General features: G+C 55.0%; 58 protein-coding genes (2 of these 58 only partly in view). 38 read left to right on the top strand and 20 right to left on the bottom strand.

Translation table 11 applies throughout. The annotated features are described in order from the left end of the window. Positions 1-818, bottom strand: partial view of a 3-demethoxyubiquinol 3-hydroxylase gene (ubiF, locus tag HV340_RS06060; protein WP_181216378.1) — the 5' portion only. Its footprint begins 358 nt before the window's first position; only the first 818 of its 1176 coding nucleotides appear in the window; its start codon is at positions 816-818; the stop codon falls past the left edge of the window. A gap of 136 nt (positions 819-954) precedes the next feature. On the opposite strand from ubiF, the gene miaB reads away from it, so the two are divergent. From miaB to rihA, 10 genes are all read left to right on the top strand, one after another. Further along, positions 955-2379: a tRNA (N6-isopentenyl adenosine(37)-C2)-methylthiotransferase MiaB gene (miaB, locus tag HV340_RS06055; protein WP_020884986.1), complete on the top strand. Its 1425-nt coding sequence runs from the start codon at positions 955-957 to the stop codon at positions 2377-2379. Positions 2380-2543: 164 nt separating this feature from the next. Further along, complete coding sequence (locus HV340_RS06050; RefSeq protein WP_020884987.1) at positions 2544-3590, top strand: PhoH family protein; 1047 nt, start codon at positions 2544-2546, stop codon at positions 3588-3590. Then, a complete protein-coding gene (ybeY, locus tag HV340_RS06045) occupies positions 3587-4054 on the top strand; it encodes an rRNA maturation RNase YbeY (RefSeq protein ID WP_040016936.1) in 468 nt (155 codons plus the stop codon). The genes HV340_RS06050 and ybeY overlap by 4 nt, the downstream gene beginning before the upstream one ends. Positions 4055-4143: 89 nt before the next feature. After that, positions 4144-5022 carry a CNNM family magnesium/cobalt transport protein CorC gene (corC, locus tag HV340_RS06040; protein ID WP_014169132.1) on the top strand — a complete coding sequence of 293 codons (879 nt, stop codon included), beginning with the start codon at positions 4144-4146 and terminating at the stop codon, positions 5020-5022. A 5-nt stretch (positions 5023-5027) separates the two neighbouring features. Further along, a complete protein-coding gene (gene lnt, locus HV340_RS06035) occupies positions 5028-6566 on the top strand; it encodes an apolipoprotein N-acyltransferase (protein ID WP_181216377.1) in 1539 nt (512 codons plus the stop codon). Positions 6567-6897: 331 nt separating this feature from the next. Continuing rightward, the gene (locus tag HV340_RS06030) at positions 6898-7803 is read left to right on the top strand and encodes an amino acid ABC transporter substrate-binding protein (protein WP_020884991.1); all 906 of its coding nucleotides are present in this window, start codon (positions 6898-6900) and stop codon (positions 7801-7803) included. Between the two features lie 155 nt (positions 7804-7958). Then, a complete protein-coding gene (locus tag HV340_RS06025) occupies positions 7959-8699 on the top strand; it encodes an amino acid ABC transporter permease (RefSeq protein ID WP_020884992.1) in 741 nt (246 codons plus the stop codon). After that, positions 8699-9373 carry a glutamate/aspartate ABC transporter permease GltK gene (gltK, locus tag HV340_RS06020; RefSeq protein WP_014169128.1) on the top strand — a complete coding sequence of 225 codons (675 nt, stop codon included), beginning with the start codon at positions 8699-8701 and terminating at the stop codon, positions 9371-9373. Before HV340_RS06025 ends, gltK begins: the two co-directional genes overlap by 1 nt. Continuing rightward, on the top strand, positions 9373-10098 hold the full coding sequence (locus HV340_RS06015; RefSeq protein ID WP_014169127.1) for an amino acid ABC transporter ATP-binding protein: 726 nt from the start codon (positions 9373-9375) through the stop codon (positions 10096-10098). The genes gltK and HV340_RS06015 overlap by 1 nt, the downstream gene beginning before the upstream one ends. A gap of 120 nt (positions 10099-10218) precedes the next feature. After that, positions 10219-11163, top strand: coding sequence for a pyrimidine-specific ribonucleoside hydrolase RihA (gene rihA, locus HV340_RS06010; protein WP_032681425.1), 945 nt, complete (start codon positions 10219-10221; stop codon positions 11161-11163). A 79-nt stretch (positions 11164-11242) separates the two neighbouring features. On the opposite strand, the gene HV340_RS06005 is transcribed toward rihA, so the two are convergent. Next, positions 11243-11725: a zinc ribbon-containing protein gene (locus tag HV340_RS06005; RefSeq protein WP_025204671.1), complete on the bottom strand. Its 483-nt coding sequence runs from the start codon at positions 11723-11725 to the stop codon at positions 11243-11245. Positions 11726-11939: 214 nt separating this feature from the next. Here HV340_RS06005 and leuS point away from each other — a divergent pair, with 214 nt between their 5' ends. The 14 genes from leuS to lipA all read left to right on the top strand — a co-directional run bounded on the left by leuS (position 11940) and on the right by lipA (position 26903). Then, complete coding sequence (gene leuS / locus HV340_RS06000) at positions 11940-14522, top strand: leucine--tRNA ligase (RefSeq protein ID WP_047743927.1); 2583 nt, start codon at positions 11940-11942, stop codon at positions 14520-14522. A 14-nt stretch (positions 14523-14536) separates the two neighbouring features. Beyond that, on the top strand, positions 14537-15106 hold the full coding sequence (gene lptE / locus HV340_RS05995; RefSeq protein WP_020884995.1) for an LPS assembly lipoprotein LptE: 570 nt from the start codon (positions 14537-14539) through the stop codon (positions 15104-15106). Beyond that, positions 15106-16137, top strand: coding sequence for a DNA polymerase III subunit delta (gene holA, locus HV340_RS05990; protein ID WP_181216376.1), 1032 nt, complete (start codon positions 15106-15108; stop codon positions 16135-16137). The genes lptE and holA overlap by 1 nt, the downstream gene beginning before the upstream one ends. Continuing rightward, positions 16130-16795, top strand: a complete 666-nt coding sequence (gene nadD / locus HV340_RS05985; protein WP_014169121.1) for a nicotinate-nucleotide adenylyltransferase — start codon at positions 16130-16132, stop codon at positions 16793-16795. The genes holA and nadD overlap by 8 nt, the downstream gene beginning before the upstream one ends. Positions 16796-17065: 270 nt before the next feature. After that, on the top strand, positions 17066-17383 hold the full coding sequence (gene rsfS / locus HV340_RS05980; protein WP_003858696.1) for a ribosome silencing factor: 318 nt from the start codon (positions 17066-17068) through the stop codon (positions 17381-17383). 3 nt (positions 17384-17386) lie between these two features. Beyond that, complete coding sequence (rlmH, locus tag HV340_RS05975; protein ID WP_003858701.1) at positions 17387-17854, top strand: 23S rRNA (pseudouridine(1915)-N(3))-methyltransferase RlmH; 468 nt, start codon at positions 17387-17389, stop codon at positions 17852-17854. Positions 17855-17882: 28 nt separating this feature from the next. Beyond that, positions 17883-19784: a peptidoglycan DD-transpeptidase MrdA gene (gene mrdA / locus HV340_RS05970; protein ID WP_014169119.1), complete on the top strand. Its 1902-nt coding sequence runs from the start codon at positions 17883-17885 to the stop codon at positions 19782-19784. 2 nt (positions 19785-19786) lie between these two features. Next, positions 19787-20899, top strand: coding sequence for a peptidoglycan glycosyltransferase MrdB (gene mrdB, locus HV340_RS05965; protein WP_014169118.1), 1113 nt, complete (start codon positions 19787-19789; stop codon positions 20897-20899). A gap of 16 nt (positions 20900-20915) precedes the next feature. Continuing rightward, entirely contained in the window at positions 20916-22028 is a 1113-nt protein-coding gene (gene rlpA / locus HV340_RS05960; RefSeq protein WP_025204674.1) for an endolytic peptidoglycan transglycosylase RlpA, read from the top strand. Between the two features lie 139 nt (positions 22029-22167). Continuing rightward, positions 22168-23379 carry a D-alanyl-D-alanine carboxypeptidase DacA gene (dacA, locus tag HV340_RS05955; protein ID WP_014169116.1) on the top strand — a complete coding sequence of 404 codons (1212 nt, stop codon included), beginning with the start codon at positions 22168-22170 and terminating at the stop codon, positions 23377-23379. 105 nt (positions 23380-23484) lie between these two features. After that, a complete protein-coding gene (gene ybeD / locus HV340_RS05950) occupies positions 23485-23748 on the top strand; it encodes a DUF493 family protein YbeD (RefSeq protein ID WP_003858718.1) in 264 nt (87 codons plus the stop codon). Positions 23749-23843: 95 nt separating this feature from the next. Then, positions 23844-24485 (top strand): lipoyl(octanoyl) transferase LipB, encoded by a 642-nt coding sequence (gene lipB / locus HV340_RS05945; RefSeq protein WP_047743938.1) that lies wholly within the window; start codon positions 23844-23846, stop codon positions 24483-24485. Between the two features lie 291 nt (positions 24486-24776). Continuing rightward, positions 24777-25730 (top strand): YbeF family transcriptional regulator, encoded by a 954-nt coding sequence (locus HV340_RS05940; RefSeq protein ID WP_020885001.1) that lies wholly within the window; start codon positions 24777-24779, stop codon positions 25728-25730. A 207-nt stretch (positions 25731-25937) separates the two neighbouring features. Beyond that, positions 25938-26903 (top strand): lipoyl synthase, encoded by a 966-nt coding sequence (gene lipA / locus HV340_RS05935; protein WP_014169113.1) that lies wholly within the window; start codon positions 25938-25940, stop codon positions 26901-26903. An 81-nt stretch (positions 26904-26984) separates the two neighbouring features. On the opposite strand, the gene tatE is transcribed toward lipA, so the two are convergent. Further along, complete coding sequence (tatE, locus tag HV340_RS05930; protein WP_014169112.1) at positions 26985-27188, bottom strand: twin-arginine translocase subunit TatE; 204 nt, start codon at positions 27186-27188, stop codon at positions 26985-26987. Positions 27189-27314: 126 nt separating this feature from the next. Then, the gene (locus HV340_RS05925) at positions 27315-28103 is read right to left on the bottom strand and encodes a deaminated glutathione amidase (protein ID WP_059306343.1); all 789 of its coding nucleotides are present in this window, start codon (positions 28101-28103) and stop codon (positions 27315-27317) included. Positions 28104-28170: 67 nt separating this feature from the next. On the opposite strand from HV340_RS05925, the gene crcB reads away from it, so the two are divergent. Continuing rightward, positions 28171-28554 carry a fluoride efflux transporter CrcB gene (gene crcB / locus HV340_RS05920; RefSeq protein ID WP_014169110.1) on the top strand — a complete coding sequence of 128 codons (384 nt, stop codon included), beginning with the start codon at positions 28171-28173 and terminating at the stop codon, positions 28552-28554. A 220-nt stretch (positions 28555-28774) separates the two neighbouring features. Here crcB and cspE read toward each other — a convergent pair whose 3' ends face one another. Together cspE and pagP are read right to left on the bottom strand one after the other, a co-directional pair. Beyond that, entirely contained in the window at positions 28775-28984 is a 210-nt protein-coding gene (cspE, locus tag HV340_RS05915) for a transcription antiterminator/RNA stability regulator CspE (protein WP_002439184.1), read from the bottom strand. A gap of 190 nt (positions 28985-29174) precedes the next feature. Further along, positions 29175-29750 carry a lipid IV(A) palmitoyltransferase PagP gene (gene pagP / locus HV340_RS05910; protein ID WP_032670625.1) on the bottom strand — a complete coding sequence of 192 codons (576 nt, stop codon included), beginning with the start codon at positions 29748-29750 and terminating at the stop codon, positions 29175-29177. 537 nt (positions 29751-30287) lie between these two features. On the opposite strand from pagP, the gene dcuC reads away from it, so the two are divergent. Together dcuC and rna are read left to right on the top strand one after the other, a co-directional pair. Beyond that, a complete protein-coding gene (dcuC, locus tag HV340_RS05905; protein WP_020885003.1) occupies positions 30288-31655 on the top strand; it encodes an anaerobic C4-dicarboxylate transporter DcuC in 1368 nt (455 codons plus the stop codon). A 94-nt stretch (positions 31656-31749) separates the two neighbouring features. Continuing rightward, positions 31750-32559, top strand: coding sequence for a ribonuclease I (gene rna / locus HV340_RS05900; RefSeq protein WP_020885004.1), 810 nt, complete (start codon positions 31750-31752; stop codon positions 32557-32559). Here rna and HV340_RS05895 read toward each other — a convergent pair. Then, positions 32553-33170, bottom strand: coding sequence for a flavin reductase family protein (locus HV340_RS05895; protein WP_138013622.1), 618 nt, complete (start codon positions 33168-33170; stop codon positions 32553-32555). The two genes, rna and HV340_RS05895, sit on opposite strands and share 7 nt — an antisense overlap. Positions 33171-33259: 89 nt before the next feature. Further along, positions 33260-34090, bottom strand: a complete 831-nt coding sequence (locus HV340_RS05890) for an alpha/beta hydrolase (RefSeq protein WP_020885006.1) — start codon at positions 34088-34090, stop codon at positions 33260-33262. A 254-nt stretch (positions 34091-34344) separates the two neighbouring features. Here HV340_RS05890 and rnk point away from each other — a divergent pair, with 254 nt between their 5' ends. Together rnk and yldA are read left to right on the top strand one after the other, a co-directional pair. Next, positions 34345-34755 carry a nucleoside diphosphate kinase regulator gene (rnk, locus tag HV340_RS05885; protein WP_014169101.1) on the top strand — a complete coding sequence of 137 codons (411 nt, stop codon included), beginning with the start codon at positions 34345-34347 and terminating at the stop codon, positions 34753-34755. A 137-nt stretch (positions 34756-34892) separates the two neighbouring features. Beyond that, on the top strand, positions 34893-34982 hold the full coding sequence (gene yldA / locus HV340_RS24590) for a small membrane protein YldA (protein ID WP_271661446.1): 90 nt from the start codon (positions 34893-34895) through the stop codon (positions 34980-34982). Between the two features lie 9 nt (positions 34983-34991). Here yldA and HV340_RS05880 read toward each other — a convergent pair whose 3' ends face one another. Then, a complete protein-coding gene (locus HV340_RS05880; protein WP_086532802.1) occupies positions 34992-36230 on the bottom strand; it encodes a zinc-dependent alcohol dehydrogenase in 1239 nt (412 codons plus the stop codon). A gap of 180 nt (positions 36231-36410) precedes the next feature. Between HV340_RS05880 and uspG the strand changes: the two genes are divergently transcribed. After that, positions 36411-36839 (top strand): universal stress protein UspG, encoded by a 429-nt coding sequence (uspG, locus tag HV340_RS05875; RefSeq protein ID WP_020885008.1) that lies wholly within the window; start codon positions 36411-36413, stop codon positions 36837-36839. A 59-nt stretch (positions 36840-36898) separates the two neighbouring features. Here the strand turns inward: uspG and ahpF are convergent, their stop codons facing one another. Both ahpF and ahpC read right to left on the bottom strand, forming a co-directional pair. Continuing rightward, positions 36899-38464 (bottom strand): alkyl hydroperoxide reductase subunit F, encoded by a 1566-nt coding sequence (gene ahpF, locus HV340_RS05870; protein ID WP_032681429.1) that lies wholly within the window; start codon positions 38462-38464, stop codon positions 36899-36901. Positions 38465-38639: 175 nt separating this feature from the next. Next, positions 38640-39203 carry an alkyl hydroperoxide reductase subunit C gene (ahpC, locus tag HV340_RS05865; RefSeq protein WP_008501015.1) on the bottom strand — a complete coding sequence of 188 codons (564 nt, stop codon included), beginning with the start codon at positions 39201-39203 and terminating at the stop codon, positions 38640-38642. A 639-nt stretch (positions 39204-39842) separates the two neighbouring features. Here ahpC and HV340_RS05860 point away from each other — a divergent pair. Then, positions 39843-40742 (top strand): LysR family transcriptional regulator, encoded by a 900-nt coding sequence (locus tag HV340_RS05860; protein WP_032677673.1) that lies wholly within the window; start codon positions 39843-39845, stop codon positions 40740-40742. Between the two features lie 154 nt (positions 40743-40896). On the opposite strand, the gene HV340_RS05855 is transcribed toward HV340_RS05860, so the two are convergent. Continuing rightward, positions 40897-42057, bottom strand: a complete 1161-nt coding sequence (locus tag HV340_RS05855; RefSeq protein WP_181216375.1) for a pyridoxal phosphate-dependent aminotransferase — start codon at positions 42055-42057, stop codon at positions 40897-40899. Positions 42058-42180: 123 nt separating this feature from the next. On the opposite strand from HV340_RS05855, the gene HV340_RS05850 reads away from it, so the two are divergent. The 3 genes from HV340_RS05850 to HV340_RS05840 are packed head-to-tail and all read left to right on the top strand — an operon-like array spanning position 42181 to position 44020. Then, complete coding sequence (locus HV340_RS05850; protein WP_181216374.1) at positions 42181-42795, top strand: methylthioribulose 1-phosphate dehydratase; 615 nt, start codon at positions 42181-42183, stop codon at positions 42793-42795. Beyond that, positions 42792-43481: an acireductone synthase gene (gene mtnC, locus HV340_RS05845; RefSeq protein ID WP_032681431.1), complete on the top strand. Its 690-nt coding sequence runs from the start codon at positions 42792-42794 to the stop codon at positions 43479-43481. Before HV340_RS05850 ends, mtnC begins: the two co-directional genes overlap by 4 nt. Then, entirely contained in the window at positions 43478-44020 is a 543-nt protein-coding gene (locus HV340_RS05840; protein WP_014169089.1) for an acireductone dioxygenase, read from the top strand. The genes mtnC and HV340_RS05840 overlap by 4 nt, the downstream gene beginning before the upstream one ends. Positions 44021-44060: 40 nt before the next feature. Here HV340_RS05840 and HV340_RS05835 read toward each other — a convergent pair whose 3' ends face one another. Next, positions 44061-44531, bottom strand: coding sequence for an SRPBCC family protein (locus HV340_RS05835; RefSeq protein WP_014169088.1), 471 nt, complete (start codon positions 44529-44531; stop codon positions 44061-44063). Between the two features lie 43 nt (positions 44532-44574). After that, positions 44575-45591: an S-methyl-5-thioribose-1-phosphate isomerase gene (gene mtnA, locus HV340_RS05830; protein ID WP_181216373.1), complete on the bottom strand. Its 1017-nt coding sequence runs from the start codon at positions 45589-45591 to the stop codon at positions 44575-44577. Positions 45592-45696: 105 nt separating this feature from the next. On the opposite strand from mtnA, the gene mtnK reads away from it, so the two are divergent. Then, positions 45697-46896, top strand: a complete 1200-nt coding sequence (gene mtnK / locus HV340_RS05825) for an S-methyl-5-thioribose kinase (protein WP_181216372.1) — start codon at positions 45697-45699, stop codon at positions 46894-46896. 54 nt (positions 46897-46950) lie between these two features. On the opposite strand, the gene HV340_RS05820 is transcribed toward mtnK, so the two are convergent. Genes HV340_RS05820 through HV340_RS05805 form a run of 4 tightly spaced genes read right to left on the bottom strand, consistent with a single transcriptional unit; the run spans position 46951 to position 51778 of the window. After that, positions 46951-48192 carry an LVIVD repeat-containing protein gene (locus HV340_RS05820; RefSeq protein ID WP_181216371.1) on the bottom strand — a complete coding sequence of 414 codons (1242 nt, stop codon included), beginning with the start codon at positions 48190-48192 and terminating at the stop codon, positions 46951-46953. Then, entirely contained in the window at positions 48189-49253 is a 1065-nt protein-coding gene (locus HV340_RS05815) for a sugar ABC transporter substrate-binding protein (RefSeq protein ID WP_181216370.1), read from the bottom strand. Before HV340_RS05815 ends, HV340_RS05820 begins: the two co-directional genes overlap by 4 nt. Before the next feature lie 30 nt (positions 49254-49283). After that, positions 49284-50279: an ABC transporter permease gene (locus HV340_RS05810; protein WP_025204689.1), complete on the bottom strand. Its 996-nt coding sequence runs from the start codon at positions 50277-50279 to the stop codon at positions 49284-49286. Then, a complete protein-coding gene (locus HV340_RS05805; RefSeq protein ID WP_181216369.1) occupies positions 50276-51778 on the bottom strand; it encodes a sugar ABC transporter ATP-binding protein in 1503 nt (500 codons plus the stop codon). Before HV340_RS05805 ends, HV340_RS05810 begins: the two co-directional genes overlap by 4 nt. A 160-nt stretch (positions 51779-51938) precedes the next feature. Here HV340_RS05805 and HV340_RS05800 point away from each other — a divergent pair, with 160 nt between their 5' ends. Then, positions 51939-53027, top strand: a complete 1089-nt coding sequence (locus HV340_RS05800; RefSeq protein ID WP_181216368.1) for an oxidoreductase — start codon at positions 51939-51941, stop codon at positions 53025-53027. 57 nt (positions 53028-53084) lie between these two features. Continuing rightward, positions 53085-53828 carry a 3-oxoacyl-ACP reductase family protein gene (locus HV340_RS05795; RefSeq protein ID WP_014169080.1) on the top strand — a complete coding sequence of 248 codons (744 nt, stop codon included), beginning with the start codon at positions 53085-53087 and terminating at the stop codon, positions 53826-53828. Between the two features lie 53 nt (positions 53829-53881). Here the strand turns inward: HV340_RS05795 and HV340_RS05790 are convergent, their stop codons facing one another. Both HV340_RS05790 and cstA read right to left on the bottom strand, forming a co-directional pair. After that, positions 53882-54079: a YbdD/YjiX family protein gene (locus HV340_RS05790; RefSeq protein ID WP_014169079.1), complete on the bottom strand. Its 198-nt coding sequence runs from the start codon at positions 54077-54079 to the stop codon at positions 53882-53884. Positions 54080-54137: 58 nt separating this feature from the next. Beyond that, the gene (gene cstA / locus HV340_RS05785) at positions 54138-56243 is read right to left on the bottom strand and encodes a pyruvate/proton symporter CstA (protein ID WP_014169078.1); all 2106 of its coding nucleotides are present in this window, start codon (positions 56241-56243) and stop codon (positions 54138-54140) included. A 281-nt stretch (positions 56244-56524) separates the two neighbouring features. Here cstA and HV340_RS05780 point away from each other — a divergent pair, with 281 nt between their 5' ends. Beyond that, a protein-coding gene (locus HV340_RS05780; RefSeq protein ID WP_020885022.1) for a nucleoside recognition domain-containing protein crosses the window boundary here: on the top strand, positions 56525-57175 show its 5' portion. 72 nt of this gene lie beyond the right edge of the window; only the first 651 of its 723 coding nucleotides appear in the window; its start codon is at positions 56525-56527; its stop codon lies off the right edge, out of view.

Raw genomic sequence — 57175 nt, 5'->3', positions numbered from 1 at the left:
CGACGGGTAAGCGGAAACCCCCCGGCGGCAACCGGCATGACGTTGCCCAGACGGCGTGGGAAGTGCTGATGGATCTCTCGCTGCAGCTGCTCCATTGAAAGCCCCTGCAACTGACGAATGCGCGCCGGTTTGTCATACCACACCAGCGACGCCCAGCGATCAAACAACGGTAAAAAGGCATGCGGGCCATTCGGGGTAAAGTGCTGCCAGGTGCTCTCACCCGGGTCATTCTCACACTGCACGGTGATCAACATGCACGCCTGCTGGTACTGCCAGGCATGAATGCCAATTCCCGCCATTTGTCTGACCTGTGAGTTGGCACCATCCGCTCCGACAACCAGCCTCGTGGCCAGCTCATCACCCTTATCCAGCTCAAGCAAATACCCGCCTTCGTGGGGATGCAGTGCGTTAAGTGACGCCGGGACGCGCAGCGCCACTTTCGGATGCGCCTCCAGGGACTGCCAGAGCGCCAACTGGAGGACCGTATTTTCCACCATATAGCCCAGACGGGGCAGCTTCAGTTCAGCGGCATCAAACGCGACATGCGCATTCTCCCACTCCCAGGTTTCGAGACGGCTGTAAGGGTGCGCGCGCATCCCGAGCACGGCATCCCAGACGCCCAGCCCGCGCAGCAGATCGACAGAGGCGGCGCTGATAGCTGAAATTCGCACATCCGGCTTTGCCGTCGGGTCAAACGCAACAGGGGCAGCCTGCTCGATAACCGTCACCTCAAATCCCTGCTGCGCCAGCCCCAGCGCGAGTGCGCCGCCGACCATACCGCCGCCGACAACGGCAATTTCGGTTTGTTGGAGAGTCATGGTCAATTATCCTTAATGGTATATACCTTAAGTTTACCGGATTTTTTCGGTCTTGAGGTTGACAACCTTCATACTGGTCACAACCGCAGCAAAGCATTACAATACGCGCCCTGCATTCCTGAGCATGAGCAAGTCGATGACAAAAAAACTCCATATAAAAACCTGGGGCTGTCAGATGAACGAATACGATTCATCCAAGATGGCCGATCTGCTGGATGCCACGCACGGGTATCAACTGACTGACAACGCGAACGAAGCGGACGTGTTGCTGCTCAATACCTGTTCGATCCGTGAGAAGGCGCAGGAGAAGGTGTTCCATCAACTGGGCCGCTGGAAGCTTATCAAACGCAAAAGACCCGATGTGATCATTGGCGTGGGTGGGTGTGTGGCCTCGCAGGAAGGCAAACTGATCCGCCAGCGTGCTCACTATGTTGATATTATTTTTGGCCCGCAGACGCTGCACCGCCTGCCGGAGATGATCAACGCCGTTCGCGAGAATCGCCGCCCGGTGGTTGACGTAAGCTTCCCGGAAATCGAAAAATTTGACCGTCTGCCAGAACCACGCGCGGATGGTCCAACAGCCTACGTCTCCATTATGGAAGGCTGTAACAAGTACTGCACCTATTGTGTCGTACCGTATACCCGCGGCGAAGAAGTGAGCCGTCCGACCGACGACATTCTGTTTGAAGTGGCGCAACTGGCGGCACAGGGTGTGCGTGAAATTCATCTGCTGGGCCAGAACGTCAACGCCTGGCGCGGCGAGAACTACGACGGTACCACCGGCAGCTTTGCAGAACTGCTGCGCCTGGTGGCCGCGATCGACGGCATCGACCGCCTTCGCTTCACCACCAGCCACCCGATGGAATTTACCGATGACATCATTGATGTGTATCGCGATACGCCAGAGCTGGTGAGCTTCCTGCATCTGCCGATTCAGTGCGGTTCCGACCGCGTGCTGAACCTGATGGGACGTCCACATACGGTACTGGAGTACAAATCCATCATCCGCAAGCTGCGTGAAGCCCGTCCTGACATCCAGATTAGCTCCGACTTTATCGTTGGCTTCCCGGGCGAAACCACGGATGACTTTGAGCGCACGATGAAGCTCATTGGCGAAGTGAATTTTGACGTCAGCTACAGCTTTATCTTCTCAGCGCGTCCAGGTACTCCTGCGGCCGATATGGTCGACGATGTGCCGGAAGAAGAGAAAAAGCAGCGTCTGTATATTCTGCAGGAGCGTATCAACCAGCAGGCCAACGCCTGGAGCCGTCGCATGGTCGGCACCGTCCAGCGTATTCTGGTGGAAGGCACTTCCCGTAAGAGCATTATGGAGCTGTCAGGACGCACCGAAAATAACCGCGTCGTGAATTTTGAAGGCACGCCAGACATGGTCGGTAAATTTGTGGACGTGGAGATTGTCGACGTACTGACCAACTCCCTGCGCGCGAAAGTGGTCCGTACCGAAGACGAAATGGGTCTGCGCATCGCACAGTCGCCGGAATCCGTCATGTCCCGCACCCGCAAAGAAAGCGACGCTGGCGTCGGTATTTACCAGCCATAACGCCATCCGGCCTGCCGGTTCGGCAGGCCTTGTATTTCCTCTCATCGCCCCCAATATCTTCCGCAACGCTTGCGCCTTTATTCTATGGCGTGAATAATTTCGGTAATGACCGTTTTATTACGCCAGGTGGCACCGGGTCAGTTAAACAATCAAAGAGGAACAGTTTGAACATAGATACGCGTGAAATTAGCCTTGAGCCAGCAGACAACGCTCGCCTGCTGAGCCTGTGCGGGCCGTTTGATGACAACATCAAACAACTGGAGCGACGTCTGGGTATCGAAATCAATCGTCGCGATAATCATTTCAAACTCACCGGACGCCCTCTCTGCGTCAACGCCGCTGCGGATATTCTGCGTAGCCTGTATGTGGATACCGCCCCAATGCGCGGTGAAATACAGGATATCGAGCCAGAACAGATCCACCTCGCGATCAAAGAGGCGCGCGTGCTTGAGCAAAGCGCAGAAAGCGTGCCGGACTATGGCAAGGCCATCAATATTAAGACCAAACGTGGCGTCATTAAGCCGCGTACGCCAAACCAGGCGCAGTACATCGCCAACATTCTCGACCATGACATCACCTTCGGTGTGGGCCCGGCGGGTACGGGTAAAACCTATCTGGCCGTTGCCGCGGCGGTTGATGCGCTCGAACGCCAGGAGATTCGTCGCATCCTGCTGACCCGTCCGGCGGTGGAAGCGGGTGAAAAACTGGGCTTCCTGCCAGGCGATCTGAGCCAGAAGGTTGACCCTTACCTTCGTCCGTTATACGACGCACTGTTCGAGATGCTCGGCTTTGAGAAAGTGGAGAAGCTGATTGAGCGTAACGTGATTGAAGTTGCCCCGCTCGCCTATATGCGCGGCCGTACGCTGAATGATGCATTCATTATTCTCGATGAAAGCCAGAACACCACCATCGAACAGATGAAAATGTTCCTGACACGTATCGGCTTTAACTCAAAAGCGGTCATTACCGGTGACGTCACGCAGATTGACCTGCCGCGCAGCACCAAATCGGGTCTGCGCCATGCCATTGAAGTGCTGGCCGACGTCGACGAAATCAGCTTTAACTTCTTCCACAGCGAAGACGTGGTCCGTCACCCGGTTGTGGCGCGCATCGTTAACGCTTATGAAGCATGGGAAGAAGCAGATCAGAAGCGTAAGGCCGAACTGGCCGCAGAACGTAAGCGCGAAGCGCAGGAGCAAGAACAAAAATGAGTCAGGTGATCCTCGATTTACAACTGGCATGTGACGATAATTCCGGCTTGCCAGAAGAGGCGCAGTTTCAGACATGGCTGGATGCGGTTATCCCCCCGTTTCAGGAAGAATCAGAAGTCACGATTCGTCTGGTGGATGAAGCCGAAAGCCATGAGCTTAACCTGACCTACCGCGGGAAAGATAAGCCGACCAACGTGCTCTCTTTCCCCTTCGAAGCCCCACCGGGAATTGAGATGCCGCTGCTGGGCGATCTGATCATCTGCCGCCAGGTCGTGGAACAGGAAGCTAAAGAGCAGCAAAAACCGCTGGAAGCCCACTGGGCGCATATGGTGGTACACGGTAGCCTGCATCTGCTCGGCTACGACCATATTGAAGATGACGAAGCGGAAGAGATGGAGTCCCTCGAGACAGAGATAATGCTTGCTCTGGGCTATGAGGATCCGTACATTGCCGAGAAAGAATAGTCAGTCGACCGACTGACTAACATGCCGCCGCGTAGGGAAATAGCGCGGCGGTAAACGTTGAACTAACAAGAGAACCCTTAACAAACGCCATGAGCGACGACAATTCACACAGTAGCGACACGACAAACACCAAAAAGGGATTTTTCTCCCTCATTCTGAACCAGCTTTTCCACGGCGAACCTAAAAACCGTGACGAACTGCTGGAGCTGATTCGTGATTCCGGGCAAAACGACCTTATCGATGAAGATACGCGCGAAATGCTCGAAGGGGTAATGGACATCGCCGACCAGCGCGTTCGCGACATCATGATCCCCCGCTCGCAGATGATCACCCTGAAACGTAACCAGACTCTGGACGAGTGCCTCGATGTGATCATCGAATCCGCACACTCGCGTTTCCCGGTCATCAGCGAAGACAAAGATCACATTGAAGGGATTTTGATGGCGAAAGATCTGCTGCCGTTTATGCGCAGCGATGCCGAAGCCTTCAGCATGGAAAAAGTGTTACGCCAGGCCGTGGTTGTGCCGGAAAGTAAACGTGTGGATCGGATGCTGAAAGAGTTTCGCTCTCAGCGCTACCACATGGCGATTGTTATTGATGAATTTGGTGGCGTTTCCGGTCTCGTCACGATCGAAGATATCCTTGAGCTGATCGTGGGCGAAATCGAAGATGAGTATGACGAAGAAGAGGATATCGACTTCCGTCAGCTTAGCCGCCACACCTGGACCGTTCGCGCGCTGGCCTCGATTGAGGACTTTAACGACGCCTTTAGTACCCATTTCAGCGATGAAGAGGTCGATACTATTGGCGGGCTGGTGATGCAGGCCTTTGGCCACCTTCCGGCACGCGGCGAGACCGTTGACATCGACGGTTACCAGTTCAAAGTGGCAATGGCCGACAGCCGACGTATTATACAGGTTCATGTCAGAACGCCGGACGACTCACCGGTGCCAAAACTGGAAGATTAATGTAAATGGCATTTGCCCCATTACTTGAACGCCAGCACGTACGTTTGCTGCTGGCGCTGTTACTCGGAGCCAGCGGAACGCTGGCTTTTTCTCCTTACGATATCTGGCCTGCAGCCATTCTCTCCCTGATGGGCCTTCAGGGTTTAACCCTGAATCGTCGTCCCGTCCAGGCGGCAGCGATTGGCTACTTCTGGGGACTGGGGCTGTTTGGCTCCGGCATCAACTGGGTCTATGTCAGCATCGCCCAGTTTGGCGGTATGCCAGGCCCCGTTAACGTCTTCCTCGTGGTGCTGCTGGCCGCTTATCTCTCGCTCTATACCGGCCTGTTCGCGGGTATCCTTTCTCGCCTGTGGCCAAAAACCACCTGGCTGCGCGTTGCCATTGCTGCGCCGGTTGTCTGGCAAATTACCGAGTTCCTTCGCGGCTGGGTACTGACTGGCTTCCCGTGGCTGCAGTTCGGTTACAGTCAGATTGATGGCCCGCTAAAGGGGCTTGCTCCGGTAATGGGCGTTGAAGCGATTAACTTCCTGTTGATGGTGGTGAGCGGACTGCTGGTCCTGGTGCTGTTCACACGTAGCTGGAAGACGCTGGTCGTGGCGCTGGTGTTGTTTGCCCTGCCTTTCCCACTGCGTTATATCCAGTGGTACAGCCTGGTGCCAGAGCGCACCACACAGGTTTCAATGGTGCAGGGGAATATCCCTCAGTCAATGAAATGGGACGAGAAAGAGCTGCTGAACACGCTGAAGATCTACGCTAACGCCACCGAGGCGGTCATGGGTAAATCGCAGCTGATCATCTGGCCAGAGTCGGCGATTCCGGATCTGGAAATTAACCAGCAGCCGTTCCTGAACATGATGAACGCTCTACTGCTGGCTCGCGGCAGTACGCTGGTTACCGGGATTGTCGATGCGCGTCTGAATCAGCAGAACCGCTATGACACCTACAACACCATCATTACGCTGGGTAAAGACAGCGAATACAGCTACAACTCCACTGACCGGTATAACAAGAATCACCTGGTACCGTTTGGCGAATTTGTACCGCTGGAGTCCATTCTGCGCCCGTTAGCACCGTTCTTTGACCTGCCGATGTCCTCATTCAGCCGTGGCCCGTACGTTCAGCCCCAGCTGCATGCGCACGGTTTTGCCCTGACGGCGGCCATCTGCTACGAAATTATCCTCGGCGAGCAGGTGCGCGATAACTTCCGTCCGGACACTGACTTCCTGCTGACTATCTCCAACGATGCCTGGTTTGGTAAGTCGATTGGCCCGTGGCAGCATTTCCAGATGGCGCGGATGCGCTCCCTGGAGCTGGCGCGCCCGCTGCTGCGTAGCACCAACAATGGCATTACCGCCGTGATTGGCCCGCAGGGCGAAATCCAGGCCATGATCCCGCAGTTCACCCGTGAAGTGCTGACGACCAACGTCACGCCTGCGACGGGCCTGACGCCTTATGCCCGCACCGGCAACTGGCCGCTGTGGATCCTGACCGCGCTGTTCGGATTTGGCGCGGTGCTGATGAGCTTGCGTCAGCGTCGTCGATAATTTCCCCTCCCTTCCCCTCTCCCGTTGGGAGAGGGCATTTCTGGCACGTCTCTTGCTTTATTTCCCCACGTAAACGCAGTTTGGCTTAACGTGCAACTTCGTCGCACCAGCGTAGATCACCGGTAGCACCGAAACGGTGCAACGAGAGATATTTGCCTCTGATTGGTGCGGCGCGCTTCGCAAAAATAAACAATAACGCAGCAAAATCTTTACATTAAGCCAGACTAAATGTTAACAAGCTTGCATAACACTGCACTCGCATAGCGCGAGATATAACAACATCACAATGGGTATCAATGCGTCACTGGCGCTGATAAGAAAGGAGTTGGGTATGCAATTACGTAAACTGGCCACAGCAATGCTGGTTATGGGGATGTCGGCAAGCGTTGTTCACGCTGAAGATGCTCCGGCTGCCGGAAGCACTCTCGACAAGATTGCCAAAAACGGCGTGATCGTGGTCGGCCACCGTGAATCTTCTGTCCCGTTCTCTTACTACGACAACACGCAAAAAGTCGTGGGCTATTCACAGGATTACTCCAACGCTATCGTTGAAGCTGTGAAGAAAAAGCTGAACAAACCTGACCTGCAGGTGAAGCTGATTCCAATCACTTCACAAAACCGTATTCCACTGCTGCAAAACGGCACGTTCGATTTTGAGTGCGGTTCCACCACCAACAACCTTGAGCGTCAGAAACAGGCTGCCTTCTCTGACACCATCTTCGTCGTGGGCACCCGCCTGCTGACCAAGAAAGGCGGCGAGATCAAAGACTTTGCGGACCTGAAAGGCAAAGCCGTTGTTGTTACCTCCGGTACCACTTCCGAAGTGCTGCTGCACAAGCTGAACGACGAGAAGAAAATGGATATGCGCATCATCAGCGCGAAAGATCATGGCGACTCTTTCCGTACCCTGGAAAGTGGCCGTGCTGTGGCGTTTATGATGGATGATGCCCTGCTGGCAGGCGAACGTGCAAAAGCGAAGAAACCAGACAACTGGGATATCGTCGGCACGGCGCAATCTAAAGAAGCGTACGGCTGTATGCTGCGTAAAGACGATCCGCAGTTCAAGAAGCTGATCGATGACACCATCGCTCAGGTTCAGACCTCCGGTGAAGCGGAAAAATGGTTCGATAAATGGTTCAAGAACCCGATTCCACCCAAAAATCTTAACATGAACTTCGAACTGTCTGACGACATGAAAGCGCTGTTCAAATCACCAAACGACAAGGCTCTTAACTAATTAGAACAACAGGGGCGGGATCTCCTGCCCTCTCGATTGTCGGGAAGCATGGACAGACTATACGTTGAGTGGTCGTTCCCCACTCAGCGCGAAAAATGAGCTTCTCACCAATCTTCGAGGGTAGCGCTGCTACCCTTTTTTTTCTGGAGTTTATTATGTCAATAGACTGGAACTGGGGCATATTCCTGCAACAAGCCCCGTTCGGCAACACCACCTATCTTGGCTGGCTGTGGAGCGGTTTTCAGGTTACCGTCGCCTTATCGATCACGGCGTGGATTATCGCGTTTCTTGTCGGTTCACTGTTCGGTATTTTGCGCACCGTGCCTAACCGTTTTCTCTCATCTCTCGGCACCCTGTATGTGGAACTGTTCCGTAACGTTCCGCTGATTGTGCAATTTTTCACCTGGTATCTGGTCGTCCCGGAACTGCTGCCGGAAAATATTGGCATGTGGTTTAAGTCGGAACTGGATCCGAACGTGCAGTTCTTTGTCTCCTCCATGCTCTGTCTGGGGCTCTTCACCGCCGCGCGCGTTTGCGAGCAGGTGCGTGCCGCCATTCAGTCACTGCCGCGCGGACAAAAAAATGCTGGCCTGGCGATGGGCCTGACGCTGCCACAAACTTACCGCTACGTACTGCTGCCTAACGCTTACCGCGTCATTGTTCCACCGATGACGTCTGAGATGATGAACCTGGTGAAAAACTCGGCCATCGCCTCGACCATCGGTCTGGTGGATATGGCCGCACAGGCGGGCAAGCTGCTGGATTATTCCGCTCACGCGTGGGAATCCTTCACGGCGATCACACTCGCCTATGTTCTGATTAACACTTTCATCATGCTGGTGATGAACCTGGTTGAACGCAAAATCCGCCTGCCGGGCAATCTGGGGGGCAAATAATGTACGAATTTGACTGGAGTTCTATCGTTCCATCCATGCCTTACCTGCTGGATGGCCTGCTGATCACCTTAAAAATCACCGTGATTGCTATTGTGGTGGGTATCGTCTGGGGCACCCTGCTGGCGGTCATGCGCCTGTCGGCCTTTAAACCGTTCGCCTGGTTTGCCACGGCCTACGTTAACGTTTTCCGCTCCATCCCCCTGGTGATGGTACTGCTGTGGTTTTACCTGATTGTTCCCGGCTTTCTGCAAAACGTGCTGGGGCTGTCGCCGAAAACCGATATCCGCCTGATCTCCGCGATGGTCGCGTTCTCAATGTTTGAGGCTGCTTACTATTCAGAGATTATCCGAGCGGGTATTCAGAGTATTTCCCGTGGGCAGTCCAGCGCCGCGCTGGCGCTGGGGATGACGCACTGGCAATCCATGCAGCTCATTATTCTGCCGCAGGCGTTTCGCGCCATGGTTCCCCTCCTGCTGACCCAGGGCATCGTACTGTTCCAGGATACCTCTCTGGTCTACGTATTGAGCCTGGCAGACTTCTTCCGTACCGCGTCTACCATCGGTGAACGTGACGGTACGCAGGTCGAAATGGTGCTCTTCGCGGGTGGCGTCTATTTTGTGATTAGTTTAAGCGCGTCGCTGTTGGTCAGCTGGCTGAAGAAAAGGACTGTATAATGATTTCCCTGAAAAATGTTTCTAAATGGTATGGGCACTTTCAGGTGCTGACCGACTGCTCAACCGAAGTGAAAAAAGGTGACGTGGTGGTGGTATGTGGGCCATCCGGCTCCGGTAAATCCACGCTGATCAAAACCGTTAACGGCCTGGAGCCGGTGCAGCAAGGTGAGATCCTCGTCAATGGCACCAAAGTCAATGACAGGAAAACCAACCTTGCTCAGCTGCGTTCCCACGTCGGCATGGTGTTCCAGCACTTTGAGCTGTTTCCGCACCTCTCCATTATCGAGAACCTGACGCTGGCGCAGGTAAAAGTGCTGAAACGCGATAAAAAGCTCGCGCGCGATAAAGGTCTGAAGCTGCTGGAACGCGTGGGGCTCTCAGCGCATGCTGATAAATTCCCGGCGCAGCTCTCTGGCGGTCAGCAGCAGCGTGTGGCTATTGCCCGGGCCCTGTGTATGGATCCGGTCGCCATGCTGTTTGATGAACCGACTTCCGCTCTCGATCCCGAGATGATCAACGAAGTGCTGGACGTAATGGTTGAGCTGGCGCACGAAGGGATGACGATGATGGTGGTGACCCACGAAATGGGCTTTGCCCGCAAAGTGGCGAACCGCGTGATCTTCATGGACGAAGGGAAGATTGTTGAAGACTCGCCGAAAGAAGAGTTCTTCGCCAATCCAAAATCCGAGCGAGCAAAAGACTTCCTCGCCAAAATCCTGCACTAATCTCCCCGGTGCGCAATCTGCGGATTGCGCACTGCTTCACGCTTTAGCTCTCTTCTTCTCGTCGGCGTCACATTGCAGCGTTAACCTTGTCACAAAATAATGCTACGTATGGAGCACGCTATGGCACAACCTATCCTTCTCGATTGCGACCCGGGTCATGATGACGCGATCGCCCTCGTCCTTGCACTTGCCTCCCCTGAACTGGACATCAAAGCCGTTACGTCCTCTGCCGGAAACCAGACCCCGGAGAAAACGCTGCGTAATGTCCTGCGTATGCTGACGTTGCTCAAACGCACCGATATACCGGTCGCCGGTGGTGCCGTCAAACCGCTCATGCGCGATCTGATCATTGCCGACAACGTGCACGGTGAAAGTGGGCTGGATGGCCCGGCACTGCCCGAACCGGGGTTTGAAGCGCAACCCTGCACCGCCGTAGAGTTGATGGCAAAAGTACTGCGTGAAAGCGCGGAACCGGTCACGCTGGTGGCCACCGGCCCGCAAACCAACGTTGCGCTGCTGCTGAACAGCCATCCGGAATTGCACAGTAAAATCGCCCGAATCGTGATCATGGGCGGCGCAATGGGACTCGGGAACTGGACGCCAGCGGCGGAGTTCAACATTTTTGTCGATCCGGAAGCCGCAGAGATTGTCTTCCAGTCTGGCCTGCCGATTGTCATGGCCGGCCTGGACGTCACCCATCGCGCACAAATAATGGCGCACGACATTGCGCGCTTTCGTGCCATTGGCAACCCGGTGGCGACAACCGTCGCAGAATTGCTGGACTTCTTTATGGCGTATCACAAAGCCGAGAAATGGGGTTTTCACGGCGCGCCGCTGCACGATCCGTGCACCATTGCCTGGCTGCTCAAACCGGAGATGTTTACCACGGTAGAACGGTGGGTGGGCGTGGAAACCCAAGGGAAATACACTCAGGGTATGACGGTGGTGGACTACTATTCACTGACGGGCAATCAACCCAACACCACGCTGATGGTGGATATCGACCGGGAAGCGTTCGTGGATTTGCTGGCGGAAAGACTCAGCTATTACAGCCAGGCCCGGTAAGCGAAGGCCACCGGGCATGGTAGACTGCTCTGCGGCCTGAAGCCCTCCCCCTGGCCTGCAGGGAGAGGGCGGCTTTTACTTAGGGCTCAAACGGCCGACGCTGGAACTGATCGTGTCCACACTTTGGACACAGCGGCAACACATCCGGCGTATAGACTGCAATGTGGTGATGGCATTTCTCGCACACCAGATTCCCCAGTCCGACCACTTCTCCGCTGTGATAGACCCCGTGGTGGTTGAGGTCCTGAAAGACTTCACGCCACTCCAGCTGCGTTTTATCGGTGATATCCGCCAGCTCCTGCCACAGGCTTTCTTTAATTACCCGCATAAAAACGCTGTCGGTAACCTCGTTCTGACTCTCTTCGTAGCTTCGCGCAAACTCTTCCAGGTCGCGGCGTACGGCGCGCGTCACCTCTTCCACTTCGGTTCGCGTTAACTCACCCGTTTGCGTCACGCGGGCCCGCGCCTGTTCCACCAGCGCATCGATATCACGCTCGCCGTTACGCAGCCGTTCCGTCAGTGTTGTCACCAGTTCTCGGTAAAATTGAGCAACCTTGTTCATCATTTTGCCTCCCGGGTAAGTAACTGACTCTAATAATAGACCTTATTTCGCCACCGCTTTGCCAGGTGAACCACAGACCCGACAAATTCCTCACGCGCGCATTTGTGCGAAAGGCTGTTTTGGCGCGGGCGTTTGGGCTATGCTATGCGGATCTGAATTACCACATCCATTGGCTACATTTGTAGCTGTATTGAAAACAGGACCACTGGCTGCCATGCAAGAGCAATACCGCCCGGAAGAGATAGAATCAAAAGTCCAGCAACACTGGGACGAGAAGCGCACCTTTGAAGTAACCGAAGACGAGAGCAAAGAGAAGTATTACTGCCTGTCGATGCTTCCCTATCCTTCTGGTCGACTACACATGGGCCACGTGCGTAACTACACCATTGGTGATGTGATTGCCCGCTACCAGCGTATGCTCGGCAAAAACGTCCTGCAGCCAATCGGCTGGGATGCGTTTGGTCTGCCTGCAGAAGGCGCGGCGGTCAAAAACAACACGGCACCTGCCCCGTGGACGTACGACAACATCGCGTACATGAAAAACCAGCTCAAAATGCTGGGCTTTGGCTATGACTGGAGCCGCGAGCTGGCGACCTGCACCCCGGAATACTACCGCTGGGAGCAGAAATTCTTCACCGAGCTGTACAAAAAAGGCCTGGTGTACAAGAAGACCTCTGCCGTTAACTGGTGCCCGAACGACCAGACCGTACTGGCGAACGAGCAGGTTATCGACGGCTGCTGCTGGCGTTGTGATACCAAAGTTGAGCGTAAAGAGATCCCGCAGTGGTTTATCAAAATCACCGCCTACGCTGACGAGCTGCTAAACGATCTGGATAATCTGGAGCACTGGCCTGATACCGTCAAGACCATGCAGCGTAACTGGATCGGCCGTTCAGAAGGCGTGGAGATCACCTTCAACGTTGAGAACGACGATCGGACCCTGACCGTCTACACTACCCGTCCGGACACCTTCATGGGTGCGACCTATCTGGCCGTGGCCGCTGGTCACCCGCTGGCGCAGAAAGCCGCGGAAAACAACCCGGAACTGGCGGCCTTCATCGACGAGTGCCGCAACACCAAAGTGGCCGAAGCCGACATGGCGACGATGGAGAAGAAAGGCGTTGATACCGGCTTTAAGGCTATCCATCCCCTGACGGGCGAAGCAATCCCTGTCTGGGCAGCCAACTTCGTGCTGATGGAGTACGGTACGGGTGCCGTCATGGCCGTTCCAGGCCACGATCAGCGTGACTACGAATTTGCCACCAAATATGGCCTGACCATCAAGCCTGTCATCCTCGCGGCTGACGGTTCTGAGCCAGACCTCTCCGCACAAGCCCTGACCGAAAAAGGCACCCTGTTCAACTCGGGTGAATTCAGCGGTCTGAGCTTTGAAGATGGCTTCAACGCGATTGCCGACAAGTTAGCGTCGCTGGGCGTCGGTGAGCGTAAAGTCAACTACCGCCTGCGCGACTGGGGTGTCTCTCGCCAGCGCTACTGGGGAGCACCTATCCCAATGGTGACGCTGGAAGATGGTACCGTGATGCCAACGCCAGAAGATCAACTCCCGGTGATCCTGCCGGAAGATGTGATCATGGACGGTATCACCAGCCCAATCAAAGCCGATCCTGAGTGGGCAAAAACGACCGTTAACGGCCAGCCAGCGCTGCGTGAAACTGACACCTTTGATACCTTTATGGAATCGTCATGGTACTACGCGCGTTACACCTGTCCGCAGTATCAGGAAGGCATGCTGGATTCCGATGCAGCAAACTACTGGCTGCCTGTGGACATCTACATCGGTGGTATTGAACACGCCATCATGCACCTGCTCTACTTCCGCTTCTTCCACAAGCTGATGCGTGACGCAGGCATGGTCAACTCTGACGAACCAGCAAAACAGCTGCTGTGTCAGGGAATGGTGCTGGCCGATGCCTTCTACTACGTCGGGGCGAACGGCGAGCGTAACTGGGTGTCTCCGGTTGACGCGATCGTTGAGCGCGACGAGAAAGGCCGTATCGTGAAGGCGAAAGACGCCGAAGGTCATGAACTGGTTTATACCGGCATGAGCAAGATGTCGAAGTCTAAAAACAACGGCATCGACCCTCAGGTGATGGTTGAGCGTTACGGCGCAGATACCGTGCGTCTGTTTATGATGTTTGCCTCTCCGGCTGACATGACCCTGGAATGGCAGGAATCGGGCGTTGAAGGGGCTAACCGCTTCCTGAAGCGTGTCTGGAAACTGGTTTACGAGCACACCTCTCAGGGTGATGCTCCGGCAGTGAACGTCGCGGCACTGACTGAAGATCAGCAGGCGCTGCGTCGTGATGTTCATAAAACGATTGCAAAAGTGACCGATGATATTGGTCGTCGTCAGACCTTCAATACCGCAATTGCGGCTATTATGGAACTGATGAACAAGCTGGCAAAAGCCCCGCAGGACGGCGAGCAGGATCGTGCCTTAATGCGTGAAGCGCTGCTGGCCGTCGTTCGCATGTTGAACCCGTTCACCCCGCACGTCAGCTTCACCCTCTGGCAGGAGCTGAAAGGCGAAGGCGATATCGACAACGCACCGTGGCCAGTGGCTGACGAATCCGCGATGGTGGAAAACACCACGCTGGTTGTGGTCCAGGTTAACGGCAAAGTTCGCGGTAAAATTACCGTGGCGGTCGATGCTACCGAAGAACAGGTTCGCGAACGCGCAGGCCAGGAACATCTGGTTGCGAAATATCTTGAGGGCGTTACCGTACGTAAAGTGATCTACGTACCGGGTAAATTGCTGAATCTGGTCGTTGGCTAAGCGCGGGAGGAAACGTGCGACAACTGGCAACAATACTCTTATCTCTGGCGGTGCTTGTCACCGCTGGTTGTGGCTGGCATCTGCGCAATACCACGGCAGTGCCTGCTGAAATGAAAACGATGATTTTCGACTCATCAGATCCGAATGGTCCACTCAGCCGGGCAATTCGAAACCAGCTGCGGCTTAACGATGTTGAGTTGATTGAGAAAGGGACGTTACGTCAGGATGTTCCATCCCTGCGCGTTCTGGGCTCAACCTTAGCCAAAGACACGGCGTCCATTTTCCAGGACGGCCGTACCGCGGAGTATCAGATGGTCCTGTCGGTTAATGCCGCCGTTCTGATCCCGGGTAAAGACATCTACCCAATCAGCACGAAAGTGTACCGTTCGTTCTTCGATAACCCGCAGACGGCTCTGGCAAAAGACGCCGAGCAGCAGATTATCATTAACGAAATGTACGATAAGGCCGCAGAGCAGCTGATCCGTAAGCTGCCGGGCGTTGCCGCGTCAACGAAACAGGGTTCTGACATCATCGAAAAACCGGATGCCACCACGCCTCCTGTTTCTGCCTCCATGGGTAACTGATGATCAGGCTGTATCCTGAACAACTCCGCGCGCAGCTCAATGAAGGGCTGCGCGCGGCGTATCTGCTTCTCGGAAACGATCCGTTATTACTTCAGGAAAGCCTGGATGCCGTCCGACAGGCGGCGGCCGCGCAGGGCTTTGATGAACACCACACCGTCCAGCTGGATAACAACACCGACTGGAATGCCCTCTTCTCGCTTTGCCAGGCGATGAGCCTCTTTGCATCGCGCCAGACCATCCAGATCCTGCTGCCGGAGAATGGCCCTAACGCGGCCATCAATAAACAGCTGGCAACGCTGGTCAGCCTGCTGCACAGCGATCTACTGTTTATTGTGCGTGGCAACAAGCTCACCAAAGCGCAGGAAAACGCGGCCTGGTTTACCCAGCTCGCGGCCAATGCGGTTATGGTGACCTGTCAGACGCCTGAGCAAGCCCATCTGCCAAAATGGGTCGCGACAAGAGCGAAGCAAAACAATCTTCAGCTGGACGACGCCGCAAACCAGCTCCTCTGTTACTGCTATGAAGGCAACCTGCTGGCACTGGCTCAGGCGCTGGACAGGCTCTCCCTGCTCTGGCCAGACGGTAAGCTGACACTGCCACGCGTGGAGCAGGCCGTTAACGATGCCGCGCACTTTACGCCCTTCCACTGGGTGGATGCACTGCTGGCAGCGAAAAGCAAACGCGCCCTGCATATATTGCAACAGCTGCGTCTGGAAGGTAGCGAACCGGTTATTTTGCTGCGCACCCTTCAGCGTGAATTATTACTGCTGATTACGCTCAAGCGTCAGTCTGCACATATGCCATTACGTTCGCTGTTTGATAAACATCGGGTGTGGCAAAACCGTCGGGCGATGACCACCGAGGCCATCAACCGCCTGAGTCATGAACAGCTGCGTCAGGCCGTGCAGCTTCTGATGCGCGCTGAGCTTACGTTGAAACAAGATTATGGTCAGTCGGTCTGGGCGGAGCTGGAAAGTCTCTCTCTGCTGCTCTGCCATAAGGCGCTGGCAGACGTATTTATCGATGGATAGTATGCATTCTTTACAGGCCCTGTACGGTGGCACCTTCGACCCGGTCCATTACGGACATCTGAAGCCGGTTGAAATTCTGGCGAATCTGATCGGCCTTCAGCGCGTAATCATCATGCCCAATAATGTGCCGCCACACCGTCCGCAACCTGAGGCGAGCAGCGAGCAGAGAAAAGAGATGCTCGCTCTGGCCATCGCGGATAAACCGCTTTTTAGCCTTGATGAGCGAGAACTGCGCCGCGACACACCGTCCTGGACGTCGCAAACGCTGCAGGAGTGGCGAGCCGAGCAAGGGCCGGACACGCCGCTGGCCTTTATTATTGGTCAGGACTCCCTGCTCAATTTTCCCACCTGGCACCAGTATGAAACGATTCTGGAAAACAGCCACCTGCTTGTCTGTCGCCGTCCGGGCTATCCGCTGACCATGCGAGAAGAGCAGTACCAGCAGTGGCTTGAGGCGCATCTCACAGACAATATTGAAGACTTGCACAACCAGCCTGCCGGGAAGATTTATCTGGCAGAGACGCCGTGGTTCGATATTTCTGCGACCCTCATTCGCGAGCGTCTGCAGCAGGGATTAGCCTGTGACGATCTGCTGCCATCAGCTGTGCTGGACTACATTCACGCGCATGGGTTGTATCAGAAAAGCGCAGACGCATAGCGGGGGCGCATGAAAAAGCGGCGTAATGATTATCCTGCCTTGACAGGGTAAGCCATACTGTTATCCTCCGCTGCCAGACTTTCCCGCCGATCATTGCTTTACAGAAATTGTTTTACAAAAATGGCGATGCAATCTCAGGCGGAGGGTGGGATGATACCCGCCTTCAAAAGCCCGGCCGGAGACATTTGTCCCGACACTGGCGTCAGTTCAGGTATACTGTCTGGCCACGAATTCATAGTTATACAATCTCATTCACCCCAGGGGGAAAACTTGCAGGGTAAAGCACTCCAGGATTTTGTTATCGACAAAATTGATGACCTGAAAGGTCAGGACATCATCGCTATCGACGTTAAGGGTAAATCCAGCATCACCGACTGCATGATTATCTGCACCGGTACTTCAACGCGTCATGTTGTTTCGATTGCCGACCACGTTGTTCAGGAATCGCGTGCAGCAGGCCTGTTACCGCTTGGCGTTGAAGGTGAAGCGACCGCTGACTGGGTGGTTGTCGATCTCGGCGATGTGATTGTCCATGTCATGCAGGAAGAGAGCCGTCGCCTGTATGAGCTGGAAAAACTCTGGGGTTAATGCGTGAAGTTGCAACTGGTCGCCGTCGGCACCAAAATGCCGGACTGGGTACAAACCGGTTTTACTGAATATCTGCGTCGTTTTCCAAAAGACATGCCGTTCGAACTGGTGGAAATTCCCGCCGGGAAGCGCGGCAAGAACGCCGATATCAAACGTATTCTCGATAAAGAGGGAGAGCTGATGCTGGCTGCCGCAGGCAAAAACCGCATCGTCACCCTCGATATTCCAGGTAAACCCTGGGATACGCCGCAGCTGGCGCACGAACTGGAGCGCTGGAAGCAGGATGGTCGTGACGTCAGTCTGTTGATTGGCGGGCCTGAAGGGTTATCTCCTGCCTGCAAAGCGGCGGCAGAACAAAGTTGGTCTCTCTCCGCGCTGACGCTTCCCCACCCGCTCGTTCGGGTACTGGTGGCAGAAAGCCTGTATCGCGCGTGGAGCATTACTACCAACCACCCATATCACCGCGAGTAGTGACTGACCAGGGTAGATTAAGCAGCGGATGAAACTACAGAATTCTTTTCGCGACTATACGGCTGAGTCCGCGCTGTTTGTGCGCCGGGCGCTGGTCGCCTTTACGGGGATTTTGCTGCTTACCGGCGTGCTGATCGCCAACCTCTATAATCTGCAAATTGTCCGCTTTACCGATTATCAGACGCGTTCAAACGAAAACCGTATCAAGCTGGTGCCCATCGCGCCCAGCCGCGGCATTATCTACGACCGTAACGGCACTCCGCTGGCGTTAAACCGCACCATTTATCAAATCGAAATGATGCCGGAAAAAGTCGATAATGTGCAGGATACGCTTGAAGCGCTAAAAGGCGTTGTCGATCTGACCGACGATGATATCGCCGCGTTCAAAAAAGAGCGTGCCCGCTCCCACCGTTTCACCTCAATCCCGGTTAAAACGAACCTGACGGAAGTCCAGGTGGCCCGCTTTGCCGTGAACCAGTATCGTTTTCCCGGCGTGGAAGTGAAAGGTTACAAGCGTCGCTACTACCCTTACGGTTCCGCGCTGACGCATGTCATTGGTTACGTTTCCAAGATCAACGATAAAGACGTTGAACGCCTCGATAAAGACGGCAAACTGGCGAACTACGCGGCGACGCACGATATCGGTAAGCTGGGGATCGAACGCTACTACGAAGATGTCCTGCACGGGCAGACCGGCTATGAAGAGGTTGAAGTTAACAACCGTGGCCGCGTCATTCGCCAGCTCAAAGAAGTGCCACCGCAGGCGGGGCATGACGTCTACCTGACGCTCGACCTCAAGCTGCAGCAGTATATTGAAACCCTACTGGCGGGCAGCCGTGCTGCCGTTGTCGTCACCGATCCGCGTTCCGGCGGCATTCTGGCGATGGTGTCCATGCCAAGCTACGACCCGAACCTCTTTGTCGATGGTATCTCCAGCAAAGACTATTCCGGTCTGCTCAATGACCCGAATACGCCGCTGGTGAACCGCGCCACACAAGGGGTTTACCCGCCAGCGTCAACGGTAAAACCGTACGTGGCGGTCTCTGCGCTGAGCGCGGGCGTCATCAACCGCAATACCAGTCTGTTTGACCCGGGCTGGTGGCAATTACCAGGCTCTGAAAAACGCTACCGCGACTGGAAAAAATGGGGTCATGGTCACCTTAACGTTACCAAATCGCTGGAAGAGTCTGCGGATACCTTCTTCTACCAGGTTGCGTATGACATGGGCATTGACCGCCTGTCAGAGTGGATGAGCAAATTCGGTTACGGGCATTACACCGGCGTTGACCTTTCAGAAGAACGTTCCGGTAACATGCCAACCCGTGAGTGGAAGCTGAAGCGCTTTAAGAAGCCGTGGTATCAGGGTGATACCATTCCGGTGGGTATAGGTCAGGGCTACTGGACGGCGACCCCGATTCAGATGAACAAAGCGATGATGATCCTCATCAACGATGGCGTAGTGAAAGTTCCGCACCTGCTGCAAAGTACGGTTGAAGACGGCAAAAAAGTGCCGTGGATCCAGCCGCATGAAGCCCCGGTGGGTGACATTCATTCCGGTTACTGGGAAATTGCCAAAGACGGTATGTACGGCGTGGCGAACCGTCCGAACGGGACCGCACATAAGTATTTCGCCGGCACACCGTATAAAGTGGCCGCCAAATCCGGTACTGCGCAGGTCTTCGGTCTGAAAGCCAATGAAACCTATAACGCGCACCGTATTGCTGAACGTCTGCGTGACCATAAGCTGATGACGGCCTTTGCCCCTTATGATAACCCGCAGGTTGCGGTGGCGATGATTCTGGAAAACGGCGGCGCAGGTCCGGCCGTGGGGACCATCATGCGCCAGATCCTCGACCACATTATGCTGGGTGATAACAACACCGAACTGCCGGCTGAAAACCCGGCCGCCGCTGCGGCGGAGGACCAATAATCATGACGGATAATCCAAATAAAAAATCGCTGTGGGATAAAATCCACATCGACCCAGCCATGCTGCTGATCCTGCTGGCTCTGCTGGTTTACAGCGCCCTGGTTATCTGGAGCGCCAGCGGCCAGGACATCGGCATGATGGAGCGCAAAATCGGCCAGATCGCGATGGGTCTGGTCATTATGGTGGTCATGGCGCAGATCCCGCCGCGGGTCTACGAAGGCTGGGCACCGTATCTGTACATATTCTGTATTGTGCTGCTGGTTGCGGTAGATGCCTTTGGGGCCATCTCTAAAGGCGCACAGCGCTGGCTGGATCTGGGCGTTGTCCGCTTCCAGCCCTCTGAAATAGCCAAAATAGCGGTTCCCTTGATGGTGGCGCGTTTTATTAACCGTGACGTCTGCCCGCCTTCGCTGAAAAATACCGCCATTGCGCTGGTGCTGATTTTCCTGCCGACGCTGCTGGTTGCGGCGCAGCCTGACCTCGGCACCTCGATTCTTATCGCCCTCTCCGGCCTGTTTGTCCTGTTCCTGTCGGGTTTAAGCTGGCGTCTGATTGGCATTGCAGTCGTGCTGGTGGCAGCATTCATCCCGATTCTCTGGTTCTTCCTGATGCATGATTACCAGCGACAACGCGTCATGATGCTGCTCGATCCGGAAACCGATCCGCTGGGTGCGGGCTATCATATTATTCAGTCCAAGATTGCGATCGGTTCCGGCGGCCTGCGCGGTAAAGGCTGGCTGCACGGCACCCAGTCCCAGCTGGAGTTCTTACCGGAACGCCACACCGACTTTATCTTTGCGGTTCTGGCGGAAGAGCTGGGCCTGGTTGGCATCCTGATTCTGCTGGCGCTGTATGTGCTGTTGATCATGCGAGGGCTGTGGATCGCCGCGCGTGCGCAAACCACCTTTGGCCGCGTGATGGCAGGCGGGTTGATGCTGATTTTATTCGTTTATGTCTTCGTAAATATTGGTATGGTGAGTGGTATTCTGCCGGTTGTTGGCGTCCCGCTCCCGCTGGTGAGCTACGGAGGCTCGGCACTGATCGTGTTGATGGCCGGGTTTGGTATCGTAATGTCGATCCATACCCACAGAAAAATGTTGTCAAAAAGCGTATAAAAATAAGGGGATCGGAATGCGTAAGCAGTGGCTGGGGATCTGCATTGCGGCAAGTTTACTTGCGGCCTGCACAAGTGATGATGGTCAGCAACAGGCAACCGTCGCGCCGCCGCAGCCTGCGGTTTGTAATGGCCCGATCGTTGAAATCAGCGGTGCCGATCCCGTTTATGAACCGCTCAATGCCAGCGCGAATCAGGATTACGAGCGCGACGGCAAAAGCTACAAAATTGTTCAGGATCCCTCCCGTTTTAGCCAGGCTGGCTTTGCCGCCATTTATGATGCCGAGCCAGGCAGCAACCTGACGGCGACCGGCGAAGCGTTCGATCCGATGCAACTGACGGCGGCTCACCCGACCCTGCCTGTCCCGAGCTACGCCCGTATCACCAACCTGGCGAATGGTCGTATGATCGTGGTACGCATTAACGATCGTGGTCCCTACGGTAACGACCGGGTGATCTCCCTGTCACGCGCGGCTGCAGACCGCCTGAACACCTCGAACAATACCAAAGTCCGTATTGACCCGATTATCGTGGCGCAGGATGGCACCCTCTCCGGGCCAGGTACCGCGTGTACGACGGTGGCGAAACAGACTTACGCCCTTCCCGACCGCCCGAACCTGGACGGCGGCATGGGAAGCGTCTCTTCTCCGGCAGAGCCTTCTCAGCCAGCAGGAGAAGTGCGCCCAATCAGCAATGATACGCTGCAGAGCGAAGACACGACGGGTGCGCCGGTAAAGAGTAGCGGCTTCCTGGGCGCGCCGACAACGTTAGCCACCGGCGTGCTGGAAGGCAGCGAACCAACGCCAGCACCGGCTCCTGTTGCCGCTCCTGCCACAGAGCCTGCGCCCGTAACGGCTCCGGCGACGGCGCAAAGCACACCGGTTGCGGCTCCAGCGGCGGCCAGTGGCGGCTTTGTGGTTCAGGTTGGGGCGGTAAGCGATCAGGCCCGTGCGCAGCAGTATCAACAGCGTCTGAGCCAGCAGTTTGGTGTTCCGGGACGCGTTGCGCAAAACGGCGCAGTATGGCGTATTCAGATGGGGCCGTTTGCCAGCAAATCGCAGGCAGCGTCTCTGCAGCAGCGCCTGCAAAATGAAGCCCAACTACAATCATTTATCGCTGTTGCGAAATAATGAACTGGCGGCATCCAAAGTGTCAATTTGTGTAAAACACATTCACAAACTCATGCTTAAAGTCGGATGCCTGCCTGAATAGCATTTGCTATAGTAAGGCACTTTTTTTAATTCCATCACGGATGTCGTTGTTCTGACCATGAAGACCACTTTTTCTGCTCGTTTTGTGCAGCGCATGGCGCTGACCACGGCCCTTTGCGCAACTGCTCTCTCTGCAGCTCACGCCGATGACCTGAATATCAAGACCATGATCCCTGGCGTTCCGCAAATCGACGCGGAATCGTATATCCTGATCGACTACAACTCTGGCAAAGTGCTGGCTGAACAGAATGCCGACGCCCGCCGCGATCCGGCCAGCCTGACCAAAATGATGACCAGCTACGTTATCGGCCAGGCCATGAAAGCAGGGAAGTTCAAAGAAACGGATCTGGTCACCATCGGTAACGATGCGTGGGCAACCGGCAACCCGGTATTTAAAGGTTCATCATTGATGTTCCTGAAACCGGGCATGCAGGTTCCTGTTTCTCAGCTGATCCGTGGTATTAACCTGCAATCCGGTAACGATGCGTGCGTGGCAATGGCCGATTTCGCCGCAGGAAGCCAGGATGCCTTCGTCGGTCTGATGAACAGCTACGTCACCGCGCTGGGTCTGAAGAACAGCCATTTCCAGACCGTACATGGTCTGGACGCAGATGGTCAGTACAGCTCCGCACGTGATATGGCGTTGATTGGTCAGGCGCTGATCCGTGACGTGCCGAACGAATACTCCATCTATAAAGAGAAAGAGTTCACCTTCAACGGTATCCGTCAGACCAACCGTAACGGCCTGCTGTGGGATAACAGCCTGAACGTTGACGGCATCAAAACTGGCCATACCGATAAAGCTGGCTACAACCTGGTTGCTTCTGCCACCGAAGGCCAGATGCGTCTGATCTCTGCCGTGATGGGCGGTCGTACCTTCAAAGGTCGTGAGACAGAAAGCAAGAAACTGCTGACCTGGGGCTTCCGTTTCTTCGAAACCGTGAACCCGCTGAAAGCCGGTAAAGAGTTTGCTTCTGAGCCAGTCTGGTTCGGTGATAACGACCGTGCTTCCCTTGGCGTGGATAAAGATCTGTACCTGACCATTCCTCGTGGTCGCATGAAAGATCTGAAAGCCAGCTACGTACTGAACACCACTGAGCTGCACGCGCCACTGCAGAAAAACCAGGTGGTGGGCACCATCAACTTCCAGCTGGATGGTAAAACCATCGATCAGCGTCCGCTGGTTGTTCTGCAAGAAATCCCGGAAGGCAATTTCTTCGGCAAAATCATTGATTACATTAAATTGATGTTCCATCACTGGTTTGGCTAAAAATTGAACACTTGAAAGTGTGATTTTGATCCCCATATACTAGATATCCTGATAACTCCCACCTGTCGTGGGAGTTATTCTTTTTGACGTTACGCCGGAGCTGACATGAAAACCAAACTTAACGAACTGCTTGAATTCCCTACCCCGTTTACCTACAAAGTAATGGGTCTGGCGAAACCTGAGCTGGTTGATCAGGTGGTTGAAGTGGTACAGCGCCATGCGCCGGGTGACTACTCTCCGTCAGTAAAACCAAGCAGCAAGGGCAACTACCACTCGGTATCCATTACCATTACCGCAACCCACATTGAGCAGGTTGAGACGCTGTACGAAGAGCTCGGCAATATCGAAATTGTTCGTATGGTGCTGTAGTCCCTCTGCGGTTACCCGGTTTGCCGGGTAACCCGCCTCCCCGCTTGTGATATACTCTCCCTCACCTTTTGTCCCTCGTCTTCGGAGACGTCCTTTTGTATCAGGATAAAATTCTTGTCCGTCATCTCGGGCTGCAACCTTACGAGCCTGTCTCCCAGGCCATGCATGATTTCACCGATTCACGCGATGACACCACCCCTGATGAGATCTGGCTGGTTGAACACCTGCCGGTATTTACGCAGGGACAGGCGGGAAAAGCGGAACATTTATTGATGACGGGTGATATCCCGGTAATTCAAAGCGATCGCGGTGGGCAGGTCACGTACCACGGGCCCGGGCAGCAGGTGATGTACGTTCTGCTGAACCTGAAGCGCAGAAAGCTCGGCGTTCGCGAACTGGTTACCCTGCTGGAACAAACCGTGGTTAACACGCTGGCGGAATACGGTATTGAAGCCCATCCGCGTGCCGATGCGCCGGGCGTCTATGTGGGAGAAAGTAAGATTTGCTCACTGGGGCTGCGTATCCGCAAAGGCTGCTCCTTCCACGGGCTGGCACTGAATATTAATATGGATCTTACCCCTTTCCAGCGCATAAACCCCTGCGGCTACGCCGGAATGGAGATGACGCAAATGTGCCAGTGGGTTGAAAGCGCAACGCCCGAGAATATTCGTCCTGTGCTTTTGAAGAACGTTTTAGCCCTACTTAACAATCCATCTTACGAATATATCACTGCTTAATATATCATGCATCATGGCTCGATTATTTGACGGGCCACTGTTTATTTACCGCTTTTACGCTTTACAATAATCCGCTTATTCTATATTTTCGAAGCGCCCGAATATTACCGCTACATATTATTTAGCCTCCAGCCAGAACTGCATACAGGGCGTAAGTAACTTGCGTGATAATCACACAACTGTTTGTTTTTGATAAACAAGTGAAACAAAACCAACACTTTACGAATCTCTACAAGCATAATAAATAAATTCAACTATCATTCATAATGTGAATGTATACGGAGTGAAAGCGTGGAGTATAATAATTTACCAGCCAAACGACTGAATGACCCAGGTGGTGAGGACAAGCCACAAATTTTTCGGACTTTACGTAATATTGATCTCAATTTGTTGACTATTTTTGAGGCAGTATATGTCCATAAGGGTATCGTTAATGCTGCGAAAATTCTTAATCTCACGCCTTCAGCAATAAGCCAGTCAATTCAAAAACTGCGCGCTATATTTCCCGACCCGTTATTTATTCGTAAGGGCCAGGGGGTTACGCCGACGGCCTACGCCACCCATCTGCATGAGTACATCAGCCAGGGGCTGGAGTCGATTCTGGGTGCGCTGGATTTAACCGGCAGCTATGACAAACAGAGAACCATTACTATCGGCTGCACCCCGTCTGTCGGCGTGCTGGTGATGCCCGCTATTTTTCAGGCGATAAAAGAGCATGTTCCCCAGCTCCTGCTGCGAAATGTGCCACTCAACGAGCCTGATATTCAGCTTGCTCAGTTTCAGACCGACCTGATTATAGAAAGCGGCAGCTTTAGCGCCCGAGCGCTCGGACAACATGTCCTGTATGCGGATAACCTGGTGCTGGTATGCCGCCAGCAGCATCCCGCCCTGAGCGGGCCGTTGACCATTGAAAATCTGCGTAACTACGATCATTCGTCTTTCATGACCGAAGGACAGTCCAACCATGCGCTGCGTCAGCGAATCGATGAGATATTCCCGGAACGCCAGATCAGCTTCAGTAGTTACAATATGTTCACCACTGCCTCCCTGATTGGCAGCAGCGACATGCTCTGCATCATGCCTTCGCGTCTGTATACCTTGTTGCGTAAATGTTGGCCGCTGGAGAGCATTCCTCTCAACCAGCTCAATGCGGAATCTATCGAGATTTCACTGCATTACAACAAACTCAGCTTGCGCGATCCGGTACTGGAAAACGTTATCCGCGTCATCCGCCAGGCTTTCTGACAGGTTGATACAGCACAAGCCCCTGCCCCCTGCCGGGCAAAACGCACAAAACAACAACTATTTTACAAATTGGCGACCTGGCAGGCTGCTTTACCGACCGTTTCAATGATATACTGCCTGTCGTTCGTTCAAAAATAGTTGATAAATACAACATTCCCTTGAATAGAAACGCTTTCCTTCGATATTCGCAACTGGAACACGCACGCTATGAGTAAACCCATTGTGATGGAACGCGGTGTTAAATACCGCGATGCCGATAAAATGGCCCTTATCCCGGTTAAAAACGTGGCTACAGAGCGCGAAGCGCTGTTAAGAAAACCGGAATGGATGAAAATCAAACTTCCGGCTGACTCTTCGCGTATCCAGGGGATCAAAGCGGCGATGCGCAAGAACGGCCTTCACTCCGTCTGTGAAGAAGCCTCTTGCCCGAACCTTGCTGAATGTTTCAATCACGGTACCGCGACGTTTATGATTCTGGGTGCCATCTGTACCCGCCGCTGCCCGTTCTGCGATGTGGCTCATGGCCGCCCGGTAGCACCCGACGCCAACGAACCTCAGAAACTGGCGCAGACCATCGCCGATATGGCGCTGCGTTATGTCGTTATTACCTCCGTTGACCGTGACGATCTGCGTGATGGCGGTGCTCAGCACTTCGCTGACTGCATTACCGCTATTCGTGAGAAAAGCCCGAACATCAAAATTGAGACGCTGGTTCCAGACTTCCGCGGCCGTATGGATCGCGCGCTGGACATCCTGACCGCGACGCCACCAGACGTGTTTAACCACAACCTGGAGAACGTGCCACGTCTCTACCGTCAGGTACGTCCTGGTGCGGACTATAACTGGTCTCTGAAGCTGCTGGAGCGTTTTAAAGAAGCGCATCCCCATATTCCCACCAAGTCAGGCCTGATGGTTGGTCTCGGTGAAACGAATGCTGAGATCATCGAAGTGATGCGCGATCTGCGCCGCCACGGTGTGACCATGCTGACGCTGGGACAGTATCTGCAGCCAAGCCGCCACCACCTGCCCGTGCAGCGCTACGTGAGCCCGGATGAGTTTGATGAGATGAAAGCCGAAGCGATGGCGATGGGCTTTACCCACGCAGCCTGCGGCCCATTTGTTCGCTCCTCTTACCATGCCGATATGCAGGCAAAAGGCGAAGAAGTGAAATAAGACTGTAATATTCACTTACAGTAATACAAAAAAACCGGCCTCTTGAGCCGGTTTTTTTTCGCAAGCCCTCAGGCATTGCCGTTACTCTTTGTGAGAAAGCTTCTCTGCCGGGATGTCACCCTCGGCGCTTTTCTTCGCAGCCGCATCATCGTCGTTCATTGCTTTCTTAAAGCCTTTGATGGCGGCACCCAGGTCACCACCCAGCGTGCGTAACTTCTTGGTACCAAACAGCAGGACGACCAGTGCGGCAACCACCAGCAGTTTGGTAATACTAATCTCACCCATAGATACCTTCTTTACATAAACCAGGCTGCATTCAGCGCCAAAAACCTGATTGTATTAACGGTCATTTGACGCGTGCACACAATAGCAATCTGTAACAAGGTGAATCAAGCATTGTTGAAAAAAACATCACAATAATTGCGGTGGCGCAAACCGACGGTTGCGAAGAACCGGTAATTGCTGCCGTGCAAGCGTAATCCTCTCCCGCTGTAACTCTGTCATCAGCAAAACCGGGGCTTCCGCCGCAGCGGCTATCGTAACACCCAGCGGATCCACCACCCTGCTCTGCCCAATGTTCTTATTGCCGCACTCCCCCGAGGCCACAACATAACAGGTAGTATCCAGCGCACGCGCTGTAAGGAGCGTTGCCCAGTGCTGCTCTTTAAGCGGCCCCTTGACCCACGCGGCAGGCACTACCAGCACGTCAGCCCCCTTTAACGCGAGCGTAAGTGCCAGCTCAGGAAAACGCAGGTCGTAGCAGGTCATCAACCCAATCTTAAAGCCATCGACATCAAGCAGCGGTGGGATGCTGTCTCCCGGATCCACCCGCCGTGATTCCTGAATGCTGAAGGCATCATAAAGATGGAGTTTGGCATAGCGCGCAACGATCGCGCCGTCCCGGATGGCCACGAGCGTATTTACCGCCCGTCCCGCCGTCGAGGGGACATGCACCGTAAAGAGGGTGGTCAAACCATTGCCCGCGCTTTCCGCCAGCAGGTGCTGTAAAAATCCGCCGTCCAGGGGCTGGGCAGACTTCACCGACAGGTCCGGGTCGTTGTCATCTCTTGCCAGCAGCGCCTCCGGCAGCACCAGCAAGGAAGCTTCTTTCAGGCAGGCCTGCCTCATCAGAGAGACACATTTATCTGCATTCTCTTGCCAGTCAGGCGTAACCGCAAACTGTCCTACAGCAACATACATATTTGTCCCCTCAGCAAAAACCGCGTTAAACTCGCCACTCTTACACATCAAATAGCAGGTATTTACAGTGTTACAACTACTTTTAGCCGTTTTTATTGGTGGGGGTACGGGTAGCGTTGCGCGGTGGTTCTTGAGTATGCGTTTTAATCCCCTGCATCAGGCTATTCCAATGGGTACGCTGGCGGCTAACCTGATAGGTGCTTTCATTATTGGCGTGGGGCTGGCCTGGTTTAACCGTATGACGCATATCGATCCCGTGTGGAAGCTATTGATTACCACCGGCTTTTGCGGCGGTTTAACCACCTTCTCAACGTTCTCGGCGGAAGTGGTTTTCCTGTTTCAGGAAGGGCGTGTCGGCTGGGCGCTGATGAACATTGCGATTAATATGCTCGGCTCCTTTGCGATGACGGGGATCGCATTCTGGCTATTTTCTTCCGCCACGACGCACTAACAGACGCTGCGTTAATGTTGGCTTAATTTTTCTCTGTCACTCTGAACGCAATACTGAACGAGGGTGACAGAATGAAACAGAACCTGATGAGCGCAGGTGTGGTGTTGTTGAGCGTGCTGATCGTTGCCAGCTTCCTCAAAATGTATCTGCTTAGCTGATTCAACGCGAAAAAAAACCCGCTCAGTGAGCGGGTTTTGAAATTCTTGCTGACGCGTCTGAATTACAGAGCGATTACGTTAGCAGCAGAAGGGCCTTTGGCACCGTTAGTGATTTCGAACTCTACACGCTGACCTTCAGCCAGAGTTTTGAAACCATTAGACTGGATTGCAGAGAAGTGTACGAACACGTCTTTGCTGCCATCTTCAGGAGTAATGAAACCGAATCCTTTGGACTCATTAAACCACTTAACGTTACCTTTAATCTTAGACATCAAAATTACCTTTACATTAAAAAACGACACAAATGCTGTGTCGGGTACCAGTACATCAATTGTGGGACCTTTTGTCCAGCGGTTCTTTGATAAAAAGTGACTAAAGTCGCGTTAATTTCTGCTGACGGTTTTTTATCTCAACGGAATCAACGGCTGCACATTTTTTCACCACCACGTGACGTTTTTTCAGTTAAAACTGAAAACGCATCCAGGCGAAGTAAACGTTACCGTTGTTGTATGTCCCCGGGATATAGGTCATCTGGAACGTTGCCGGACCATAGCCGATAGAGGCCAGAGGCAGCAGCACCGGAATCGGAATGTAGTTCCAGTTGTCGCGTGCGGTCACACCGGCGGTGTAGCCCAGCCCCACATGGAAGTTTTCATCGGCTAACGGACGCCAGGTTTTCTCCCAGCCATAACCCCCGATCGGTTCCCATTTGTTAAAGGAATCTTTAAAGGCCATCAGATAGATGCCATGCCAGTTCCCTTTTTCGTCCCAACGCGACTGACCAAAACCAGCCCCCCACGGGCGCTCGTTATATTTGTCAGTCTTTTCTTTGTCATAGGCAAAACGCGCATGCCACGTTATTGCCGGAACATACAGGTCATAATGCTCTGGCGCAGTCCAGGTCTGCGACACATTATCAGTGAAGGTGGAGAACCAGCCTTTATCGGTTGCATTGCTCTCGGCGTGTGCAACAGACGACAATGCTAACTGCCCAAAAATAAACAACAAAATGAGGAAAAATTTATTACGTACAATCACAATGCAATTACCATTCTTAGTATTCGAGGCAAAGTTTACCATAAAATAGTTTAATCAAAGCTTAACAGCATCAGCGTTATTCCTAATTAATCAGCGTCTTCCTGGGAATATTCTGAGAGGAACATACCTTCACGCCATAATAAGCACAATAAAAGTAAGCCTTTATTAGGCTTTAATACGCTGGACAATCCAACCAACGCCAGCAATGACGGTCTCCAGGGCCCGTCCTGGAGGGACGCCAGCAGCCATTAAAAACCCAGTTCCCAAAGGGTTTTTGCCTTTTCTTTCTGCGGCGAATTTAAACCCACAAAATATTTAACAACCCATTATCATTTAATTGACATATAGTGATATCTCTACCGGTCAATATGCGCATGAGATAAATGCCGGGGCGATGGCAAAAATACCGTTAATATCTTCTTTAGTAGTCTGTTTATTGATTTTAATCAGCAAGGACAGAACATTAATTCGGCACATTTCATCCTTCTTTTTTATTGATTATTTGTGCTCTCGGGCAGCAAGGATACAGGGGAAACCATGCTTACGTTTATCGAGCTCCTTATCGGAGTCGTCGTCATTGTCGGTGTAGCGCGCTACATCATTAAAGGTTACTCGGCCACAGGGGTGTTATTTGTCGGCGGGCTAACCCTGCTCATTATCAGCGCCATCATGGGCCATCAGGTGTTACCGGCCAGCGCAGACAGTACGGGCTACACCGCCACTGACATTGTTGAATACATTAAAATCCTGCTCATGAGCCGCGGTGGCGACCTGGGTATGATGATCATGATGCTGTGCGGTTTTGCGGCGTACATGACCCATATCGGCGCGAATGATATGGTGGTTAAACTGGCGTCCAAACCGCTGCAGTACATTAACTCCCCGTATCTGCTGATGGTCGCGGCCTATTTCCTTGCCTGCCTGATGTCCCTCGCCGTGTCGTCCGCCACCGGTCTGGGCGTACTGTTAATGGCCACCCTGTTCCCGATTATGGTTAACGTCGGTATCAGCCGCGGCGCGGCCGCCGCGATTTGCGCCTCGCCGGCCGCCATTATACTTTCCCCCACCTCCGGTGATGTCGTGCTCGCAGCCAAAGCCGCTGAGATGTCGCTTATCGACTTTGCGTTCAAAACCACGCTGCCCATTTCTATCGTCGCCATTGTCGGCATGGGCATCGCGCACTTCTTCTGGCAGCGTTATCTCGATAAGAAGGAGAACATCAGCCACGAGATGCTGGACGTGAGTGAAATCACCACCACCGCGCCGGCGTTTTATGCCATTCTGCCGTTCACACCTATTATTGGCGTGCTTATTTTTGACGGTAAATGGGGCCCACAGCTGCACATCATCACCATTCTGGTGATCTGCATGCTCCTGGCCGCCCTGCTGGAGTTTGTGCGTGGGTTTAACACGCAGAAAGTTTTCTCGGGTCTGGAAGTGGCCTATCGCGGTATGGCGGATGCGTTTGCAGGGGTCGTTATGCTGCTGGTTGCAGCAGGCGTCTTCGCCCAGGGTCTGAGCACCATCGGCTTTATTCAGAGCCTGATTTCCATCGCCACCTCGTTCGGCTCGGCCAGTATTATCCTGATGCTGGTTCTGGTAGTGCTGACCATGCTCGCCGCCATGACTACCGGTTCAGGTAACGCGCCGTTCTACGCCTTTGTTGAGATGATCCCGAAACTGGCTCACTCCTCAGGCATTAACCCGGCCTATCTCTCCATTCCCATGCTGCAGGCGTCAAACCTCGGTCGCACCATTTCGCCGGTATCGGGTGTGGTTGTAGCCGTTGCCGGGATGGCAAAAATCTCGCCTTTTGAAGTGATCAAACGCACCTCCGTCCCCGTGATTGTGGGGCTGATTATCGTGATTATTGCCACGCAGGTGCTGGTACCCGGCGCAGCTTAAGCTAAATTCCTGATATCCAGAAAGCGCCTGCGGGCGCTTTTTGTGCTTTAATAATTTCCAGAAATTATTCATGCTCATTCGATCAGGAAATCACATGTTCAGGAAGGATATCGTTATTCCGTCTGGCGCAATCGCGCTGGCACTCTGTGTATTCTCCGCACAGGCCGACCCACTCAAGGCAACGCAGTATGGCGATTTCGATCGCTACGTTCTGGCTCTTTCCTGGCAAACCGGGTTCTGCCAGAGCATGGCCGACCGTAACCGCAACGAGCCCGAAGAGTGCCGTTTACAAAAAGAGAGTGATAACAAAACCGATTTTCTGACCGTGCACGGATTATGGCCGGGGCTGCCAAAATCTGTTGCCGCACGGGGTGTGGATGAACGTCGCTGGATGCGTTTTGGCTGCGCGACCCGTCCAATCCCGAACATGCCGGAGGTGAAGGCCAGCCGCAAATGCGCTGCAGCCGAAACCGGACTGTCGCTTTCAGGTGCTGCGAAGCTGAACAGCGTTATGCCAGGTGCTGGCGGTAACTCCTGCCTGGAACGCTACGAATATGCCAAACATGGCGTGTGCTTTGGTTTTGATCCTGACGCGTATTTCGGCACGATGGTGCGCATGAATCAGGAGATAAAAAACAGCGCGGTCGGCAAGTTCCTCGCCGATAACTATGGAAAAACCGTAAGCCGCAGCGACTTTGACAGCGCCGTGGCCAAAGGCTGGGGCAAGGAGAATGTCAAAGCGTTCAAGCTTACCTGTAATGGCAACCCGTCCTACCTGACCGAAATGCAGATCTCACTGAAGGCAGACACCATTAATAACCCGCTTTCTGCGACCTCATTTGCTCCGCAGCCACATCCGGGTAACTGCGGAAAACAATTCGTCATTGATAAAGCCGGTCACTGATTGACGATCGGTCGGGTCATGTCAAACCGGTGCTCGTCACTGATGCCATAGTAAGCCGTCGGCCCACCCGCACGCAGGATGGGCTGCGCTTTCGCCGTCTGATAAATCCCCTCTTCCAGCAACGTTTCGGCGATGTGAATACCCACCACTTCGCCGAGCACCAGCCAGGTATCAACCGGTGTGCCGTCGGCCCCGGCAAGCTGAATACACTGCGACAGGCGACACTCAAAGTTAACCGGGCTTTCTGCCACCCGCGGGGCGTTCACCAGTTGGCTGGCCGCTGGCGTTAACCCCGCAAAGGTAAATTCATTTTCATCGTGGGGAAGCATAGCCGAGGTCGCATTCATCGCTTCAGCCAGATCGCGCGTCGCCAGGTTCCAGACAAACTCGCCGGTTTCGGTAATATTACGCACGCTGTCTTTCCAGCCGTTGCTGGAAAAACCGATGATGGGCGGACGATAGTTAAAGCAGTTAAAGAAGCTATACGGCGCGAGATTCAGCTGACCGGCGTTGTCGCACGAGGAGATCCAGCCAATCGGGCGTGGGCCAATAATCGCGTTCAGTGGGTCATGCGGCAGGCCGTGTCCCAGAGAAGGTTGATAGAAATACATAGTGCTCTCTTAATGGTGGGGCAGACACGAATTGCGTTTCGCTCAGTACCCTGGATCAGGACACTCAGCGTAACGCAATCCGCCAGGAATTAAGACTGAATAAATTTCAGCAAATCGTCATTGATCTGGTGCTTATGCGTGGTGCATATGCCGTGAGAACCCCCGGCATAGACCTTCAGCTCAGCGTTCGGCAGGATCTCTGCAGCCACCCGACCACAGGTCTCGATCGGGACTATCTGGTCGTCATCGCCGTGGATCACCAGCGTCGGGATAGTCATCTTTTTCAGATCTTCACGCAGATCGGTTTCAGAAAACGCTTTTACGCAGTCATACAGCGCCTTGATCGACCCCTGAAGCCCCTGCTCAACGAAGCTCTCCCGCACCGCTTTGGACTCTTTTGCCCCCGGGCGGTTATAGCCATAAAACGCCTCGGTCAGCGCATAGAAGAAAGCTGCGCGATCGTTAATCACGCCTTCCCGAATACCATCAAACACCTCTTTCGGCACACCGTTCGGGTTGAAATCGGTTTTGATCATAATCGGTGTCACGGCACCAATAAGTACCGCTTTCGCCACGCGATCCGTACCGTGGCGACCAATATAGCGCGCCACTTCGCCACCGCCGGTTGAATGCCCCACGTGAACAGCGTCTTTCAGATTCAGACGCGCCGTCAGCTCAGCCAGGTCGTCGGCATACTGATCCATATTGTGCCCATCCCACGGCTGCGCTGAGCGGCCATGTCCGCGGCGGTCATGTGCAATTACGCGAAATCCTTTTGATCCCAGGTATAACATTTGGTCTTCAAAGGCATCCGCCGTCAGCGGCCAGCCGTGGCTAAACACCACGGGTTGCCCGCTTCCCCAGTCTTTAAAATATAAATAACTGCCGTCTTTCAACGTAATTTTGTCGTAATCGCTCATGAGATCTCCTGAGAAGAAACACTGAATGCGGATAGTCGCCCGCAGGGGGCGCTTAAAAAGAATAATGCAAATTGGCAAGGGAGCACGTTTTTCACCGAAAATTCATATGACCCATGAATGTGACCTGTATCACTTCAAAGTTGTGCGCTCAGCCAGTATCATCAGAAGAGTTAAACCCTCGCTGCCAGACGGCGAGGGTTTTCTTTTGGATTGGTTTCTGCGTTACACGCAGCATTAACGACATGGAGTAAAAAATGTCCAGACCCACCATTATCATCAATGAGCTTGACGCAGAACGTATTGACAGACTGCTGGAAAAAGCAGAATTCGCTTCGCTTCCGGTGGCTGACGCCCTGAATGAAGAGCTTGACCGGGCGCAGATGTGCACGCCTGAATCCATGCCTCACGACGTGGTCACCATGAACAGCCGGGTTAAATTCCGTAACCTGGCCACCGGTGAAGAGCTGACCCGAACGCTGGTCTACCCGGCGCAGATGACCGACAGCAGCGCACAGCTTTCGGTCCTTGCCCCTGTGGGTGCCGCGCTTCTTGGTCTGCGTACGGGAGACACCATCAACTGGGCATTGCCAGGCGGTGCTGCGGCGCATCTGGAAGTGCTGGAGCTGCTCTACCAGCCAGAAGCCGCGGGCGACTACCTGCGTTAACCCCATCTGAACAAACGCTCCCGCGTTGCACAGAGGATGCACCCGCATCCTCTTTCCGCAAATTCACCCGATTATCCTATATCGCCCGAAAACCCCTTAACCCACGCTTAATCTGTTTGGGTGCCGCGGGGACGGTCATGAGTGAGATAGTGGTTATCACACTTATTTTTCTCATTATTCTGGCGATCATCGTCATGGCGGTGCTTTATCTTGAGCGTCATCGGTAAGCGATAATCTCACACCACCCCACCCGGGAAAGCATTGACCAGGCCTTTCACCTGCTGTGCTGCCGCGTCAGGCGTTTCCGCCCCCGGCACCAGAATGACCTTGCGGCACTCCTCCTCCCGTTTTTCGAAAATCTTGTAGGCGCGTTCCGCATCCGCCAGCGGCAGATAGTGGGTCACAATCTCCTCCGGCGTAAGCAGCCCTTTTTCGATAAGCGGCAGCAACTCGCCCAGCCAGGCGTGGACGTGTGTCTGCCCCATCCTGAAACTCAGCCCTTTATCGAAGGCATCGCCAAACAGGAAGCCGTGAATAAACCCGGCGTAAACGCCAGGGACGCTGACAACGCCGCCGCGCCGGACAGCCGCGATACACTGACGCAGCGCTTTGCCGCTGCTGCCTTCAATTTTAAGATTGCTGAGGATTGTTTCCGTGGTGCTGCCTTTGGCTTCGAACCCGACGGCATCAATCACCGCATCGACACCACGCTGGCCGGCAGTTTGCTCAATGATTTTTTCGGCGGCATCGTTATCATCATCAAAGTTGACAGGGATTGCGCCGTAGCGCGCCTGAGCGAATTGCAGGCGATACGGGTGGTGGTCAATGACGAAGATCTGTTCCGCCCCGAGCAGTCGCGCGCAGGCAATGGTCAGCAACCCCACCGGCCCGGCGCCGAACACGGCCACGCTCGATCCTTTTTCGATCTGCGCATTTTTTGCCGCCTGCCAGGCGGTGGGTAAAATATCTGACAGGAACAGCGCTTTGTCATCGGACAACAGCGGCGGCACCTTGAACGGCCCAACGTTCCCCTTCGGTACGCGAACATATTCCGCCTGGCCTCCCGGCACGCCGCCGTAGAGATGGCTATAGCCAAACAGCGCGGCCGGCGCGGGAATTTGCTTTTTGTTCAGCGCGGCGCCCTGCCCGGCGTTGGTCGTCTCGCAGGCCGCGTATTGCTGCAGACGGCAGAAGAAACAGTCACCGCAGGCAATCACAAACGGGATAACCACGCGATCGCCTTTCTGTAAATTCTTCACCTCCCTGCCACACTCAACGATTTCCCCCATAAATTCATGACCAAAAATATCGCCGTGTTGCACCTTCGGGATTTTGCCGCGATAGAGATGCAGATCGGACCCGCAAATCGCCGTAGCCGTGACCCGCAAAATAATATCGTCTGGCTGTTCAATGATGGGATCGGGGACATTCTCGACGCGAACATGATGTGGGCCGTGATACGTGAGTGCTTTCATGCAACCTCCGAAAGGATCCAGGACAGTGTATAAAGGGTAGCTACCCCAGAAGACTTGCCCGTGATGACGGATCTTTTGAGATTTTTCCTGGCGAGATCAAAAAGTGGCGCCGCGCTTACAGAAACCATTCATATTTTGTGGTTGAATGAATTCAGCGTTTATAAACAAGGAGAAACGGGTATGTATCAGACAATCATTATGCCGGTTGATGTTTTCGAGATGGAGCTGAGCGACAAGGCCGTACGCCACGCGGAGTTCCTGGCGCAGCAGGACGGGATCATCCATCTTTTACACGTGTTACCGGGTTCCGCCAGCCTGAGTCTGCACCGCTTTGCCGCCGATGTACGTCGTTTCGAAGAGCATCTTCAGCACGAAGCTGAAAATCGTCTACAAACCATGGTCGGGCATTTCAGCATCGACCCTTCACGTATCAAAACTCACGTCAGGTTCGGTAGCGTGAGGGATGCCGTTAATGAACTGGCCAATGAACTGAAAGCAGACGTCGTGGTGATCGGTTCCCGTAATCCTTCCATTACCACCCACCTGCTGGGCTCTAACGCGTCGAGCGTGATCCGCCACACCCACATTCCGGTGATGGTCGTCAGGTAAAAAAAAGAGGCCACCTTTCGGTGGCCTCTTGCTGTTGCAGGTGTAGTCTTGCTTTCTTTTTATGCCGTTTTGGTGCGAATCAGATAATCGAACGAGCTCAGAGACGCTTTCGCCCCTTCACCGGTGGCAATGATGATCTGTTTGTACGGAACCGTGGTGCAGTCCCCTGCCGCGAACACCCCTTTCACGCTGGTTTCGCATTTCGCATCGATAATAATTTCGCCCATGCGATTGCGCTCAATCGCGCCGTCCAGCCAGGTGGTGTTTGGCAACAGACCAATCTGTACGAAGATCCCCGCCAGCGCCACGCTATGCACGTCACCGCTCACGCGGTCGCGGTATTCCAGACCGGTCACTTTGCTGCCGTCACCTTTCACTTCCGTGGTCTGCGCATTCAGCACGATATCGACGTTTTTCAGGCTACGCACTTTGTCCTGCAGCACCTGGTCCGCTTTCATCTCTGGGGCGAACTCCAGCAGGGTGACGTGTTCAACGATACCCGCCAGGTCAATCGCCGCTTCCACACCGGAGTTACCGCCGCCGATCACCGCCACGCGTTTACCTTTAAACAGCGGGCCGTCGCAGTGCGGGCAGTAGGTGACGCCTTTGGTGCGATACTGATCTTCACCCGGGACGTTCATGTTGCGCCATTTGGCGCCGGTGGCAATGATAATGCTGCGCGCTTTCAGCACCGCGCCGGAGGCGGTTTCAATCTGGTGTAACCCCCCTTCAACCGCGGCCGGAACCAGCTTGCTGGCGCTCTGGCTGTCGATCACATCCACTTCATAATCGCTGACGTGCGCCTTCAGTGCGCCAGCCAGTTTCTGGCCTTCGGTCTTCGGCACAGAGATGTAGTTTTCGATATCCACGGTGTCGAGCACCTGGCCACCGAAGCGTTCGCCCATCAGGCCGGTACGAATGCCTTTACGGGCGGAGTAAACCGCCGCCGCCGCGCCCGCCGGGCCTGAGCCGACAATCAGAACATCATACGCGTCACGTTTGTTCAGCGCTTCTGCCGCACGTTTTTCGGCACCCGTGTCCACTTTGGCAACGATTTCGGTCAGCGTCATACGGCCCTGGCCAAACTCCTGACCGTTCATAAAGACCGCCGGAACGCCCATGACGTTACGATCGGTGATTTCGTTCTGGAACGTACCGCCGTCAATCGCCGTATGCTTAATGCGCGGGTTCAGCACCGACATCAGGTTCAGCGCCTGCACCACGTCCGGGCAGTTATGGCAGGAGAGTGAGTAATAGGTTTCAAACTCAAAATCGCCATCAATATCGCGGATCTGCTCGAGCAGCGCCTGCGCCTCTTTTGACGGATGACCACCGGTCCACAACAGTGCCAGCACCAGCGAGGTGAATTCGTGGCCCAGTGGAGAACCGGCAAAACGCGGCCCCTGGTCAGAACCCGGATTGGTGATCAGGAAGGAGGGCTTGCGCACCGCCAGACCGTTATCTTCTTTGAAGGTCACGTTCGGTGACAGTTCGGCGATCTCTGCCAGCAGTTCCTTGATCTCTGCCGATTTAGCGCTGTCGTCCAGCGTGGCAATCAGCTCAACAGGTTTGGTCAGTTTCTCAAGGTAGGCCTTGAGCTGGGTTTTCATATTGGTGTCGAGCATTATTCTTCCCTCTCTAAAAACGTCATCATGCAAGCTGCCTTATTCGGGCGGCCTGAATGCAACTTGCATCATGGTGCTGGAATAAAATGGGCGCGGGCGCGCCCATTACGACTGTCATTTCCGGAGCCTGTCGCGTCAGAGCAGGCGATGCTCTGCGCGAAAGACGGCGGGAAACTTAGATTTTGCCAACCAGGTCTAAAGACGGTGCCAGAGTCGCTTCGCCTTCTTTCCATTTCGCCGGGCAAACTTCACCTGGGTGAGAAGCAACGTACTGCGCCGCTTTCACTTTACGCAGCAGGTCAGAAGCATCACGGCCGATACCTTCAGCGGTAACTTCGATTGCCTGGATAATGCCCTGCGGGTCAACAACGAAGGTAGCACGGTCAGCCAGGCCTTCATCTTCACGCATGTTGTCGAAGTTACGGGTCAGGGCGCCAGTCGGGTCGCCGATCATCGCGTATTTGATTTTCGCGATGGTTTCAGAGCTGCTGTGCCATGCTTTGTGGGTGAAGTGGGTGTCGGTAGAAACAGAGTAAACGTCTACGCCCAGCTTCTGCAGTTCGTCGTAATGGTCTGCAACGTCACCCAGTTCGGTCGGGCAAACGAAGGTGAAGTCTGCCGGATAGAAGAAGAAGACGCTCCAGCGGCCTTCGGTATCTTTCTCGGTCACTTCGATGAATTCACCGTTTTTGAACGCCTGGTTTTTGAAAGGTTTAATTTTGGTATTAATCAAAGACATCTGTACTTCCTCCGTGTTTTCGTTGAGATGTAAGGTAACCAACTTTCGCCGGGTGGGCTAATGCGTTTGCTTTATCAAATCAATCAGCCATACCTAACAACCCGAACAAGACAACGTGATGAACTGAATTAACGAAAAGCCAAAAGTAAAAAGGCCGCCCTGGTGGGCGGCCCTGATACCTGAACTTTCCACAGGAACTTTCAGTGCCAGCAATTGCTGGCGTTGCGTTGCGCTCTACATACCTCATATCAAGGCCGTAACAGCGCCTTGATTACAACACCCGCACAGCGCGAGGGCAATGCACATGAGCGCCAATCGTATCTATGGCTGTGATAGGTTTCATCGAACACGGTTTATCGCGCAGAACGTAAGACGCGCCGGCGAGGATTAATAAAAATGAATGATAATTATTTGTCTATATATAATTGAGACTATTTTAATGCAAACACCCTCGCAGTTTTAGAGATAAAAATATCTTAATATTCATTGAAGCTCTATTTTATAAATCTGCCATCGTGATATATTAAGTCAACATACAACTCTAATTAAGTAAGTTAATTGCATGGATGGTAAATGATTAACTTCCTTCTATAGTTATCAGTGATGTGTTAACGCAACGCAGTCCACTCAGGATGAAACATGGCTAATCTCTACGATCTAAAAAAATTTGATCTTAATCTGCTGGTAATTTTCGAGTGTATTTATCAGCACTTAAGCATCAGCAAGGCAGCAGAAACGCTCTATATTACGCCCTCGGCGGTCAGCCAGTCGCTGCAAAGGTTGCGTAATCAGCTCAACGATCCCCTGTTCATTCGTTCCGGGAAAGGGATTACGCCCACCACGGTAGGCGTGAACCTGCACCATCATCTTGAGCAAAACCTCAACCAGCTTGAGCAGACGATTAACATCATGCATGGCTCAACGCTAAAAAAGAATTTTGTGGTGTACAGCCCGCAAATCCTGACCACAGAAAACCTGCTGGGCCCGCTTAAATTATTGATGCGAGAGCACAATTACGAGATTGAACTGCATGACATGCTGCTCTCTGCTGACTCCGCAGAGGATCTGCTGGCATACCGTAAGGCAGACTTAATTTTCTCAATGGCCCCGGTTAGTAACCGTTCAATGATTTGTGTGCCATATGCATCCTATTCCGTCCTGCTGGTCTGCAGCCAGGATCATCCGCGGATGAAAGAGGTGGCCACCATGGAAGAGCTTCAGGAAGAGAAGTTTACGATATTCCTCAGTGATGAGCCGGGCGTTAAAACCTATCAATCGATGGCAGAAAAAGTGCATGCGGAAAAGACAATCGGTTTTCGCTGTGACTCTGTATTTACTATTATTTCGATGATAAGTGCCTCTCATTTAATTGGTTACGTACCCGAAATTTTATTTGATAAATACAGTGAAGTGCTAAGACTCAAAAAAATCACTGCACCGTTCACCCTTCCCTCGCTTGACATTTTTATGATTTATAATCGTTCGGCATTGAACAGTACGGCATTCGCGAAATTTATTAACGAAGTAACAGAAAAATAACAGCGACGGGCTGTGTCGCTCACAGCCCGTTCTCTTTGTTAATACATAATCCTGACTTATATTTTATAACGCGCTTTCGCGTTATTTTGACTGATATTCCTCTCACTTATTATGGGCAGACCGCCGTTATTCTAACGCGAGAGGGATGACACGCTCAGAGTGTATTCAGCCGCTCCGCCGCCGCGAGAAGCGTCGATTCCTGTTTCGCAAAACAGAGCCGGATCAGCTTATGCGGGAACGGGTCGGCGCAAAATACGGACAGCGGAATGGCAGCAACGCCCACCTCTTTTGTCAGCCACTGGCAAAAACTCACGTCATCCCGATCCGAAATCGCGCTGTAGTCCGCCAGCAGGAAGTAGGTCCCTTCGCAGGGTAAAATCTCCAGACGGCTCTGGCTTAGCGCATTCACAAACAGATCCCGACGCTGACGGTAGAATGCCGGCAGGTCGCGGTAGTGCTCCGGTTCGGCGCGCAGCATATCAGCCAGGGCCAGCTGGGCCGGCGTGTTTACGGCAAACGTCAGGTACTGATGCACTTTACGCAACTCAGCGCTGATGGCCGCGGGAGCCACGCAGTACCCCACCTTCCAGCCGGTCATGTGATAGGTTTTACCAAATGACGATACCGCCACGGCACGCTCGCGAAGCTGCGGATGGGCCAGCACGCTGGCATGCCCTTCCTGCGCAAAACAGATGTGCTCATACACTTCATCGCTCAGCACGTAAATTTCACGCCCGGCAATCGCCTGCCACAGCTTTGCGAAATCGGCTTTCTGCCATGCGGTCGCCGACGGGTTGTGCGGGGTATTGATAATAACCAGACGGGTTTTGTCGCTCAGCAAGGCAGCAAACGCCTGCCAGTCCGGACGGAAATGCGGTGGCTGTAGCGCGATACGTTTCACCACGCCGCCGGAGAGTTCAACCGCCGGCGCGTAGCTGTCATAACTCGGGTCAAAGCAGATCACCTCATCACCCGTGCGCACCAGCGCGGTAATTGCGGCATACAACGCTTCGGTCGCCCCTGCCGTCACCGTGATGTCGCTGGTAGCGTCTGGCTTATAGCCATACAGCTCAGCCGTTTTGTCTGCTATGGCGTCCCGCAGTGCCTGCACGCCCGTCATCGGTGCATACTGGTTCGCCCCCTGCGCAACGTGGTACGCCAGACGTTCCTGCAAATAACGCGGGCCATCAAAATCCGGGAACCCTTGCGAGAGATTAATGGCGTTGTACTGCTGGGCCAGAGCGCTCATTTGCGTAAAGATGGTGGTGCCAAGACTGGGAAGTTTACTCTGAGGAATCAATGCGTTATTGCTCATTGTGTTGTGCCTGCATGTAATACTTATGTTGCTGACACTATAACACGATGTTAGTCTTTGGCAATCAAGACGCTTAGACGTCTAAACAATATGAATATTCCTGACCGAGAGGGAAAAAGGAAGATGACCGACAATCTGCAACTCACACACCTGGTCGACGCCTGCCGCTGGATCGGCGCCAAAGGCTGGGCTCCCGCGACCGGCGGCAACATGTCCGTGCGTAAGGATGCGCATCTGTGCTGGCTCAGTGAATCCGGTAAAGATAAAGGCAGCCTGACCACCGACGATTTTCTGCAGGTGGAGATTGCGACCAACCGTGCACTCTCTGGCCGCACGCCGTCGGCTGAAACCGGGCTTCACACGCTCATCTATCGTCTGTTTCCCGAAGCCAACGCGGTTCTGCACGTCCATACCGTCAATGCCACGGTCTTGTCGCGGCTGGTCAAAGAGCCTGAGCTGAAGATCACCGGCTTTGAGATGCAAAAATCCCTCTCCGGGCAGAGCACGCATCTGGATACGGTCGCCATCCCGGTGTTTGATAACGACCAGGATATCGACGCACTCGCCGTGCGCATTGCCGAATACGCTCAGGCGCACCCGTTTAATTATGGTTTTCTTCTGCGCGGTCATGGCTTAACCTGCTGGGGACGCGATGTGGCCGAGGCCCGCCGTCATCTGGAAGGACTGGAATTCTTATTTGAATGCGAAATGCGTTTACGACACTGGGAGAGAGTATGATTCGCGCGATTGTGACGGATATTGAAGGGACCACCAGCGATATCCGTTTTGTCCATGATGTTTTGTTCCCCTACGCGCGTGAGCGTCTGGCGGCCTTTGTGTCCGCGCAGCAGTACGCCGAGCCGGTCAAATCGATTCTGGACAACCTGCGTGATGAAATTAACCACCCGCACGCCAGCGTAAGCGACCTTATCGACACACTCTTTACGTTTATGGATGAAGACCGCAAGTCAACCGCGTTGAAAGCACTGCAGGGGATCATCTGGCACGACGGCTACGTTAACGGCGATTTTACCGGCCACCTCTACCCGGACGTCCTGCCTGCGCTGGAAAAATGGAAAGCGCAGGGTATTGATCTCTATGTTTATTCCTCAGGCTCCGTCGCGGCGCAGAAACTGTTATTTGGCTACAGCGACGAAGGTGATATTACTCATCTGTTCAGCGGCTATTTTGATACCCACATCGGTGCCAAGCGCGACGTCCAGTCTTACCAGAACATTGCGGCACAAACGGGTATCCCTCCGTCGCAGATCCTGTTCCTGTCGGATATACATCAGGAGCTGGACGCCGCTGAGCAGGCAGGTTTTCGCACCCTGCAGCTGATTCGCGGCGATGATGACGGTGCAAGCCATCACCATCAGGTACACCAGTTCGACGAGATTAACCCGGAGCAGATCCCTTCATGAGCGCATTGACCATTTATTCCGATAAAGACCCCAGTCAACCTCGCTGGCACAGCACCGACGCTGCCGACATCGCCCAACAGCTCAACGCCAGAGGGGTGCGTTTTGAACGCTGGGCCGCAGACCGCGACTTAGGCCGCGATCCTGCCCCCGATGCGGTTATCGCGGCTTATCAGCATGCGATCGACACGCTAGTGGCAGAGAAAGGTTATCAGAGCTGGGATGTCATCAGCCTGCGTGCCGACAACCCTCAAAAAGAGGCGCTGCGCGCTAAGTTCCTGAACGAGCATACCCACGGGGAAGATGAAGTGCGTTTCTTTGTTGAGGGTGCGGGGCTGTTTTGCCTGCACATTGGCGACGAGGTGTGTCAGGTATTGTGTGAGAAAAACGACCTGATTTCCGTGCCCGCCGGAACGCCGCACTGGTTTGATATGGGCTCAGAGCCGAACTTTACCGCCATTCGTATTTTTGATAACCCCGAGGGGTGGATTGCGCAGTTCACCGGCGATGCGATTGCGGATGCGTATCCGCGTCTGGCATGATTTTTCCCCTCTCCCTCCAGGGAGAGGGGGCGAAAAAACGTCAGTGTTTCAATCCCTTCGTATACGCCACCAGCTGGTCCAGCACAATGCCCCACCCTTCGTGGAAGCCCATCTGTTCATGCTGCTCGCGGATTTCCGCCGTTGGATGGCGAGCAATGGCGGTATAACGCGTTTTGCCCTCCCCCACATCATCCAGCAGTAGAATGGCCGTCATAAACGGCTTTTCGGCGGGCTTCCAGCCTTCCGTGTAACCGTCGGTAAAGACCAGCTTCCTGCCGGGATCGATTTCGAGAAACACACCCCGGTTATCCATCCGTTGCCCGTCTACCTCAAACACCGTGTTAAACCGCCCGCCAACGCGCAGGTCAAGGTCACACTCGGTCACTTTGTGCGGAACCGGAATGAAGAAGTTTTTGATGTGCTCGGGTGTCGTCCAGCAGAGCCACAGCAGATCGCGCGGGGCATCCACCACGCGTTCCAGTTTTAAGTCTGTATCAGGATCAAGCGTCACGTGACTGTCCTCCTAAAGGGAACCCCTTAAAGGATAGTCGTCCTCAGGCGAATTTCCCTTTTGCCACCTCTTCCGGCGTGACGATGCCCGTATCCAGCACCCAACCGCTTATCAATGCCGCTGGCGTGACGTCAAAGGCCGGGTTGTAGACCTGCGCGTTTTCAGGAGCCCACTGCACCGCGCCAAAGCTCCCGGCCACGCCCGTCACTTCGCTGGCCGCACGTTGTTCAATGGGGATTGCCTCACCGTTCGGGCACGCCGGGTCAAGCGTGGTATGCGGGGCAGCGACATAGAACGGAATACCGTGGAACGTTGCCAGAACCGCCAGAGAATAGGTGCCAATTTTATTCGCCACGTCGCCGTTAGCCGCAATACGGTCTGCGCCCACCCACACCGCGTCAACCAGCCCTTTTGCCATCAGGCTGGCGGCCATGGAATCGGCGATCAGCTGGTACGGCACGCCCAGTTCGCCGAGTTCCCATGCGGTCAGTCTTCCACCCTGCAACAGGGGGCGGGTTTCATCCACCCAGACAGAGCTGACGCGTCCTTCCTGATGCGCGCGGGCAATCACGCCGAGCGCGGTGCCAACCCCTGCCGTCGCCAGCCCGCCGGTATTGCAGTGGGTCAACAGACGGCTGCCGGGTTTCACCAGCGTACTGCCGGCATTCGCGATGGCCTCGCACAGCTGCTTGTCTTCATCAATCAGACGCAGCGCTTCCGCCACCAGCGCAGGCACAAAATCCTCCTGCCGGAGAGCCAGCTTCATGCGGTCGAGGTTGTTCATCAGGTTCACCGCCGTCGGGCGGGATGCCCGCAGGGTCTCCAGGGCCACAGCCAGTTCATCACGGCTTTTGCCGTTTTCCGCCAGAAGGGCCAGCAGCAGGCTTGCAGAGAGACCAATCAGCGGTGCCCCGCGTACGCGCAGGGCGTGAATATGGCCGACCAGCGCCTCTACCGTCGAGGCGTCAAGCCAGCGTTTCTCCTGAGGAAGCGCCTGCTGATCGAGAATAAATAACTGATTCTCCGCCACTCGCAGGCTGGTCGTCTGTAATGTCTGCATGTCGTTAATTCCCTGTTGCGTTGTTGTAGCACATTGTGTCAGGATGAAATCCAGATGTATAGACGTCTAAATGTCTTTATTAGCAAAACCAGTGAGGAACAGGCAATGTCGCAATACCGTACCTTTACCGCCCAGGATGCCGTGGAGTATGCAAAGCAGTTCGGCGGCCTTGATGACCCCTCATCGCTGGTGGAGGCGCAGGAAGTGGGCGACGGTAACCTCAATCTGGTGTTCAAAATTTTCGATACCGAGGGCGTGAGCCGCATCGTTGTTAAGCAGGCGCTGCCGTATGTGCGCTGCGTCGGCGAATCCTGGCCACTGACCCTGGATCGCGCCCGCCTGGAGGCGCAAACGCTGGTCGAACACTACCAGCACAGCCCGCAGCACACGGTGAAAATCCACCACTTCGACCCTGAACTGGCGGTGATGGTGATGGAAGATCTCTCCAGCCATGCCATCTGGCGCGGGCAGCTGATCAAAAATACCTACTACCCGCAGGCGGCGCGTCAGTTGGGTGAATACCTCGCGCACACGCTGTTCCATACCAGCGACTTTTACCTGCACCCGCATGAAAAGAAAGCGCAGGTCGCGAAATTCCTTAATCCGGAGATGTGCGAGATCACCGAAGATCTGTTCTTCAACGATCCGTACCAGGTCCACGAACGTAACAACTACCCTGCTGAACTGGAAAAAGACGTTGCCGCCCTGCGCGATGACGCTCAGTTAAAAATTGCCGTGGCCTCACTGAAGCACCGCTTCTTCTCACACGCTGAAGCCCTGCTGCATGGCGATATTCACAGCGGCTCGATTTTCGTGGCAGACGGCAGTCTGAAAGCCATCGACGCAGAGTTCGGCTACTTCGGCCCCATCGGTTTTGACGTCGGCACCGCCATCGGCAACCTGCTGCTCAATTTCTGCGGCCTGCCGGGGCATCTGGGTATTCGCGATGCCGCCGCGGCCCGTGAACAGCGTCTGACCGACATTCAGACGCTGTGGAACACCTTCGCGGAGCGCTTCCAGATCCTGGCCAGTGAGAAAACGCGCGATGCGGCACTTGCTGCCCCGGGCTACGCCTCTGAATTCCTGAAAAAGGTGTGGAAAGACGCGATCGGATTCTGCGGCACGGAGCTGATTCGCCGCAGTGTCGGTCTGTCGCACGTGGCGGATATCGAGACCATTCAGGATGAAGCAATGCGCCACGAATGCCTGCGCCACGCGATTACGCTTGGCAAGGCGCTGATTGTGATTGCCGACCGTATCGACACCGCCGAAGATCTGGTGGCGCGGGTGCGTCAGTACAGTTAAACGCCTCGGCCCTCTCCCGATGAAGAGGGCCGTCAGAAAGACACCAGCGCGCCGTTACCCCAGATACTCAATCACCGACAATCCACCGTTATAATCCGTGCTGTAGATAATGCCCTGCGCATCGACAAACACATCGCATGACTGGATCACCTTCGGTCGATTCGGCCGCGTATCCATCATCCTCTCAGGCGCCGCCGGCACCAGCGCACCGGTTTCAATCGGACGGTAAGGATTGGAAATATCAAACGCGCGCACGCCCGCATTCTGCCAGGTCGCAAAAATCAGCGTTGAGCTGACAAAGCTTCCCGGCCGGTTCTCGTGCAGGTTGTGTGGACCAAAATGCGCCCCTTTCGCCACATAATCCCGCTCCTGCGGCTGCGGGAATGTGGAAATACTTACCGGGTTCGACGGCTCGCGAATATCAAACAGCCAGATGAACTTCTCACCGTCCTCCTGGTTATCCAGTACCGCTTCATCCAGCACCACCAGCAGGTCACGATCCGGCAATGGCAGCGCGGTGTGCGTGCCACCTCCAAACGGCGGGCTCCAGTTGCGATGGCTAATCAGCTTCGGCTGCGTGCTATCCTTCACGTCCAGCAGCGTCAGTCCCCCGTCGCGCCAGCTCCCGTAAGCGGTATCCCCGGCGATAATCGCGTGGTGCAGCGCGTAGCGTTTGCCTTCCGGCCAATTGGGTTGCTCACCGTCGGCCTGGTTCATCCCCGGCAGCCACCAGCGCCCGGCCACCTCAGGCTTTTGCGGGTCGGCCAGGTCGATCGTCAGGAAAATATAGTCGGTAAAGCCGTCAATCAGCGCCGAAACATACGCCCAGCGCCCGCCGACGTACCAGATACGGTGAATGCCGATGCCGCTCAGGGATAAAAAGCCGATCTCACGCGGTTTGTCAGGGGTGGAGATATCAAACACCCGCAACCCGGCGCTCCAGCCTTTGTCCTGCACGTCGCGTACGGTTTCCCCTACCTGACGGGTGTAGTAGACCTTTTCGTCAGCGAAACGGGCATCCGCGAACAAGTCTCGCGCGTTAATGACCAGCAGGAGATCGTCGTGCGCCTGAAGATGAACGTTCCAGGTGCCGGGCGGCGCGGGCATATAGCCTGCCGGTTTGGGATGTTTCGGGTCGCGCACGTCCACAATGGAAAAGCCCTGTGAGACCATATGCCCGATGTACGCGAAACCGCGATGCACCATCAGCTGCACGCCGTCCGGGCGACCGCCCTGGTCGCTATGGCCAATCAGCCGCATATTGCGGCTGTATTCAGGCGTGGGAAGCACACTCATTGATGTTTCGCTTCAAGCGTCGCAAACCACGGGGCGATAAAATCTTCTGTCTGACCCCAGCCTGGAATGATTTTCCCCAGCGACGCCACGTTCACCGCGCCTGGCTGGGCGGTCAGCAGCGCCTGCGGGATCGCCGCCGCTTTGAAATCATACGTGGCGGGTGTGGTTTCACCGGCAATCTTGTTGGCAATCAGACGTACGTTGGTTGCACCAATCAGCTTCGGATCCACCGCCACGCTCACTTTCCACGGGCTGCCTGGCTCGCGCATCAGCTGAAGATCCTGGTTTGAGATATCGATGCTGTAGAGTTTGATTTCGGTGCGGCCATTCTCTTTCAGGGCTTTGTAGGCCCCCTGGCTGAAGGCATCCCAGGTTCCCCAGATGGCGTCAATTTTGCCTTTCGGGTATTTCGCCAGAATAGCGCCCACTTTATTCGCGGTATCTCCCTGCACGTCAGACGAAACGGCACCGATAGACTCCAGCTCTTTAATGTCCGGATACTGCTTTTGCAGCGCTTTATAGGCTGCCTGACGACGTTCCATCGGCGGGAAACCGGCAACCCACAGCTTCACGATGTTGGCTTTGCCGTTGAAATCTTTTGCCAGCTGGCCGAAAGAGAGATGGGTCAGGGAAGCATCATCCTGCTGGGTCACGGTCACCCCGGGAATGTCGCCCTGAACGGCGGTATCAAACACCGACACTTTAATGCCGGCATCGACGGCTTTTTTCACCAGCGCGGTCGCATAGGGGTCGCGCCCCTGAGAGAGGATAATCCCGTCATATTTCTGGCTGATCGCCTGATTAACGAAGTCCTGGAATTTGGCGTCGTCGCCATTGCTCAAAAAGGTGCTGACCTTAAAGCCGAGCTTTTTGCCTTCCTGAATGGCACCGGCGACAAACTGCGTGGTGTTGTCGTCAGAGCCGAGGTTACGGATCACCGCAATGCGGATGGGGCCGTCATGATTTGCAATGGCGGGCGGAAGCGGTGTGGGGGTTGCCGCAAGGCCTGGCAGCGACGTCAGTAACCCTAATGCCACCAGAGAGAGGGTGATTTTTTTCATTCTGTTTTCCCGTTGTGTTGTGATCAATCGTTAGCGTTTTTGTATGTAGGTAATCGCCAGCGCCACGGCGAGCACCAGCCCTTTTATAATGTCCATCGCGTAATAGGGTACGGAAAGCATCACCAGACCGTTCGACAGCACGCCAAGAATGACTGCCCCGACGAGCGTACCCAGCGCGTTCGGTTTTCCGGACCCGGCGAGCGAGAAGCCAATCCACGCCGCCGCAACCGCATCCATCAGATAGCCGCCGCCCGCATTCACCTGTGACGAGCCAATCCGCGAGGCCAGTAAAATGCCGCCTAATCCGGCGAGCAGAGAGGCAATCACGTAGGCCGCCACCTTGTAGCGCGTGGTGCGAATACCGGAGAGACGTGCCGCCTCCGGATTACCGCCGATGGCATACATGCGTCGTCCGTGGGTGGTCAGTGACAGCCCCAGCTGTGCGAGGATCGTCACCACCAGCATGATGATCACGATAGTCGGCACCTGTCCCAGCAGGCTGAATGCCGCCGGAATGGTCCCTTCAGCCATGTCGCCGCTCGGCAGCACCATGTTTTCGGTAATTGACCCACCGTAGCTGTAGGTCATCGCCACGCCCTGGATAACAAACAGGCTGGCAAGCGTGGCAAGCATGTCCGGGATCCGCAGGATGACAATCAGAAACGCGTTAAACAGGCCAACCAGAGTACAAAGCGCCAGGGTAATCAGTATCGATTCGGTGGTGCCGAAGCCGTACCAGACGAACAGTGACACCACCAGCGCGTTAGCCAGCGATGCCGTTGAACCAACCGACAGGTCAAACCCGCCGATGGTCAGCGAAATTGACACCCCGATAGCAATCACCGTCACGATGGCAATTGAGCGCAGGATATTGATAATGTTGTTCGGATCGAGGAAGTTGTCCGACGCCAGGCCAAAGATGGCCACCAGCGCCACCACGGTCAGCAACATGCCCCACTTGTAGAGAAAATCAAAAATTTGCTGACGGCCAGACGCCGCCGCCGTCACTGAAAGGGCCTTGCTCACGACGCCGTTCCTCCGGTTGAATAATAAAGTAGTGTCTCTTCGTGGGCCTCAGCCCCGGCGATTTCCGCCACGATACGTCCGTCCCACAGCACGCAAATGCGATCGCACAGCCCCACCAGTTCAGCGAACTCACCGGAGGCGTAAATCACCCCTTTGCCCTCGCGCGCCAGGCCGTCAATTAACTGGAACAGATCGGTTTTCGCTTTGACATCGACGCCTTTGGTCGGCTCATCGAAAATCAACACGCTGGCGTCGTTGCGCAGCCACTTGCCGATGGCAATCTTCTGCTGGTTGCCCCCCGACAGACGACGCAGCACCTGCCCCGGCCCACGCGCACGCACGCCGACGCGGGCAATCACCTCTTCCGCCCAGCGCCACGCCTGACGGTGGCCGAACAGGCTCCAGCGCGAGAAGCTGTTATCCGCGGTGACCGCCAGGTTCATGCTCACCGGTTCATCAATAAAAATGCCCTCTTTGCGCCGCTCCTCCGGTACCAGCGCCAGACCGCGCAATACCGAATCCGCCGGATCGCGCGGCTGCCAGGGCTGATGATTTAGCTCACCGCGCGCTACACGGCTTTTGCTGGCCCCAAACAGCGCCTTGCAGAGTTCCGTTTTGCCCGCTCCCGCCAGCCCGGCAATGCCCAGAATTTCGCCTTTTCGCAGGTGCAGGGAGATATCTTTCAACAGCGCGTCATCGTGCAGCCCTTCCACGCGCAGCAACGTCTCGTCACTGTGCGCAGGACGGGCCGGCGGATAGATATCGTTAAGCTCATGGCCAAGCATCTTCTCAACGATTTCGTCACCACTGAGGTTCGCCATCGGGCCGGATTCAATCAGCTTGCCGTCGCGCAGCACGGTTAAGGTGTCGCAAATAGCGTTCAGTTCGTGAATACGGTGAGAGATAAACACCACGCCAATCCCCTGCTTTTGCAGACGTCTCACTACGGCGAAAAGCCGTTCGCTTTCATGGCTATCCAGCGGCGCGGTCGGTTCATCCAGAATCAGAAAACGGCAGTGGTGTGAGAGCGCCCGCGCCAGCAATATCTGCTGCTTTTCTGCCAGCGTGCAGGTGTCGACGATGCGCCGCACATCCAGAGTGATACCCAGCTGCGCCAGCGCCTGTTTCGCCTGCTGGCGGATTGCGCGCCAGCGATAGCGATGCCCCGGCTGTGCGAGCTGATCGAGCATGATGTTTTCGGCAATGCTCAGCCCTGGTATCAGCGCGACGTCCACTTCCTGCTGCACCAGGTGGATACCCAGCCGTTTGGCATCAAGCGGCTCGCGGATCGTCACCGGCTGGTTATTAATGCAGATCTCACCTTCGTAGCGATCGTAAGTGCCGCACAGCACCGCCATCAGCGTCGATTTCCCCGCGCCGTTTGCGCCGGTCAGCGCATGCACGGAGCCGCCCATTAACGTCAAATCCACGCGCGACAACGCCTGAAAGCCGGAAAAGGCCAGGCTGATACCGCGCATCTCAAGGCGACTGGAAACCATCCGCGTTAAATCCTTCTTTCATATTGTGATTTATCGAATTTTTCACAGCTCCGGTTGACTGACAACGACGGAAAAGGCATAAGATAAAGCGAAATATTATTAGCCATCCGGATGTCCAGACATAACATCGGGTTAGCGCTTGCTAAAAAAAGGACAACACATGAGCAACACCGATATCCGCGTCGTACCAGGCCCGGCGAACTATTTCTCGCATCCGGGAAGCCTTGCGCACCTGAATGAATTCTTTACGCCGGAACAGCTCTCCCGAGCGGTGTGGATTTATGGCGAACGCGCCATTGAAGGCGCGCGCCCTTTCCTGCCGGAAAGCTTTCACGCGCCGGGGGCAAAACATCTGCTCTTTAAAGGGCACTGCAGCGAACGTGACGTCACCGATCTGGTGACGGCGTCTGGCAATAACGCCAGCGTGGTGATTGGTGTCGGCGGTGGCGCACTGCTTGATACCGCCAAAGCGGTGGCGCGCCGTCTCGGCGTGCCGGTGGTGGCTATTCCCACCATCGCCGCCACCTGCGCCGCCTGGACGCCGCTCTCCGTCTGGTATAACGATGCCGGTCAGGCGCTGCAGTTTGAGGTGTTCGACGATGCTAACTTCCTGGTGCTGGTGGAACCGCACATTATCCTCAAAGCCCCAGCGGAGTACCTGCTGGCAGGCATCGGCGATACGCTGGCGAAGTGGTATGAAGCGGTGGTCCTGGCCCCTCAACCCGAACACCTGCCTCTGACCGTACGCCTGGGGATCAACGGCGCGCTGGCGATCCGCGACGTGCTGCTTTCCCGTAGCGAAGAGGCGCTGGCCGACCAGCAGCGTGGCGAAGCGACGCAGGCGTTCAGGGACGTTGTGGATGCCATTATTGCCGGGGGCGGAATGGTGGGCGGTCTGGGCGAGCGCTATACCCGCGTGGCGGCCGCGCATGCGGTGCACAACGGTTTAACCGTTTTGCCGCAAACGGAAAAATACCTGCACGGTACCAAAGTGGCCTACGGCATCCTGGTGCAAAGTGCGCTGCTCGGCCAGGATGACGTGCTGGCCGAGCTGGTGGCGGCCTATCAGCGCTTTACCCTGCCCACCACGCTTCGCGAACTGGAGGTGGATATCAACAACCGCGACGAGCTGGACAAGGTCATTGCCCATACGCTGCGCCCGGTGGAATCTATCCACTATTTGCCGGTCGCGCTCACCCCTGAGGTTCTGCGCGCCGCGTTTGAGAAAGTGGAATCCTTCAGCCGTTAATCGTTCCGACCGACTATACCTAATGATGATTCTCATCACTCTCGCAACGAGGTCATCATGCAGATCGATTTAACAGGTAAGAAGGCGCTGGTTACTGGCGCCAGCCGTGGGTTGGGTCGTGCCATCGCACTTTCACTGGCACGCGCCGGTGCCGATGTGGTTATTACGTATGAAAAATCCGCCGACAAAGCCCAGGCGGTCACCGAAGAGATAAAGGCGCTTGGGCGCCACAGCGAGGCGATCCAGGCCGACAGCGCCAGCGCACAGGCCATTCAGGATGCGGTTACCCATGCGGCGCGCTCCCTGGGCGGGCTGGATATTCTGGTCAACAACGCCGGGATCGCACGCGGCGGTCCGCTGGAGTCCATGACGCTGGCGGATATTGACGCCCTGATTAACGTCAATATCCGGGGCGTGGTGATCGCCATTCAGGAAGCGCTGGTGCATATGTCTGACGGCGGGCGCATTATCAACATCGGCAGTTGTCTGGCAAACCGTGTGGCGATGCCCGGTATTGCCGTCTATTCGATGACCAAATCTGCACTCAACTCCCTTACCCGGGGTCTGGCTCGCGATCTCGGCCCGCGCGGCATTACCGTGAACCTTGTGCATCCTGGCCCGACAAACAGCGATATGAACCCGGAGGATGGAGAACAGGCTGAATCTCAGCGCCAGATGATTGCGGTGGGACATTACGGCCAGCCGGAAGACATCGCCGCCGCGGTCACCTTCCTGGCCAGTCCTGCCGCCGGACAAATATCCGGCACGGGACTGGATGTCGATGGCGGGTTAAACGCCTGATCGCATGTTGAATGTAAACAAAAGCAGATCAGCCTTTGTTTACCGATAGAGGGTTAACAGCACTTCGCGCCGCCCTTGCCGCCGTAACGGGCGTCCTGGCGGTCGCGGAAGAAAGCTTCATAGGTCATTGGCGTCTGGTCAGGGTGGTTGACGCGCATATGCTCGACATAGTTGTCGTAATCCGGTACGCCGATCATCATTTTGGCGGCCTGGCCCAGGTATTTTCCTGCTTTGGAGAGGGTGTCGAACATAGTGGATATCTCGTCTTTTATCCCCTCTCCCCGGCGGGGAGAGGGTGAGGTTGAGCGATTAATGCGCCCCTTTCGCCTGGGTCACAATCTCTTCCAGGTTCTCAGGCATTGGCTCATACGGTGTCTCTTTTGCCGTCGGCTTGTCTTCTTTCAGCGCCGCCAGTGCAGTCTTCAGAGAATACAACGCCAGCACCACAACCACCACCATAAAGAAGATGGTCAGTCCGGCGTCCAGACGGTTGTTAAACACCAGCTGCGACAGCTGTGATTCCGTATATTGCGCCGGGATCTTACCGCTGTCGATCATCGCCTGGAACTTGTTGGCGATAGCCAGGAAGCCCACCTTGTTGTCCGGGCTGAAGGCTTTCTGCCAGCCTGCCGTCAGGGTACAAATCAGCAGCCATGCGGTCGGCAGTAATGCCACCCACGCATAACGCTGACGCTTCATCTTGAACAGCACTACCGCACAGAGCATCAGCGCCATGCCCGCCAGCATCTGGTTGGCAATACCAAACAGCGGCCACAGGGTGTTAATCCCCCCCAGCGGATCGACGACGCCCTGATGGAGGAAATATCCCCACGCCAGTACGCACAGCGCCGTTGCCAGCAGGTTCGCCGGTAATGAATCGGTACGTTTCAGGTTCGGTGAGATCACCCCCAGCAGATCCTGCAGCATAAAGCGTGCCGCACGCGTTCCTGCATCCACCGCCGTCAGAATAAACAGCGCTTCAAACAGAATGGCGAAGTGATACCAGAACGACACGTCCATCAGCCCGCCCAGCGCGCCGTGCAGAATATACGCCATACCCACCGCCAGCGTTGGCGCGCCCCCCGCACGGGAAATAATTGACTGCTCGCCCACTTCACTGGCGATATGGGTCAACGTGTCTGGGGTAATGGCAAAGCCCCAGCCGCTCACCACCTGCGCGGCAGAGGCCACCACGTCAACGGTGCCGGCCGGTGCCAGCAGCGCCATTGGGCTGTTCATCGCGAAGTAAACGCCCGGGTCGATAATACAGGCCGAGACCAGCGCCATTATCGCCACGAACGATTCCATCAGCATGCCGCCGTAGCCAATCAGGCAGGCCTGATTCTCATTGGCGAGCATTTTCGGCGTGGTACCGGAGGCAATCAGCGCGTGGAAACCAGACACCGCGCCACAGGCGATGGTGATAAACAGGAACGGGAACAGGTTGCCGGTCCAGACCGGGCCGGTGCCATCAATAAATTTGGTCAGCGCAGGCATGGTCAGCGTCGGGCGCATAATCAAAATGCCGATTGCCAGCCCCACAATCGTGCCGATTTTCAGGAAGGTGGAGAGGTAATCGCGCGGGGCCAGCAGCAGCCACACCGGCAGCACCGCCGCCACAAATCCGTACCCTACCAGCATCCACGTCAGCTGTACGCCGGTGAAATCGAAGAACGGCGCCCACGTCGGGCTCTCAGCCACCCAGCCGCCGGAGATAATGGCAAACACCAGAAAGACCAGGCCGATGACCGACACTTCACCAATGCGTCCCGGACGCAGGTAGCGAATGTAGATCCCCATAAACAGCGCCAGCGGAATGGTAAAGGCCACGGTATAGGTTCCCCACGGACTGTGGGTCAGCGCTTTCACCACGATCATCGCCAGCACCGCGAGGATGATCACCATGATCATAAAGGTCGCGATCAGGGCGATCACCCCGGCCGTGGCTCCCATCTCCTCTTTCACCAGCTCACCGAGCGAACGTCCGTCGCGGCGGGTGGAGACGAACAGCACCATAAAGTCCTGCACCGCACCGGCCAGTACGACGCCCGCGAGGATCCAGATCATCCCCGGCAGATAACCCATCTGCGCCGCCAGGACCGGCCCCACCAGCGGGCCCGCGCCGGCAATCGCCGCAAAATGGTGACCGAACAGCACTTTCTTGTCGGTAGGCACATAGTCCAGACCGTCGTTATGACGAACCGCAGGCGTCATGCGCGTGCCGTCGACCCCTAACACCGTCTTCGCGATATAGCGGCCATAAAAACGGTACGCGATCAGATAAATACAGACCGAGGCGACAACGATCCACAGCGCGTTGATCTGTTCCCCCCGGTTGAGGGCGATATAGCCCAGGGCAAATGCTCCCACAACGGAGAGCCCTGCCCACGTAAGGTATTTCCCTGAGTTGTTCATAGTTGTTGTCCGTTGTTGTGAAACAGTGAGATGTTACATTTTGTTTCTAGAACAACGCTCAAAATTTAACAACTTTGAAACGCAATAATGCGTGGTCAAACCAGACATTTACACCACATTGTTAAGCCGATCACCTTCCGCTGAAACACCCCTGCCGCCACGGGTCACACTTTTGCCTTTTTCGTCCCGACACCGCCTTACGAAATGATTTGTATCATTTTTTTTGCTCAAAACCTCGCCAGAATGACCCTGCGCAATCGCGTGCATACAAGGAAAAGGATATGAACAGTTCAGTACCTCAGGATCTCAAGGTCGGGCCCGGCGCGTACGTTGCGCTGGCATTCGCAGCCGTTTTCTTCTCTGGCCTGCTGGGCGGAAAAGAGTGGTACGGCGTGTTTGATTTCACCACCCTCAACGGTGCGTTTGGCAAGGTGGTCAGCAAGGCCAGTCTTGAAGACGGCACCCTGACTACCGCCACCAGCGCCTTTCGCGGTACCGGCGGCAGTGGCGCAATGGACGGGTTTCTCTTTGCGCTCGGTTTAATTCCGGCCGTGATGTTTGCGCTCGGGATGATCAACGTGCTGGAGCACTATGGTGCGCTGCGTGCAGCACGTAAGCTGTTAACGCCGCTGCTGCGCCCGCTGCTGGGCATTCCCGGTACCACCGGGCTGGCGCTGATTGGCAGCCTGCAGAGCACCGATGTGGGTGCATCCCTCACCCGCAACCTGTCCGATGAAGGGCAGATTAGCGAAAAAGAGAAAGACGTTTTCGCCATGTTCCAGTTCTCCGCCGGGGCGATGATCACCAACTTTTTCTCCTCTGGTGCCATCCTCTTTACCCTGGTCGCCGTTGACGGGACGGCCGCGGTGCCGACCTCCATTGGTGCCTGCATCGCCGTGATGTTCATCATGAAGATTGTCGGCGCGAATCTG

Source organism: Enterobacter sp. RHBSTW-00975 (assembly GCF_013615235.1).
Taxonomy (GTDB): domain Bacteria; phylum Pseudomonadota; class Gammaproteobacteria; order Enterobacterales; family Enterobacteriaceae; genus Enterobacter; species Enterobacter ludwigii.
This window is presented reverse-complemented; position numbering and strand designations above follow the sequence as displayed.

Coding starts and splice junctions, on each gene's coding strand:
- miaB (WP_020884986.1), top strand. CDS start 955: ATGACAAAAAAACTCCATATAAAAACCTGGGGCTGTCAGATGAACGAA.
- ybeY (WP_040016936.1), top strand. CDS start 3,587: ATGAGTCAGGTGATCCTCGATTTACAACTGGCATGTGACGATAATTCC.
- corC (WP_014169132.1), top strand. CDS start 4,144: ATGAGCGACGACAATTCACACAGTAGCGACACGACAAACACCAAAAAG.
- lnt (WP_181216377.1), top strand. CDS start 5,028: ATGGCATTTGCCCCATTACTTGAACGCCAGCACGTACGTTTGCTGCTG.
- HV340_RS06030 (WP_020884991.1), top strand. CDS start 6,898: ATGCAATTACGTAAACTGGCCACAGCAATGCTGGTTATGGGGATGTCG.
- HV340_RS06025 (WP_020884992.1), top strand. CDS start 7,959: ATGTCAATAGACTGGAACTGGGGCATATTCCTGCAACAAGCCCCGTTC.
- gltK (WP_014169128.1), top strand. CDS start 8,699: ATGTACGAATTTGACTGGAGTTCTATCGTTCCATCCATGCCTTACCTG.
- HV340_RS06015 (WP_014169127.1), top strand. CDS start 9,373: ATGATTTCCCTGAAAAATGTTTCTAAATGGTATGGGCACTTTCAGGTG.
- rihA (WP_032681425.1), top strand. CDS start 10,219: ATGGCACAACCTATCCTTCTCGATTGCGACCCGGGTCATGATGACGCG.
- HV340_RS06005 (WP_025204671.1), bottom strand. CDS start 11,725: ATGAACAAGGTTGCTCAATTTTACCGAGAACTGGTGACAACACTGACG.
- leuS (WP_047743927.1), top strand. CDS start 11,940: ATGCAAGAGCAATACCGCCCGGAAGAGATAGAATCAAAAGTCCAGCAA.
- holA (WP_181216376.1), top strand. CDS start 15,106: ATGATCAGGCTGTATCCTGAACAACTCCGCGCGCAGCTCAATGAAGGG.
- nadD (WP_014169121.1), top strand. CDS start 16,130: ATGGATAGTATGCATTCTTTACAGGCCCTGTACGGTGGCACCTTCGAC.
- mrdA (WP_014169119.1), top strand. CDS start 17,883: ATGAAACTACAGAATTCTTTTCGCGACTATACGGCTGAGTCCGCGCTG.
- mrdB (WP_014169118.1), top strand. CDS start 19,787: ATGACGGATAATCCAAATAAAAAATCGCTGTGGGATAAAATCCACATC.
- rlpA (WP_025204674.1), top strand. CDS start 20,916: ATGCGTAAGCAGTGGCTGGGGATCTGCATTGCGGCAAGTTTACTTGCG.
- dacA (WP_014169116.1), top strand. CDS start 22,168: ATGAAGACCACTTTTTCTGCTCGTTTTGTGCAGCGCATGGCGCTGACC.
- ybeD (WP_003858718.1), top strand. CDS start 23,485: ATGAAAACCAAACTTAACGAACTGCTTGAATTCCCTACCCCGTTTACC.
- lipA (WP_014169113.1), top strand. CDS start 25,938: ATGAGTAAACCCATTGTGATGGAACGCGGTGTTAAATACCGCGATGCC.
- tatE (WP_014169112.1), bottom strand. CDS start 27,188: ATGGGTGAGATTAGTATTACCAAACTGCTGGTGGTTGCCGCACTGGTC.
- HV340_RS05925 (WP_059306343.1), bottom strand. CDS start 28,103: ATGTATGTTGCTGTAGGACAGTTTGCGGTTACGCCTGACTGGCAAGAG.
- cspE (WP_002439184.1), bottom strand. CDS start 28,984: ATGTCTAAGATTAAAGGTAACGTTAAGTGGTTTAATGAGTCCAAAGGA.
- dcuC (WP_020885003.1), top strand. CDS start 30,288: ATGCTTACGTTTATCGAGCTCCTTATCGGAGTCGTCGTCATTGTCGGT.
- rna (WP_020885004.1), top strand. CDS start 31,750: ATGTTCAGGAAGGATATCGTTATTCCGTCTGGCGCAATCGCGCTGGCA.
- HV340_RS05895 (WP_138013622.1), bottom strand. CDS start 33,170: ATGTATTTCTATCAACCTTCTCTGGGACACGGCCTGCCGCATGACCCA.
- HV340_RS05890 (WP_020885006.1), bottom strand. CDS start 34,090: ATGAGCGATTACGACAAAATTACGTTGAAAGACGGCAGTTATTTATAT.
- rnk (WP_014169101.1), top strand. CDS start 34,345: ATGTCCAGACCCACCATTATCATCAATGAGCTTGACGCAGAACGTATT.
- yldA (WP_271661446.1), top strand. CDS start 34,893: ATGAGTGAGATAGTGGTTATCACACTTATTTTTCTCATTATTCTGGCG.
- HV340_RS05880 (WP_086532802.1), bottom strand. CDS start 36,230: ATGAAAGCACTCACGTATCACGGCCCACATCATGTTCGCGTCGAGAAT.
- uspG (WP_020885008.1), top strand. CDS start 36,411: ATGTATCAGACAATCATTATGCCGGTTGATGTTTTCGAGATGGAGCTG.
- ahpF (WP_032681429.1), bottom strand. CDS start 38,464: ATGCTCGACACCAATATGAAAACCCAGCTCAAGGCCTACCTTGAGAAA.
- ahpC (WP_008501015.1), bottom strand. CDS start 39,203: ATGTCTTTGATTAATACCAAAATTAAACCTTTCAAAAACCAGGCGTTC.
- HV340_RS05860 (WP_032677673.1), top strand. CDS start 39,843: ATGGCTAATCTCTACGATCTAAAAAAATTTGATCTTAATCTGCTGGTA.
- HV340_RS05855 (WP_181216375.1), bottom strand. CDS start 42,057: ATGAGCAATAACGCATTGATTCCTCAGAGTAAACTTCCCAGTCTTGGC.
- HV340_RS05850 (WP_181216374.1), top strand. CDS start 42,181: ATGACCGACAATCTGCAACTCACACACCTGGTCGACGCCTGCCGCTGG.
- mtnC (WP_032681431.1), top strand. CDS start 42,792: ATGATTCGCGCGATTGTGACGGATATTGAAGGGACCACCAGCGATATC.
- HV340_RS05840 (WP_014169089.1), top strand. CDS start 43,478: ATGAGCGCATTGACCATTTATTCCGATAAAGACCCCAGTCAACCTCGC.
- mtnA (WP_181216373.1), bottom strand. CDS start 45,591: ATGCAGACATTACAGACGACCAGCCTGCGAGTGGCGGAGAATCAGTTA.
- mtnK (WP_181216372.1), top strand. CDS start 45,697: ATGTCGCAATACCGTACCTTTACCGCCCAGGATGCCGTGGAGTATGCA.
- HV340_RS05820 (WP_181216371.1), bottom strand. CDS start 48,192: ATGAGTGTGCTTCCCACGCCTGAATACAGCCGCAATATGCGGCTGATT.
- HV340_RS05815 (WP_181216370.1), bottom strand. CDS start 49,253: ATGAAAAAAATCACCCTCTCTCTGGTGGCATTAGGGTTACTGACGTCG.
- HV340_RS05805 (WP_181216369.1), bottom strand. CDS start 51,778: ATGGTTTCCAGTCGCCTTGAGATGCGCGGTATCAGCCTGGCCTTTTCC.
- HV340_RS05800 (WP_181216368.1), top strand. CDS start 51,939: ATGAGCAACACCGATATCCGCGTCGTACCAGGCCCGGCGAACTATTTC.
- HV340_RS05795 (WP_014169080.1), top strand. CDS start 53,085: ATGCAGATCGATTTAACAGGTAAGAAGGCGCTGGTTACTGGCGCCAGC.
- HV340_RS05790 (WP_014169079.1), bottom strand. CDS start 54,079: ATGTTCGACACCCTCTCCAAAGCAGGAAAATACCTGGGCCAGGCCGCC.
- cstA (WP_014169078.1), bottom strand. CDS start 56,243: ATGAACAACTCAGGGAAATACCTTACGTGGGCAGGGCTCTCCGTTGTG.